56 protein-coding genes (2 of these 56 running past the window's edge) are annotated in these 56,644 nt (G+C 61.4%); 29 read left to right on the top strand and 27 right to left on the bottom strand.

The genetic code is table 11. From position 1 onward, the window contains the following. The 5 genes from J1N02_RS21040 to J1N02_RS21020 all read left to right on the top strand — a co-directional run. Positions 1–675, top strand: the 3' portion of a protein-coding gene (locus J1N02_RS21040) for a LysR family transcriptional regulator (protein ID WP_027604350.1). Its footprint begins 222 nt before the window's first position; only the last 675 of its 897 coding nucleotides appear in the window; its start codon lies beyond the left edge, outside the window; the stop codon is at positions 673–675. Positions 676–839: 164 nt separating this feature from the next. Then, positions 840–1,022, top strand: a complete 183-nt coding sequence (locus J1N02_RS21035) for a type II toxin-antitoxin system HicA family toxin (protein WP_003189411.1) — start codon at positions 840–842, stop codon at positions 1,020–1,022. A gap of 22 nt (positions 1,023–1,044) precedes the next feature. Then, positions 1,045–1,455 (top strand): type II toxin-antitoxin system HicB family antitoxin, encoded by a 411-nt coding sequence (locus J1N02_RS21030; RefSeq protein WP_027604351.1) that lies wholly within the window; start codon positions 1,045–1,047, stop codon positions 1,453–1,455. An 88-nt stretch (positions 1,456–1,543) separates the two neighbouring features. Beyond that, complete coding sequence (locus tag J1N02_RS21025) at positions 1,544–1,885, top strand: hypothetical protein (protein WP_027604352.1); 342 nt, start codon at positions 1,544–1,546, stop codon at positions 1,883–1,885. A gap of 93 nt (positions 1,886–1,978) precedes the next feature. Then, positions 1,979–2,479, top strand: a complete 501-nt coding sequence (locus J1N02_RS21020; RefSeq protein WP_027604353.1) for a methylated-DNA--[protein]-cysteine S-methyltransferase — start codon at positions 1,979–1,981, stop codon at positions 2,477–2,479. On the opposite strand, the gene J1N02_RS21015 is transcribed toward J1N02_RS21020, so the two are convergent. Then, positions 2,480–3,262, bottom strand: coding sequence for a GNAT family N-acetyltransferase (locus J1N02_RS21015; protein ID WP_027604354.1), 783 nt, complete (start codon positions 3,260–3,262; stop codon positions 2,480–2,482). A 175-nt stretch (positions 3,263–3,437) separates the two neighbouring features. Between J1N02_RS21015 and J1N02_RS21010 the strand changes: the two genes are divergently transcribed. Next, on the top strand, positions 3,438–3,863 hold the full coding sequence (locus tag J1N02_RS21010) for a low affinity iron permease family protein (RefSeq protein WP_027604355.1): 426 nt from the start codon (positions 3,438–3,440) through the stop codon (positions 3,861–3,863). A gap of 54 nt (positions 3,864–3,917) precedes the next feature. Here J1N02_RS21010 and J1N02_RS21005 read toward each other — a convergent pair whose 3' ends face one another. From J1N02_RS21005 to J1N02_RS20990, 4 genes are all read right to left on the bottom strand, one after another. Beyond that, on the bottom strand, positions 3,918–4,445 hold the full coding sequence (locus J1N02_RS21005) for a DUF4142 domain-containing protein (RefSeq protein WP_027604356.1): 528 nt from the start codon (positions 4,443–4,445) through the stop codon (positions 3,918–3,920). 118 nt (positions 4,446–4,563) lie between these two features. Further along, complete coding sequence (locus J1N02_RS21000; RefSeq protein ID WP_027604357.1) at positions 4,564–5,205, bottom strand: LysE family translocator; 642 nt, start codon at positions 5,203–5,205, stop codon at positions 4,564–4,566. Positions 5,206–5,259: 54 nt separating this feature from the next. Beyond that, on the bottom strand, positions 5,260–5,670 hold the full coding sequence (fos, locus tag J1N02_RS20995; RefSeq protein WP_368961180.1) for a fosfomycin resistance glutathione transferase: 411 nt from the start codon (positions 5,668–5,670) through the stop codon (positions 5,260–5,262). Between the two features lie 11 nt (positions 5,671–5,681). Next, on the bottom strand, positions 5,682–6,599 hold the full coding sequence (locus tag J1N02_RS20990) for a LysR family transcriptional regulator (protein ID WP_391564217.1): 918 nt from the start codon (positions 6,597–6,599) through the stop codon (positions 5,682–5,684). Between the two features lie 77 nt (positions 6,600–6,676). Here J1N02_RS20990 and J1N02_RS20985 point away from each other — a divergent pair, with 77 nt between their 5' ends. After that, entirely contained in the window at positions 6,677–7,165 is a 489-nt protein-coding gene (locus J1N02_RS20985) for a DMT family transporter (RefSeq protein WP_027604360.1), read from the top strand. Here the strand turns inward: J1N02_RS20985 and J1N02_RS20980 are convergent, their stop codons facing one another. The 5 genes from J1N02_RS20980 to J1N02_RS20960 form a co-directional block, all read right to left on the bottom strand. Continuing rightward, positions 7,166–8,497: an MFS transporter gene (locus tag J1N02_RS20980; protein ID WP_027604361.1), complete on the bottom strand. Its 1,332-nt coding sequence runs from the start codon at positions 8,495–8,497 to the stop codon at positions 7,166–7,168. 59 nt (positions 8,498–8,556) lie between these two features. Next, a complete protein-coding gene (locus J1N02_RS20975; RefSeq protein ID WP_421147684.1) occupies positions 8,557–9,498 on the bottom strand; it encodes a hydroxymethylglutaryl-CoA lyase in 942 nt (313 codons plus the stop codon). After that, positions 9,495–10,688 carry a CaiB/BaiF CoA transferase family protein gene (locus tag J1N02_RS20970; protein WP_027604363.1) on the bottom strand — a complete coding sequence of 398 codons (1,194 nt, stop codon included), beginning with the start codon at positions 10,686–10,688 and terminating at the stop codon, positions 9,495–9,497. The genes J1N02_RS20975 and J1N02_RS20970 overlap by 4 nt, the downstream gene beginning before the upstream one ends. A gap of 68 nt (positions 10,689–10,756) precedes the next feature. After that, positions 10,757–11,686 carry a LysR family transcriptional regulator gene (locus J1N02_RS20965; RefSeq protein ID WP_027604364.1) on the bottom strand — a complete coding sequence of 310 codons (930 nt, stop codon included), beginning with the start codon at positions 11,684–11,686 and terminating at the stop codon, positions 10,757–10,759. After that, complete coding sequence (locus J1N02_RS20960; RefSeq protein ID WP_368961186.1) at positions 11,686–12,360, bottom strand: NAD(P)H-binding protein; 675 nt, start codon at positions 12,358–12,360, stop codon at positions 11,686–11,688. Before J1N02_RS20960 ends, J1N02_RS20965 begins: the two co-directional genes overlap by 1 nt. 355 nt (positions 12,361–12,715) lie before the next feature. On the opposite strand from J1N02_RS20960, the gene J1N02_RS20955 reads away from it, so the two are divergent. Both J1N02_RS20955 and J1N02_RS20950 read left to right on the top strand, forming a co-directional pair. Then, complete coding sequence (locus J1N02_RS20955; protein WP_405126149.1) at positions 12,716–13,942, top strand: aminotransferase class I/II-fold pyridoxal phosphate-dependent enzyme; 1,227 nt, start codon at positions 12,716–12,718, stop codon at positions 13,940–13,942. 140 nt (positions 13,943–14,082) lie between these two features. Then, positions 14,083–15,270 carry an MFS transporter gene (locus J1N02_RS20950; RefSeq protein WP_368961188.1) on the top strand — a complete coding sequence of 396 codons (1,188 nt, stop codon included), beginning with the start codon at positions 14,083–14,085 and terminating at the stop codon, positions 15,268–15,270. Here the strand turns inward: J1N02_RS20950 and yiaY are convergent. Further along, positions 15,237–16,385 carry an L-threonine dehydrogenase gene (gene yiaY / locus J1N02_RS20945; protein ID WP_092356518.1) on the bottom strand — a complete coding sequence of 383 codons (1,149 nt, stop codon included), beginning with the start codon at positions 16,383–16,385 and terminating at the stop codon, positions 15,237–15,239. The genes J1N02_RS20950 and yiaY overlap by 34 nt on opposite strands. 125 nt (positions 16,386–16,510) lie before the next feature. Here yiaY and J1N02_RS20940 point away from each other — a divergent pair, with 125 nt between their 5' ends. Next, positions 16,511–17,527, top strand: a complete 1,017-nt coding sequence (locus J1N02_RS20940; RefSeq protein WP_027604368.1) for a DUF4917 family protein — start codon at positions 16,511–16,513, stop codon at positions 17,525–17,527. Positions 17,528–17,588: 61 nt separating this feature from the next. On the opposite strand, the gene J1N02_RS20935 is transcribed toward J1N02_RS20940, so the two are convergent. Then, a complete protein-coding gene (locus J1N02_RS20935; RefSeq protein ID WP_027604369.1) occupies positions 17,589–18,116 on the bottom strand; it encodes a helix-turn-helix domain-containing protein in 528 nt (175 codons plus the stop codon). A 158-nt stretch (positions 18,117–18,274) separates the two neighbouring features. Between J1N02_RS20935 and J1N02_RS20930 the strand changes: the two genes are divergently transcribed. From J1N02_RS20930 to J1N02_RS20905, 6 genes are all read left to right on the top strand, one after another. Continuing rightward, on the top strand, positions 18,275–19,057 hold the full coding sequence (locus tag J1N02_RS20930) for an aldolase (protein ID WP_421147683.1): 783 nt from the start codon (positions 18,275–18,277) through the stop codon (positions 19,055–19,057). A 28-nt stretch (positions 19,058–19,085) separates the two neighbouring features. After that, positions 19,086–19,958 carry a dihydrodipicolinate synthase family protein gene (locus J1N02_RS20925; RefSeq protein WP_027604371.1) on the top strand — a complete coding sequence of 291 codons (873 nt, stop codon included), beginning with the start codon at positions 19,086–19,088 and terminating at the stop codon, positions 19,956–19,958. A 137-nt stretch (positions 19,959–20,095) separates the two neighbouring features. Continuing rightward, positions 20,096–20,635 (top strand): RNA polymerase sigma factor, encoded by a 540-nt coding sequence (locus J1N02_RS20920; protein ID WP_027604372.1) that lies wholly within the window; start codon positions 20,096–20,098, stop codon positions 20,633–20,635. Then, complete coding sequence (locus J1N02_RS20915) at positions 20,632–21,600, top strand: FecR family protein (protein ID WP_027604373.1); 969 nt, start codon at positions 20,632–20,634, stop codon at positions 21,598–21,600. The genes J1N02_RS20920 and J1N02_RS20915 overlap by 4 nt, the downstream gene beginning before the upstream one ends. Before the next feature lie 127 nt (positions 21,601–21,727). Next, on the top strand, positions 21,728–24,286 hold the full coding sequence (locus J1N02_RS20910) for a TonB-dependent hemoglobin/transferrin/lactoferrin family receptor (RefSeq protein ID WP_421147682.1): 2,559 nt from the start codon (positions 21,728–21,730) through the stop codon (positions 24,284–24,286). 102 nt (positions 24,287–24,388) lie between these two features. Further along, positions 24,389–25,282: a DMT family transporter gene (locus tag J1N02_RS20905; protein ID WP_027604375.1), complete on the top strand. Its 894-nt coding sequence runs from the start codon at positions 24,389–24,391 to the stop codon at positions 25,280–25,282. Positions 25,283–25,286: 4 nt separating this feature from the next. Here the strand turns inward: J1N02_RS20905 and J1N02_RS20900 are convergent, their stop codons facing one another. The 4 genes from J1N02_RS20900 to J1N02_RS20885 all read right to left on the bottom strand — a co-directional run bounded on the left by J1N02_RS20900 (position 25,287) and on the right by J1N02_RS20885 (position 28,630). Beyond that, positions 25,287–26,504 (bottom strand): class I SAM-dependent methyltransferase, encoded by a 1,218-nt coding sequence (locus tag J1N02_RS20900; RefSeq protein ID WP_098480236.1) that lies wholly within the window; start codon positions 26,502–26,504, stop codon positions 25,287–25,289. Positions 26,505–26,625: 121 nt separating this feature from the next. After that, positions 26,626–27,243 carry a TPM domain-containing protein gene (locus tag J1N02_RS20895; protein WP_027604377.1) on the bottom strand — a complete coding sequence of 206 codons (618 nt, stop codon included), beginning with the start codon at positions 27,241–27,243 and terminating at the stop codon, positions 26,626–26,628. Between the two features lie 28 nt (positions 27,244–27,271). Continuing rightward, the gene (locus J1N02_RS20890) at positions 27,272–28,000 is read right to left on the bottom strand and encodes a TPM domain-containing protein (protein WP_027604378.1); all 729 of its coding nucleotides are present in this window, start codon (positions 27,998–28,000) and stop codon (positions 27,272–27,274) included. 18 nt (positions 28,001–28,018) lie between these two features. Further along, positions 28,019–28,630 (bottom strand): LemA family protein, encoded by a 612-nt coding sequence (locus J1N02_RS20885; protein WP_065928260.1) that lies wholly within the window; start codon positions 28,628–28,630, stop codon positions 28,019–28,021. A gap of 238 nt (positions 28,631–28,868) precedes the next feature. On the opposite strand from J1N02_RS20885, the gene bglX reads away from it, so the two are divergent. Further along, a complete protein-coding gene (bglX, locus tag J1N02_RS20880) occupies positions 28,869–31,160 on the top strand; it encodes a beta-glucosidase BglX (protein WP_421147681.1) in 2,292 nt (763 codons plus the stop codon). 63 nt (positions 31,161–31,223) lie between these two features. Here the strand turns inward: bglX and J1N02_RS20875 are convergent, their stop codons facing one another. The 4 genes from J1N02_RS20875 to J1N02_RS20860 all read right to left on the bottom strand — a co-directional run bounded on the left by J1N02_RS20875 (position 31,224) and on the right by J1N02_RS20860 (position 34,448). Then, positions 31,224–32,381: a phospholipase D-like domain-containing protein gene (locus J1N02_RS20875; RefSeq protein ID WP_027604381.1), complete on the bottom strand. Its 1,158-nt coding sequence runs from the start codon at positions 32,379–32,381 to the stop codon at positions 31,224–31,226. A gap of 1 nt (position 32,382) precedes the next feature. Then, positions 32,383–32,973, bottom strand: a complete 591-nt coding sequence (locus J1N02_RS20870) for a YceI family protein (RefSeq protein WP_027604382.1) — start codon at positions 32,971–32,973, stop codon at positions 32,383–32,385. Positions 32,974–33,063: 90 nt separating this feature from the next. Further along, on the bottom strand, positions 33,064–33,378 hold the full coding sequence (locus J1N02_RS20865) for a hypothetical protein (protein WP_027604383.1): 315 nt from the start codon (positions 33,376–33,378) through the stop codon (positions 33,064–33,066). Continuing rightward, complete coding sequence (locus J1N02_RS20860) at positions 33,375–34,448, bottom strand: serine hydrolase domain-containing protein (RefSeq protein ID WP_092356503.1); 1,074 nt, start codon at positions 34,446–34,448, stop codon at positions 33,375–33,377. The genes J1N02_RS20865 and J1N02_RS20860 overlap by 4 nt, the downstream gene beginning before the upstream one ends. 184 nt (positions 34,449–34,632) lie before the next feature. On the opposite strand from J1N02_RS20860, the gene olsB reads away from it, so the two are divergent. Beyond that, positions 34,633–35,388, top strand: coding sequence for an L-ornithine N(alpha)-acyltransferase (olsB, locus tag J1N02_RS20855; RefSeq protein ID WP_027604385.1), 756 nt, complete (start codon positions 34,633–34,635; stop codon positions 35,386–35,388). Further along, positions 35,388–36,179 carry a lysophospholipid acyltransferase family protein gene (locus J1N02_RS20850; RefSeq protein ID WP_421147680.1) on the top strand — a complete coding sequence of 264 codons (792 nt, stop codon included), beginning with the start codon at positions 35,388–35,390 and terminating at the stop codon, positions 36,177–36,179. Before olsB ends, J1N02_RS20850 begins: the two co-directional genes overlap by 1 nt. 52 nt (positions 36,180–36,231) lie before the next feature. Here J1N02_RS20850 and J1N02_RS20845 read toward each other — a convergent pair whose 3' ends face one another. Then, positions 36,232–36,816 (bottom strand): ACP phosphodiesterase, encoded by a 585-nt coding sequence (locus tag J1N02_RS20845; RefSeq protein ID WP_421147679.1) that lies wholly within the window; start codon positions 36,814–36,816, stop codon positions 36,232–36,234. Between the two features lie 154 nt (positions 36,817–36,970). On the opposite strand from J1N02_RS20845, the gene J1N02_RS20840 reads away from it, so the two are divergent. The 3 genes from J1N02_RS20840 to J1N02_RS20830 are packed head-to-tail and all read left to right on the top strand — an operon-like array spanning position 36,971 to position 39,561. After that, the gene (locus J1N02_RS20840; RefSeq protein ID WP_027604388.1) at positions 36,971–37,297 is read left to right on the top strand and encodes an ArsR/SmtB family transcription factor; all 327 of its coding nucleotides are present in this window, start codon (positions 36,971–36,973) and stop codon (positions 37,295–37,297) included. 13 nt (positions 37,298–37,310) lie between these two features. Then, on the top strand, positions 37,311–38,477 hold the full coding sequence (locus J1N02_RS20835; RefSeq protein ID WP_027604389.1) for an MFS transporter: 1,167 nt from the start codon (positions 37,311–37,313) through the stop codon (positions 38,475–38,477). 28 nt (positions 38,478–38,505) lie between these two features. Further along, positions 38,506–39,561: an alkene reductase gene (locus J1N02_RS20830; RefSeq protein WP_027604390.1), complete on the top strand. Its 1,056-nt coding sequence runs from the start codon at positions 38,506–38,508 to the stop codon at positions 39,559–39,561. Positions 39,562–39,856: 295 nt separating this feature from the next. Here J1N02_RS20830 and J1N02_RS20825 read toward each other — a convergent pair whose 3' ends face one another. After that, the gene (locus tag J1N02_RS20825; protein ID WP_027604391.1) at positions 39,857–40,489 is read right to left on the bottom strand and encodes a TetR family transcriptional regulator; all 633 of its coding nucleotides are present in this window, start codon (positions 40,487–40,489) and stop codon (positions 39,857–39,859) included. Between the two features lie 285 nt (positions 40,490–40,774). Between J1N02_RS20825 and J1N02_RS20820 the strand changes: the two genes are divergently transcribed. The 3 genes from J1N02_RS20820 to adeC are packed head-to-tail and all read left to right on the top strand — an operon-like array spanning position 40,775 to position 46,542. Then, complete coding sequence (locus tag J1N02_RS20820) at positions 40,775–41,923, top strand: efflux RND transporter periplasmic adaptor subunit (protein ID WP_027604392.1); 1,149 nt, start codon at positions 40,775–40,777, stop codon at positions 41,921–41,923. A 3-nt stretch (positions 41,924–41,926) separates the two neighbouring features. Next, entirely contained in the window at positions 41,927–45,088 is a 3,162-nt protein-coding gene (locus J1N02_RS20815; RefSeq protein ID WP_027604393.1) for an efflux RND transporter permease subunit, read from the top strand. Then, positions 45,085–46,542 (top strand): AdeC/AdeK/OprM family multidrug efflux complex outer membrane factor, encoded by a 1,458-nt coding sequence (gene adeC, locus J1N02_RS20810; RefSeq protein ID WP_027604394.1) that lies wholly within the window; start codon positions 45,085–45,087, stop codon positions 46,540–46,542. The genes J1N02_RS20815 and adeC overlap by 4 nt, the downstream gene beginning before the upstream one ends. Positions 46,543–46,627: 85 nt before the next feature. Here the strand turns inward: adeC and J1N02_RS20805 are convergent, their stop codons facing one another. Further along, positions 46,628–47,620, bottom strand: a complete 993-nt coding sequence (locus tag J1N02_RS20805) for a hypothetical protein (RefSeq protein WP_421147678.1) — start codon at positions 47,618–47,620, stop codon at positions 46,628–46,630. A 195-nt stretch (positions 47,621–47,815) separates the two neighbouring features. On the opposite strand from J1N02_RS20805, the gene J1N02_RS20800 reads away from it, so the two are divergent. The 4 genes from J1N02_RS20800 to J1N02_RS20785 all read left to right on the top strand — a co-directional run bounded on the left by J1N02_RS20800 (position 47,816) and on the right by J1N02_RS20785 (position 53,514). After that, complete coding sequence (locus J1N02_RS20800) at positions 47,816–49,513, top strand: molecular chaperone HscC (protein WP_027604396.1); 1,698 nt, start codon at positions 47,816–47,818, stop codon at positions 49,511–49,513. A gap of 10 nt (positions 49,514–49,523) precedes the next feature. Beyond that, positions 49,524–51,137 carry a J domain-containing protein gene (locus J1N02_RS20795; protein ID WP_098480241.1) on the top strand — a complete coding sequence of 538 codons (1,614 nt, stop codon included), beginning with the start codon at positions 49,524–49,526 and terminating at the stop codon, positions 51,135–51,137. A gap of 142 nt (positions 51,138–51,279) precedes the next feature. Then, on the top strand, positions 51,280–52,530 hold the full coding sequence (locus J1N02_RS20790) for an OprD family porin (protein WP_146475801.1): 1,251 nt from the start codon (positions 51,280–51,282) through the stop codon (positions 52,528–52,530). A gap of 84 nt (positions 52,531–52,614) precedes the next feature. Then, positions 52,615–53,514, top strand: a complete 900-nt coding sequence (locus tag J1N02_RS20785; protein ID WP_027604399.1) for a polysaccharide deacetylase family protein — start codon at positions 52,615–52,617, stop codon at positions 53,512–53,514. On the opposite strand, the gene pcaC is transcribed toward J1N02_RS20785, so the two are convergent. From pcaC to J1N02_RS20765, 4 genes are all read right to left on the bottom strand, one after another. Next, positions 53,515–53,907, bottom strand: coding sequence for a 4-carboxymuconolactone decarboxylase (gene pcaC / locus J1N02_RS20780; protein WP_027604400.1), 393 nt, complete (start codon positions 53,905–53,907; stop codon positions 53,515–53,517). It abuts the gene before it with no gap. 305 nt (positions 53,908–54,212) lie between these two features. Next, positions 54,213–55,004: a 3-oxoadipate enol-lactonase gene (gene pcaD / locus J1N02_RS20775; RefSeq protein ID WP_146475802.1), complete on the bottom strand. Its 792-nt coding sequence runs from the start codon at positions 55,002–55,004 to the stop codon at positions 54,213–54,215. Between the two features lie 10 nt (positions 55,005–55,014). Next, positions 55,015–56,379, bottom strand: coding sequence for a 3-carboxy-cis,cis-muconate cycloisomerase (locus J1N02_RS20770; protein ID WP_421147677.1), 1,365 nt, complete (start codon positions 56,377–56,379; stop codon positions 55,015–55,017). A 10-nt stretch (positions 56,380–56,389) separates the two neighbouring features. After that, positions 56,390–56,644, bottom strand: the 3' portion of a protein-coding gene (locus tag J1N02_RS20765) for an MFS family transporter (protein WP_098480245.1). It continues 1,041 nt past the right edge of the window; 255 of the gene's 1,296 nt are visible here — the last part of the coding sequence; the start codon falls outside the window, past its right edge; its stop codon occupies positions 56,390–56,392.

Below are 56,644 nucleotides of genomic sequence, written 5' to 3'. Positions count from 1 at the left end.
CAGGTGGAGTTGGCTCAGGTGATTGCCGGGAAGTTGGCAGCAGGGACAGCGGGTCAACTGGCCTTGGGCTACGTCAGCTCGATTGCCCTGTCGGACCTGTTCAGCCAATCGATCCAGGCCTTCGCCCAACGCTTTCCCGATGTGCAACTGACCCTGGTGGAATGCGCCTCCGGCAGTCTCGGTGCGCAAGTGGCCGATGGACGGCTGGATATTGGGTTGAGCCGGCTGTTGCCACAAAACGACGCAGTGCAAACGCTGTCGTTGGGCGAGGAACCCTTGGTGGCAGCGGTGTCGAGTGACAGCCCGTTGGCCTGCCAGGCCGACATCAGCCTGGCGCAGCTCAGTGCCTATCCTTTGATTCTGTTTCCAGCCGATTACGGCTCGGGGCTGAACCAGTCCATCGAGCAGCTTTACCGCCACCATGGCGTGCCCCTGCATGCCGGACCGACCGGACGGCAGATCACTTCGATCATTGCACTGGTGGCCGCCGGGCAAGGGGTGGCGCTGGTACCGGCCTGTACCCGGAGTTTGATGAACAAAGGCGTGACTTATCGGCCTTTGGTGGAGGCGGATGCGTGTGCGCAGTTGTTGGTGTTGACGCCGACCGAAAGACACAGTGTGTTGATTGACGCGTTTCTTGCCGTTATAGGAGAGGCATTACACATCCGGCAATGACCCGAAAAACCTCGCAATACCTCCCCACAGCGCCGATCCCACTGGCTTTTACACTGCATTCACCACCTGCCGAAATACCGGCCATCGAAGACTGGTAGGTAGAGTGTTGATAATTTATTTTCAGTGGTTATAGTCACCACCAACACACACCACAAGGAGGTGCTGTGGATAGCCGATACTTGATAGGTCACATCGTCGCAGACGGCTGGTACCTGGTGCGCATCAGAGGCAGTCATCACCACTTCAAGCACCCGACGAAGCCTGGCTTGGTGACGATCCCCCATCCAAAGAAAGACCTGTTGGACAAGACCGCCAAGAGCATTTTGAAACAAGCTCTGTTGAGTTAATCGTCCCTGGAGGACAACGAACATGCTGTACCCCATCGCAATTTCAACCGGTGACCACGATCACGCCTGGGGCGTGGAAGTCCCGGATATTCCCGGTTGCTACTCTGCCGGCGACGACCTGGACGACGCCATGGCCATGGCGCGCGAAGCCATCGAAGGGCACTTCGAAATCCTCGCGGAAGACGGCGCGCCGATCCCGAGCGCCCAGAAGGTCACCGTGCATGCCGCCAACCCTCAGTACGCCGGCTGCACTTGGGCGGTTGTAGACATCGATGTCACCAAGTACCTGGGCAAGGCGCAAAAACTCAACATCACGTTGCCGGGCTACCTGCTCAACCGCATCGATGAATACGTACTGCACCACCCGGAGGAAAAAAGCCGCTCCGGCTTCCTCGCGTCGGCGGCGCTCAAGGTGCTGCAACAGGATCGGTAGCTGCAACGGGAGCAAAGTCTGAATGCGGCACTGCATCCATAGCGTGATGATGTCGCTTCATTGAGCTTGCGGCCCCAGGGTTATTGCCATGATTGAACCCAAACAACCCACATCCACACCTGTTCTGCGCCAAGTACTCGGCTGGGTGCTGGTGTTGCCACTGCTGGTCGCGCTGGTGCGACTTCCGTACCCCTTGGGGCTGGGGCTGGCGCTCGGATCCATCGCCGCATCCGTCTACGGCGTAGTGTTTGCCAGGCGCCATGCCAGCCGAGGCGTCACCGCATTCGCTGCAATCGTCACGCTGTTCAATCTGATTTCCCTGGTCGCCATCGGGGAGGCCTCAGTCATCATGGGGCTCTACAGGATTTCCTGGTTCTACTGGTACCCGTACTATTCCAACTGGGTTTACTGGAATGTCCAGGGCCAGTGAGAATTCCACCGCAAGAAACGTAGTGTTCAGTCCGGCGGATGGCAATACCGTAGGCCTGTAGCGTTTAACAACTGCCCCTCGAGGAGCCCGCTCATGTCTTACGAATACAAGCTCATGCCCTCCCCTGTCGGTGAGCTCACCCTGGTGGCGCGCGATGGCAAGCTCAGTGCCATCCTGTGGGAAGTCGAGCGCGCCAACCGTGTGCGCCTGGGTCAATTGCACGAAGCCAACGACAGCCCGGTGCTGTTGGAAACCGAGCGCCAGTTGAAGGAGTACTTTGCGGGGACTCGCCACACATTCGACCTGGAACTGGATTTCACCGGTACCGCCTTTCAGAAGCAGGTCTGGCAGGCGCTGCTGACTATTCCTTTTGGCGAAACCCGCAGCTACAGCCAGATCGCCCGGCAAATTGGCAACCCGAAAGCCGTACGAGCCGTGGGCGCCGCCAATGGGCGTAATCCCATCTCGATCATTGCGCCGTGCCATCGAGTGATTGGTGCCTCGGGCACCTTGACCGGGTTTGCCGGAGGACTCGACGCCAAGCAGTATCTGTTGACGCTTGAGGACTGCAGCCAGGTGAAAATGAGCTTCTGATCAGGCAATTGCAACCGGCCCTCGAGTAAAAGCCTGGTAATCGAATAAGCCTTCGAAACCCAGCTTGCGATACAGCGAGATCCCCTCCATCGTCGCTTCAAGAAAACAGCGCCGGGCCCCCAGGCTTGCAGCGTGAAGCAGGGCGGCTTGAAGCAATCGCGTGCCATAACCTCTTGCGCGAAAATCCACGAGCGTGCCGAAATCGCTAAGCCGTGCCTCTCCATTCCACATGGATAAAGTCAACGAACACCTCACCTGCCCCTCGGTGGAAAGGATGAAGTGGTAAAGCGATTGGCCCGTTTCAAGGGCCCGCTGGTGCCGGGCCTGATAACGTGCAACACCCTCGGGCGCCATCGAAAACGCATTGCCAAGGGGAACTGCCCAGTGGGCCAGGTTCCGAGTCAAGCTGATCTGCACCGAGCGGTCATCCGTAGATAAAACAAAACCCGACAGATCGAGGACCATCGCAGTGGTCTTTTCGGCAGGCTGAAAGCCCAGCCCGATGAGGGCCTCGGCTACCGCACCGACCTTTTCCTCATGAATCACGACGCGCGTATCCAGGAAAATACGACGAAGCAGGTCCAGGGGCGCTGTCATAGCCCCCCCCAGCGGGGCACTGCCGACCCGGATAAACAACAGGTTCCACGGGTCGAAATATTCGCCGGTAAAGTAAGCGTTGATACAGGCGTTGTAGCGGCGATGCAGCGAGCACGTCGCGGCGAAATAATGATCTTCGGTCTGGTGATAAAGCGTAGGCAGGTCGCAGGCGGTATCAGCGTGCATGGGAATTTCCGCATAAAAACCCAGTCTTGCGCCTATCGCTGCAGAGCGCCGTAGGCTCACTCCTAAGAACCGTGCAGAAAACGCACGATGTTGCTCACACCCTAAGTTGTAAAAAGAAATTTCAGAGCGTGCCTGCGGTCAGTATTTTCATCACTCACCTTTAAGGAAAACGGTCATGAAATTCTCTGCAGTCTCACAATCCCTGTCCCGTTGGGCAGGCAGTGCCCGGACGTTCTATGCGGCGGTCGCGTTGATTTTCCTGTGGAGCTTGAGCGGTCCGTACTTCCACTACAACGACACCTGGCAGTTGATCATCAACACCTCGACCACCATCATCACCTTCCTGATGGTGTTCCTGATCCAGAACACCCAAAACCGCGATAACGACATCCTGCACATCAAGATCGATGAACTGCTGCGGGTCTCCAAGGATGCGCAGAACGCCGTGCTGAGCCTGGACGGCCTGGACCGCAAGGAACTGGAAAAACTGCGCCAGGAATACCGCAGCATCGGCAACACCGGCACCGTCAGCCTGAACAGCAGCTGTGGCCACGCGGCCGACGATGCGGCCCCGAACAAGACCGATCTGAACCAGGCATAAAAAAACGGCGGTTGGACATGATCCAACCGCCGTTTTTTATATCAAGCGAAAGGCTCAACCGTCGCCTTGATGGCCCTTACCGTAGGTCGAGGCCAGGGCTCGGGCCTTTTGCAGACGTTCTTCCAGCTTGGGCAGCGTCTCATCCACCAGTGCCTTGATTTCCGGCACATCCGAGGCCGCCCCTTCGCGCTTGAACAGGGCAATGGCGTCTTCGTTTTCCTTCACTTGCTGCGCGGTGTAGGCCGCGTCGAAGGAGTCGCCGTCCTTGAGTTCGGGCATCAGGGTTTCGGCCTTGTCGACGATCTTCTCCCGTGGGGCCACGGGCAGGTCAAGCTTCTTGGCGATCGCCGCCAAATGCTGGTTGGCCAGGGTGCGCTCGTTGATCACCTCGATGGTGTAGTCCTTGATTTCCTGGGACGAGGTCTTGGCGTGGGCCATGCGACTGGTTTCGATATCGGCCATGCCTTTGGCCGAAGCCTGCTCGATGAATTCAGCAGGCGACTGGGCGAAAGCATTGCTGGCGCCGAGGCCCAGCAGCATCGCGAAACTGGCGGTGCGTAACCGGATAGCCATGCGGCTCATGATGGGTTCCTCCAGGGCAAAAATAAGTGCGGGGAAAGACACCTCGCCCTGAATTCGAATTTTCAGGGCGGCAAAGGTTTAGAAAAAACTTGCCCGTGCGACGAACGGTCGTGCCCAGTCAGGCCGGTTTGCTGCCGAACAGGCCTGGCAGCGCATGGGCCAGGGCATTGATGGCGAAGCCGATAAACATCACGCCGCAAAGCCTGGTGATGAGGATTTCGTGGCGCTGATACACCGTGCGCACCCGCTGGGCACCGACCACGCCGATCAGGATCGCGTAGGCCAACAGGCCACCGACGAAGCTCAGGAAGATCAACGCCGGCAGCATCGACCAGGTCAGCAATTCGGCGCGGCTGGACAGCAATGCAGTAAATGTCGCCACGGCCACCGGATACGCCTTGGGGTTGGTCAAGCCGAACAGGATGCCGTGCCAGAACGGATGCCGCGCCGCGCCCTGGGGGGCTTCACTGCTGCGACGCTGGGTACGAATCGCGCGCCAGCCGAGCCAGAACAGGTACAGCCCACTGAGCACGCCGAGCACATCGAACGCGCTGCTGCCGACTTCCCGCGCGCCCACAATCGCGATCAGCGCCGTACTGCACCACAGCACATCGCCGAGCAAGTGCCCGCACAGAAACCCCGCCCCGGCACGACGCCCCCGGGCGGCGCCGATGCCAAACACCGCCAATACGCCGGGGCCAGGCGTAATACCGTAGATAAAACCCGAAGCGAGGACGGCGAGCAGCAAGGAGGGGGTCATGGGCGCGACTCTGACAAAACGTAGGAAGGTGGACGGATTCTGCACGTTCCTGCGCTATGGGTAAAACCGCATTCCCGCATAGGGATTGTCGCGGCAAGCCAACAGACGCGAAGCCAGGTCGCCGACATGGGCTTCGAGCTTATGGCCGTCGGGATCAAGGAAATAGAACGAAGCGCCTTCGCTGCGATTGTCGCGCCACGCTTGCACCTTTGCGGCGCGCAGACGCGAGACCAGCGCAGCGAAATCACTCGCAGCGACAGTGAACCCATAGTGGGTGTAATCGGCCGACGGCTTCGAGTCGCGCAGCGGATCAAGGGACAGGCATAGCCATAGGCCCGGCAATGACAAATAGGCGCCGGTGTCCCAGGTGGCGTCGAGCTTGAGTTGCAACAACTCATGGTAAAAGGTGACGCTGCGACTCACGTCGGTGACGGCCAGGGTCAAGTGGTTGAAGCCTGAGAACATGTTTTTTCCTGTTATCTGCGGCCTTCGGACAACATACCCTGCACCTGCCCAATCAACCACTGCAACCCCGAATCCCCGCCCCGTCGCGCATGCCACGCCAGTTCAAAGGTAAACGACGGAATATGAAACGGCGGCGCCACGGCGACCAGATGCGGGTGATCAATATTCAGCAAGCCTCGCGACGATACGGTGAGAATCAAGTCCGTGCCCTCGATCAACTGCGGCGCCACGCCCCAGTGCGGCAGGCTGATCGCCACATGCCGTCGCTCGCGAATCGCGGTCAGTGCCCGCTCGATTTCCGGCGCGCCGCTGCCGCGCATTTCCAACAGTACGTGGGGGCGCGACAGGTAGGTGGGCAGGTCGAGCGCACCGCCCTGCGGCAGGCTGTTGCGGTCCAGCAGGCAGGTGTAATGCTCTTCGAATAACGCTGCGGTGCGCAGCTCGGCGGGCATGTCGGGAAAGACGCCGGCAGCCAGGTCGATATCACCATTGAGCACGCCCTCCACCATGCCTTCGCGGCTGGCCTGGATGATTTGCAGGTCGATACCGGACGCTTCACGTCGCAGGACGCGGACCAGACCCGGTAGGAAAATCGCCGCACTGTAGTCCGACATCGCCACACGAAACCGGCGCTTGGCCGATGCCGGGTCAAAGCGATTCGGCGCCAGCAACGCCTGCACCTGGGCCAGGGCTTCGGCCAATGGCGCCGCCAACTCCAGGGCGCGGGCCGTGGGCACTAACATGCCGCCCTGGCGTACCAGCAACGGGTCACCCAATAAATCGCGCAAGCGCGCCAGCGCGTGGCTCACTGCCGGCTGGCTGAGGTGCAAACGCTCGGCGGCGCGGGTGACGTGTTGCTCACTGAGCAAGGCGTCAAGGACCACCAACAGGTTAAGGTCGACGCGGCGCAGATCATTCATCAGTTGCATGCTCGGCATAAGAACTTGGAATTTAAATTTGCGTGACGAATAGCCTAGAGTCCAGCAAAACCTCTGGGAGATTCGCCATGACGACGTTGCATTGGGCCGGTTTGTTGCTATTGGCGGTGATCGCCGGGGCGATGGTGCCGTTTCAAAGTGCGATCAACGCCAGCCTCGGACGCAGCCTTGGGCACCCGCTGTGGGCCACCCTGGCGTCGCTGCTGGTGAGCATCCTCGTGCTGCTGCCGGTGATCGTGGCGCTGCGCCTGCCGCTGCCCGGCCTCGCATTTATCACCAAGGCGCCCCTGTGGATGTGGGCCGGGGGCGCGTTTGGCGTGTGCTTTATCGCGCTGGCGTTGACGCTGCTGCCCAAGCTGGGCGCGTCGGGGTTTATCGCCCTGGCCATGGCCGGGCAGATTCTCGCGTCGCTGCTGCTGGATCACTTCGGCCTGTTTGGCTTGGCGGAGCGCCCACTGACAACGCCTCGAATCCTGGGTGCGTTGTTGTTGATGGGCGGCGTGGCGTTGATTCAGTTCAGCGCCACACCGGCCCACGCGCTGACAACCGCCGGCTGATCAGGCCTTGTCGAGGGTGCGCAGCTTTTGCGGCAGGCCCCACAACAGCAGGGCCGCCGCCAACAACGCGCACACGCCGATCACATAGAGTGCCGGGGTGGTGCTGCCGGTAAGGTCCTTGATCCGCCCCACCATCACCGGGCTGACAATCCCACCGAACTGCCCGAGGGTATTGATCACCGCAATCCCGCCCGCCGCGCCTGCGCCGGCACCGGCCAGCAACTTGGGTGGCAGGGTCCAGAAGGTCGGGATCGACGCGATGATGCCGGCGCCCAACATGCCCAGGGCGATGATCAGGAAGGTGGTGTGATCGGCAAAGATCCCGGCACTGAAGAAGCCCACCGCGCCCAGCACCACCAAGCCGCAGACAAACTTGCGGCGCTCGCCGGTCGCGTCCGACAGACGCCCGATCACCACCATGCTGATCGCGCCGCACACATAGGGAATCGCGGTGAGCAGGCCGATCATCACCGGGCTTTGGGTGCCGGCGCTGCGGATCAGCTGCGGCGCCCAGAAGTTGAGGCCGTAAGACGCCACCTGGATCAGGAAGTAGATAAACCCGAGCATCAGGAAGCCGGGAATGCGAATCGCCGACAACAGTGAGCCGCCATGTGTGTTCGGCTCATGCCGGGCAATGCGGCTCGACAACAGGGTCTTCTCCGCCGGCGTCAGCCAGTGCGCATCTTCGATACGGTCCTTGAGCAGGGTCAGCACCAGCAAGCCCAAGCCGATGCAGGGCAAGCCGCCGAGCAGGAACAGCCAGTGCCAGCCGCGCATCTGCAGCACGCCGTCGAGGTGTTCCAGCACCAGGCCGGAGAACGGCGCACCTACCAGGCCGGCAAAGGCGGACGCCAGGAACAGCATCGAGGTAATGCGCCCGCGGAAGTGCTGCGGGAACCACAACGTCAGGTAATACAGCACACCGGGCGCGAAGCCCGCCTCCATCGCACCGATGATGAAACGCAGGCCATAAAACTGCCATTCGGCGGTGACAAACACCATGGCCGCCGTGGCCAGGCCCCACGACATCATGATCCGCGCGATCCAGCGCCGCGCGCCGACCTTGTACAGCATCATGTTGCTCGGCACTTCAAAGATCACATACCCCACCACGAACAACCCGGCGCCCAGGCCGTAGGCGGTGTCGCTCAGGCTGAGGTCGGCCTGCAGCTGGAACTTGGCAAAGCTGATGTTGATGCGGTCAAAAAACGCGAACAGGTAGCACACCATGATCAGCGGCATCAGGCGCCAGGCGACCTTGCTGACCAGGGCTTTTTCGGCATCGATTTCAGCGGCCGGGCGCGCGCCGGCCTCCAACGTATTAGTGCTCATGGTTTCTCTCCAGCGGACTGCTCACAGGCGTCCGATTGTTTTTGTTGTCTGGTATGGCGTTACAAGGCGGCGATGTAGTCCGGCGGCGGATGCAGGTCGCAATTGCGCCCGGCCTTGGCCACCTGGCCAGGCAATTCATGGCCCAGCAAGACCGGCAAGCGGCGGGACAGGTTCAGCAGGTGCGGCAGGTCGACTCCGGTGTGAATGCCCACCTCTTCACACAGGTTGACCAGGTCTTCGGTGCAGATATTGCCCGACGCCCCCGGCGCAAACGGGCACCCACCCAGGCCACCCAACGCCGCGTCAAAACGCCGTGCCCCGGCTTCGTAGGCGGCCAGCACATTGCACAGGCCCAGGCCGCGGGTGTTATGGAAATGCAGGGTCAGGTCGCTGGCCGGCACGTGTTGCAACACGCGCTTGACCAGGCGTTCCACCTGGCGCGGGTTGGCCATGCCGGTGGTGTCGGCAAGGCTGATGCCCTGGATGCCGAGTTGCAGATAGGCCTCGACCAGTTGCAGCACGCGGTCTTCATCGATCCTGCCTTCGAACGGGCAGCCAAAGGTGGTGGCGATGCTGCCGTTGAGGCGTACCGGGTGCCCGGCGGCAAAGCTGACGATCTCGCCGAATGCCGCCAACGACGCCTCGCACCGCATGCGCATATTCGCCAGGTTGTGGGTCTGGCTGGCCGACATCACCAGGTTCAGTTCATCGGCGCGCGACTCGACGGCGCGCTGGGCGCCCTTGAGGTTAGGGATCAGCGCAACGTAGATCACCCCGGCTTTGCGCGCAATGCCCTGGAACACGTGTTCGCCATCGCGCAATGCAGGGATGGCCTTGGGCGACACGACGGAACCGGCTTCGATCCGCGAAAAACCGGCCAGGGAAAGCTGGTCGATCAGGGCGATCTTGTCAGCGGTCTCGACCCAGGTCGGTTCGATTTGCAGGCCATCGCGCGGGGACACTTCCTGCACGATCAGCGGGTCGGAATAGTCAGTGATCATTGCACCACTCCCGAGGTTTTCAGGCGTTGGATGTCGGCAACCGTAAGGCCCAGGCTGCCGAGGATGTCATCGGTGTGCTGGCCCAGGCTCGGGCCCTGCCAGTTCACGGCGCCGGGGGTTTCCGAGAGCTTGGGTACGATGCCGGGCATCTTCACCGACACACCGCCCGGCAGTTCGGCATTGAGCAACATGTCGCGCGCCTGGTAGTGCGGGTCGCTGACGATATCGGCCACGGAGTAGATGCGCCCGGCCGGCACTTCGGCGGCTTCCAGGGCGCTGAGCACCTGCTCGATAGGCAGGCTGCTGGTCCAGTGGGTGATGGCGGCATCGAGCAAAGCGCTTTTCGCCGCACGGCCATCGTTGTGGGCGAATTCGGCGGCTTCGGCCAGGTCGGCACGGCCGATGGTGGTCATCAGGCGCTTGTAGATCGGGTCGCTGTTACCGGCGATCACCACATAGGCACCGTCGGCGGTCAGGTAGGTATTCGAAGGTGCGATACCGGGCAAGGCACCGCCGCTGCGCTCACGCACGTGGCCGAGCATGTCGTATTCGGGCACCAGGCTTTCCATCAGGTTGAACACGCTTTCCGCCAGGGACACATCGACAACCTGCCCGTCGCCCTGGCCCGTCTTGACCCGCAGCAACGCCATCAGCGCGCCGATCACGCCATGCAACGACGCCAGGGAATCGCCTAGGCTGACGCCGACCCGCGCCGGGGGCGAGTCGGGGTTGCCGGTGGTGTAGCGAATCCCGCCCATGGCTTCGCCGATGGCACCGAAACCAGGGCGGTCGCGGTACGGGCCGGTCTGGCCGTAGCCGGAGATACGCACCAGGGTCAGCTTGGGGTTGAGCGCGTGCAGTACGTCCCAGCCCAGGCCGAGTTTTTCCAGGCCACCGGGGCGCAGGTTTTCGATCAGCACATCGGCGTCGCCGAGCAGCTGCTTGATCAGGTCCAGGCCTTCAGCGGACTTGAGGTCCAGGGCCAGGGATTTCTTGTTGCGCGATTGCAGGTACCACCACAGCGAGGTGCCTTCATGCAGCTTTCGCCATTTACGAAGTGGATCACCCTGCCCCAGGGCTTCGATCTTGATCACCTCGGCGCCGAACTCGGCCATCAGCCGGGCGGCGAACGGTGCGGCAATCAGCGTGCCGATCTCAATCACCTTGATACCGCTCAAGGGAGCCGTCATGGGGTGTACCTCTTATTCTTGGAATGTGCAGCCAAGGCTAGAGGACAGGGACAGGAAAAATCCAACCGTCAGTTGGCAAGGAGCGTTCGCTGAATGCGAACGCTCAGGTAATCGAACAGCAGCCGGCTCACGGGTGACAACTGCGCCTCATCGCGCACCACCAGGATCAAACTGCGGTCCGACCAGGCATCGGTCAGTGGCACGGCATGCAGGCCCAGGGCACGGCCAAACAATTCATAGGCCTTCAGCGGCAGGATGCCGATGCCCATGTTCGCCTGGACCATCCGGCACATCGCATCAAAGCCCGGCACATGAATACGCAGGCGCAGTGTCTTGCCGGCCTCGCGCGCGGCGGCGTGGGTGCGCATGTTGATCGAGCTGGCGGCGTGCAGGCCTACGTAGTCACTGTCCAGGGTCTCGGCGAAGGCCAGGCTTTCGCGCGGCGCCAAGGGGTGATCCGCCGGCATCAACACCACCAGTTTGTCGTGGCGATAGGTCACGCTGGGCAGGCCCTTGGTGTCGGTATCACTGGAGCAGATCCCCAGGTCCGCCACCCCATCCAGCACACCTTGCACCACGCCGTTGCTGGGGCGTTCTTCGAGGTCGGTTTTCACTTCGGGATGCAGCCTGGAAAAATCCCGCAAGTCTTCCGGAAGAAACTGAATAATCGCCGAGAGATTGGCCAGCATCCGCACGTAACCGCGCACGCCATGGCTATGCTCGCCAAGCTCCAGGCCCATTTTTTCCACGTTGAACAGCATCTGCCGGGCATGGTGCAGCAGGGTTTCGCCGGCGGCGGTGAGGTCCATGCCCTTGGCCCGTCGCACGAACAGGCTCACCCCCAGCACCTGCTCCAGCTCCATCAAACGCTTGCTGGCTGCCGACACGGCGATGGCTTCGCGGGCGGCGGCACGGGTCAGGGTGCCCTCTTCGAACACCGCGACGAACAGCTGCAGGGTGATCAAGTCAAGGCGACGCACCAGGCTCTTGTGCAACATCAGGCGCGCTCGGACGCCAGGCGATTGATCTCGGCCTGTTCCACCACCGGTTGCGGCGCGCCATGGCGCACCGCCGCGAGCATCGCCCGGCCGACAGTCTCGGTGCTCACCACCCAGCCCGGCTTGACCCGACGCACCAACGACAGTACGGGCCCGAGTACGGAATAGAAGGCTTGATACAACGGCGTCTTCGAGCGCACACCGTGCAGCGGCTGAATGATCCCCGGCCGGAACAGGAACACCGCCTTGAACGGCAGGCGCAGCAGGGCATTCTCGGTCTTGCCCTTGACCCGCGCCCACATCGACTTGCCCGCTTCGGAGCTGTCGGTACCGGCGCCGGACACGTAGATAAACGTCATCTGCGGATTAAGCCGCGCCAGGGTGCTGGCGGCGACGAGGGTCAGGTCATAAGTGAGGTGGGTGTACTTGGTTTCATTCAGGCCGGCAGACGACACGCCGAGGCAGAAGAAACACGCGTCAAACCCTTGCAGCAGGTTTTCCAGGAGTTGGAAATCCAGCATGTCGCTGTGCAATACCTGATGCAACTTGCCGTGTTCCCGGGTCAGGGGCGTGCGGCCGACGGCGACGACTTCCTGTACGTCAGCGGCCAGCAGGCACTCGCGCAGGACGCCCTGGCCGACCATGCCGGTGGCACCGAATAACAGAACTCTCATCAAGTACTCCCTTCATCCATATGGTTTCGACTACCCAAGAGACAGGTCCTTGAAGGCCATCGTCACATCCGGCCGGTATGCGGACACCTTACTCAATCCTGCGGGATACGACCTCAACAAAACGCGAACGCCCCCACTGCATTCATTTACCCAATCACAATCAAATGCTCCCTGGATCCGCTACGTTGAGTCATGCACATAAGAATCGGTCGGATGTCCATTGGGACTTACAAAATGTAGGACCTTACTCACAACAAAATATCCATTCGGAGTAGCTTGCATGGGAAATATCTGACTTACCTTATCAAAATTTTCCCTTTACTGTTTTTGCCTTCCCTAAGGACAGGTAAAAACAATGGAAAATATTCATTCAAAAAATCAGTTCACAAATTACAAAAAACTGATCGACCTTGCCGACAGAGACTGGCACTCAGCACAGTCAGGCCGAATTTGCGAACTTAATGTAAAAGTCAAAAGCAACAACCAACTTATTGATCAGTACGGACGAAAACTTCATCACTTTTGCACAACATCATATCTTGGCCTCGACTACAACCCAAAGATACTAAAAGGGGCTATCCAGGGAATAAAAGAAGCCAAAACACTTCGCATTGCAAACTCAAAAAATCGATGCAAACTTGAAATACTTGAACGATATGAAACAGAGCTATCAGGCCTTTTCAACTCAATCTGCCTCAGCACTTTGTCCTGTAGTGCGGCCAGCTCCGGACTCTTGCCCATGCTCGCCAGCGGCGTATTTACCAATGACTCCCCACCCACAATGGTATTCGACAAATATTCCCACTATTCAATGAATCATATTAAAGCCTCGTGCGCAGATGAAACAGAAGTAAAAACCGCGCCTCACAATGACATGTGCTGGATTGAAGACTTGTGCAAAAAACGTAAAAATGTAGCTTACATAGCAGACGGCATATACAGCATAGGTGGAGTCGCAGATATCGATAGCCTGCTCTACTTGAAGGCGCGTTACGGACTGTTCCTTTATTTGGATGACTCCCACGCCTTGTCCGCATTTGGAGATAAAGGGGCCGGTTTTATCCGGCCGCGCTTGCAAGAGATAGACAATAAAACCTTAATCGTGGCCTCTCTAGGCAAATCATTTGGTGCCAGTGGAGGAATGATCATGTTCGGTAGCGAAAGACAGAAAAGTCTAATGTATCGATACGGCGGGCCCAGTAACTGGTCCCAAAGTCTCAATTCTGCCGCTATAGGAGCCGGGCTGGCGTCAATAAAAATACATCAAACAACCGAGCTATCCGTGCTTCAAGAACAGCTTCAAACCAATATCCGGTTATTCGACAGCCTTATCCACACTGAACAACAGGGTGCCGACACCGCAATACGATTGGTAACCTGCGGCGAGGCTGAAAAAGCGAACAAACTCGCTATGCGACTGGCTGACAGCGGATTTTTCACCTCTGCCGTATTTTTTCCTGTCGTGCCCAAGGAAAAAGCAGCATTACGTATAACTCTTCGGGCAGACATGAGCCCTAAAACAGTAGAGTTGTTTTGCTCCACACTGACAGCCTTAATACAGGAACATAAAGACGCAAAATAAATTGCGCACCTACTATAAACAACCGCCACATACTCACTCTTATTTCTCAATGAGCATAAACATCAATCATTGTTCGGATCCATACGGAGGAATCGACTTACGATGACGTACGCAGAACTTAAGGCGCAGGACGCCTCCCCTTGAAAAACACCACCCGTCTCGCCCTCGCTTGCTGCGCCGCCTTCCTCGCCCAAGTCGGCATTAGCAGCTATTTGCCCGCTGTGCCGGTCATCGCCCAGTCCCTGCTCGCCGCCGAGGACTACGTCGCACTGGCCCTGGCCGTGTACCTGGTGGGCATGGCGCTGCCGATGTTGCTCTGGGGCAGCCTGGGGGAGCGTTTTGGCAGAAAGCCGGTCCTGCTGGCGGCGCTGGCGGTATATGCCTCGGCAAGCGCGGCGATTCCATCGGCATTTAACGTCGAGTCTTTTTTGTCATTACGCCTGATTCAGGGTTTGGGCGCGGGTGGAGTCGCGGTCATGGCCAGGGTGTTGGTGCGGGACAGTTTCAGCGGGGCGCTTTTGGCCAGAGGGTTGTCGTGGCTGGGGATGACGTTTGTAATCGCGCTAGGAATCGGCCAGTTCATGGGGTCGCTGTTGCAGGCGGCCTTCGGCTGGAAGGCCATTTTCTATGGGTTGGCAATAAGTGCCCTCACGTTGATTGCTGTGCTGCAAAGGGTGGTGTTTCCGTCAGTGATGAAGGCTGATTCGCCAGACTCAGCCTGGCGGATCTACGCCACGATTGTGCGGCATCCCCCCTTTCTACACGCAGCATTGGCCGGTGGGCTGGGCTATGGGGTGATCATTGCCTTCAACACCTGTGCTCCGCTGATACTGCAAGGGCGCTTCGAGTGGAGCGCGGCGCAGTACGGCTGGCTGGGGTGGCCGATCAGCGGGGCCTATCTGGCGGGGGCGTTGATGGTCAACCGCTTCGTCGCGCGGATGGGGCGGTTGACGATGATGAGCTGGGGCGTGGCGCTGGCGTTAATGGGAACGGCGCTGATGCTGTTGGGCAGTGTGTTTGCCAGCGGGATCGCGCTGTTGTTGTGGTTGCCGTATTGCCTGGCAGTATTTGGGCAATCGATGAGTTACCCCATCAGTTTGTCACTGGCTAATGATCAGTCGCCGGTCAGCGGTTCCTATGCCATGGCCTTGAGTGGCTTCATGCATCAGTTGATGGCCGCGTTGATCGGCGGCGTAGCAAGCCTGCTGGTGAGCCAGCAGGCTTGGCCATTGGCGCTCTTGTGCGTGGCATTGGCTGGCGGCGCGTTCATGTGCACCGCCAGTTGCCGGACAGATCAGAACGCGCTACGAAAGATCTCCTCAATCTGACGCTGATCGGCGCGCCGTGGGTTGGTCAGCCCGCACGCGTCCTTCAATGCATTGGTAGCCAGCAGCGGAATGTCCTGCAACTTGGCCCCCAGTTCGCGCAGGCCGGCGGGGATTTCAACGTCCTGGGACAGGCTGCGAATGGCGGCGATGGCGGCTTGGGCGCCCTCTTCGTCAGTGGTGCCCTTGGCGTCGACACCCAGCGCGCGGCCGACATCGCTCAAGCGCTTGGCACTGACGCTGGCGTTGAAGCTTTGTACATGGGGCAGCAGCACCGCGTTGCACACGCCGTGAGGCAGGTCGTAGAGACCGCCGAGTTGGTGGGCCATGGCATGCACGAAACCGAGGGAGGCATTGTTGAACGCCATGCCTGCGAGGAACTGGGCATAGGCCATGTTTTCCCGCGCGGCCTTGTCGCTGCCGTCGCGTACGGCCAGGCGCAGGTTGGCGCTGATCAGTTCGATCGCCTTGATCGCACAGGCGTCGGTGATCGGGGTGGCCGCCGTGGACACGTAGGCTTCGATGGCGTGGGTCAGGGCGTCCATGCCGGTGGCGGCGGTGAGGCCCTTGGGCATGCCGACCATCAGGCTCGGGTCATTGACCGACAGCAGTGGCGTGACGTTGCGGTCGACGATGGCCATTTTCACGTGGCGAGTTTCGTCGGTGATGATGCAGAAACGCGTCATCTCGCTGGCGGTGCCTGCGGTGGTGTTGATCGCCACCAGGGGCATCTGCGGCTTGCTGGATTGGTCGACCCCTTCGTAGTCGCTGATATGCCCGCCGTTGGTGGCGCACAGGGCGATGCCCTTGGCACAGTCATGGGGCGAACCGCCGCCCAGGGACACCACGAAATCGCAGGCGCTCTGCTGCAGCAACGCCAGGCCTTTCTCGACGTTTTCCACATTGGGGTTGGGCTTGGCGCCGTCGTAGATCACCGAATCGATGTCCTGCATCGCCAACTTCTCGGCGATCATGCCGGCCACGCCCGCCTTGGCCAGGCCCGCGTCGGTGACGATCAGCGCTTTGCGAAAACCGTAGTTGCGAATGGCATTCATGGCTTCGTCGAGGCAGTCGGTGCCCATGATGTTGACGGCGGGAATGAAGAAGGTGCTGCTCATGGCGAATCCTCGGATGACGTGTATGCCTACAGCATCAACCTCACCTGCCTGCGGCATCTTGACCAGGATCAACGCCGGCTCGTGATAAAGTCGCCATCCAGCCGATTTCGAGTAGACCCACAGCAATGAAGGATTTCCAGGATATTGACGCCCACCTTGAAGATTGGAGCGCCCTGCGCAGCCGCACCGCCTTCAGTGGGATTCTGATCGGCAATGGCGCGAGCCGCACGATTTGGGAAGACTTTGCCTACGACTCGCTGTTCGAAAACGCACGCACCGTCGAAGAAAAACCCCTGGGCCCATCCGAGCTCAGCGTGTTCGACGCCCTGCAGACCCGCAGCTTCGAGCAGACCCTGGGGGCCTTGAAAACCACCAGCCGAGTCAACAAGGCCCTGGCGGTCAGCTCGGCGGCACCGCGTAATCGCTACTACGCGATCAAGGAAGCGCTGATCAATACCATCCACGCCGTGCACATTCCGTGGCGCCTGGTGCAGCCGTCGACGCTGGCGACGATCAACCGCGAACTGGCGACCTACACCAGCGTGTTCACCACCAATTACGACCTGCTCAACTATTGGGCGATCCTGCACACGCCGGGCATCGACGACCTGTTCCGCAGCGCCGATGCCAGCTTCGACCTGCGCAACACCCACACCGATAGCACGCGCATCCTCTACCTGCACGGCGGCCTGCACCTGGTGCGCAACCTTGACGGCACCGCACGCAAATTGCCGAGCACCGACAGCACCTTGCTCAGCAGCTTTGCGATCAACAACACGATCAAGACCCTGGACGATGTGCCGCTGTTTATCAACGAAGGCACGGTGCAAGAGAAGCTCAAGACCATCCGCAGCTCGGATTACCTGTCGTTCTGCTATGAACAGTTGCTGAGCCATGAGGGCGCGCTGTGCATCTTTGGCCATGACCTGGGAACGCAGGATCAACACGTGGTGGATGCAATTCGCCAGGCCCGCCCCGCGACCCTGGCGATCTCGGTATCGGGCCGCAGCGACGGGTTTATTCGCCAGCAGAAGCGGCGGTATTCGCAGTTGTTTGATGGCAGTGGCGCGCAGTTGAAGTTTTTTGCCGCGCGCACGCATCCGTTGGGTGACCCCGCACTGTCGGTACCTGTCGAACGTTGAGCCACCGGTGGGAGGGGCTTGCTCCCGCCCATACCGACCGCATTTCAAACCGTCAGCGCGGTCATTCTTGCGAGCTGTGTACAACCACCAATAGCTGCGCCTGCACAGGCCCTACCGAACGCAGCCGATGCGGCTTCTGCGCATTGAAATGCAGCGCATCGCCGCGCTCCAGAATCACCCGTTCGTTCATGAAATCCACTTCTACCGCCCCTTCATGCACGAACAGGAACTCCTCTCCAAGGTGCTCCTTGAAGGTCTTGTCGGAGAATTGCGCCGGCGGGTAGATGATGAACGGCAACAAGCTGCGCTCACTGACCTGATGGGCCAGCACTGCGTAACCCGGCGCGGTGTCGGGCCGCTCATGGCTGCGCACCAGGCTGTAGCTGTCGAGGCTGACGCGGTCTTCGCTGAACAGTTCTTCGACCTTCACGTTCAACGCCTTGGCCAGTTTCAGCGCAGCGGCAATCGACGGCGTGTTGAGCCCACGCTCGACCTTGGACAGGTAACTCTTGGTCATCCCGGACTTTTCAGCCAGGGCCTCCAAGGTTACGCCAAGTTTTTTCCTCAATAATTTCAAACGGATAGACATGTGCTGCGGTTAATCCATGCAGAAGCGATAAGCTGCGCTTGCCAATGACACTTTGTGTCATATAGCATCATTAGTGTCATTTGCCTCACCCAACGACCTTGCGAGCAGCGGGAGACCAGCAAATCCGACGTCCATTGAACCACCCAAAGGACACCGATATGGCCAAGACATTAGCACTCCCCAAAGACCAACTGGTCAAGCAAGCGCTGGTCCAGATGCAAAACACCCTGGCGGATAATACGTGGACCGTCCGGCAAAAGCTGGCGCTCACTTGCCGAATCCTGTTCGAACACGGCCACGACTCCGGCCTCGCCGGGCAGATCACCGCGCGCGGGCCTGAACAGGGTAGCTACTACACCCAGCAACTGGGCCTGGGTTTTGATGAAATCACGGCCAGCAACCTGTTGCTGGTCAACGAGGATCTTGAGGTGCTGGAAGGTCACGGCATCCCCAACCCGGCCAACCGCTTTCACAGCTGGGTGTACCGCGGGCGAGCGGATGTGAATTGCATTATTCATACGCACCCGACCCATATCGCTGCACTGTCGATGTTGGAAGTGCCGTTGCAGGTGTCCCACATGGACCTTTGCCCGTTGTACGAAGACTGCGCGTTCCTGGAGGCCTGGCCGGGCGTGCCGGTGGGCAATGAAGAGGGGGAAATCATCACCGAGGCCCTGGGCGACAAGCGCGCGATCCTGCTGTCGCACCACGGCCAGTTGTCGACCGGAGGGAGTGTCGAGGAAGCGTGCGTGATCGCGCAGTTGATCGAACGCGCGGCCAAGTTGCAGTTGCTCGCCATGGCAGCCGGTGCGATCAAGCCGATCCTGCCGCAACTGGGGCGCGAAGCCCATGCCTGGATTTCCCGACCCAAGCGCCACGGCGCCGCGTTCAATTACTACGTGCGGCAGAACCTGCGCCAGCACGCCGATTGCCTGAACTGACCCGACCTTTTTCTACCGGAGACTTTCCATGTCCAGCCCAACTATTCACGGCATCATCGGCTACACCATCACCCCGTTCAGCGCTGACGGCCAGCGCATCGACCTCGACGCCCTCGGTCGTTCCATCGACCGTTTGATCGACAGCGGCGTGCACGCCATCGCGCCTCTGGGCAGCACCGGTGAAGGTGCGTATTTGAGCGATGCCGAGTGGGACGAAGTCAGCGCCTACAGCCTGGCAAAAATCGCCCGGCGCGTGCCCACGGTGGTCAGCGTCTCCGACCTGACCACCGCCAAGGCCGTGCGCCGCGCCCGCTACGCCGAAGCCAATGGCGCGGACGTGGTGATGGTGCTGCCGGCCTCGTATTGGAAGCTCAGCGAGGCGGAAATCCTCGCCCACTACGCTGCGATCGGCGACAGCATCGGCGTGCCGATCATGCTCTACAACAACCCGGCCACCAGCGGTACGGACATGTCGGTGGATCTGATCCTGCGTATCGTCAAGCAGGTGGCAAACGTGACGATGGTCAAGGAGAGCACCGGGGACGTTCAACGCATGCATCAACTGCGGCGCCACAGCGACGTGCCGTTCTACAACGGCTGCAACCCGCTGGCCCTGGAAGCCTTCGCGGCCGGAGCCAAGGGTTGGTGCACGGCGGCGCCAAACCTCATCCCGCACCTGAACCTGGCGTTGTATGCGGCGGTGCTGGCCAATGACCTGGACAAGGCGCGCGAGCTGTTTTATCGGCAGTTGCCGTTGCTGGAGTTCATCCTCAAGGGTGGGTTGCCGGCGACGATCAAGGCCGGGCTGCGCCTGACCGGGTTGGAGGCGGGCGAACCTCGTTTGCCGGTGTTTCCATTGGGTGAAGCAGGGATCGAACAACTGAAGACCTTGCTGCGGTAAAACTGCGACCTTATGTGGGAGGGGTTTGCCTCCTCCCCATATTTTAATCCGGGCCCGTCTAAAATAGAGACAAATGACAATGGTTCTCGATATCATTCGCGACTTTTCCACGTCGTGCTTCTTCAAGAAGGATATCCATGTCTCGTCCCAAGCCCGACCCGGTGTCGGCCGATGCCTTTCGCGGGTTCTATGCAGATATTCTGTATTTCCTGCGCAGACGCACGGACAACGCCAGCGACGCGGCGGACATGACCCAGGACGTCTTTACCCAGTGGCTGGACTACCGCGACCGGGCCAAGGTCGAGCAGCCACGGGCGTTTTTGTTCCAGATGGCACGCAACCTGCTGCGTGATCACTGGCGCAAACAGAAGGTACGGCAGACCGTCCACCCAGATCAGGCCGACAGGGACGCGGAACCGATCACCGACGAGCAAAACGACCCCATGGCCGCCGCCCAGCGCCTGCAACGCCTGGAACAGTTGAAAGAAGTCCTCGCCGAACTCTCGCCCCGCCGGCGAGAAGCCCTTATGCTGCACCGCTTCGAAGGCCTGAGCCAGGCGCAGATCGCCGAGCGCATGGGTATTTCGACGAGCATGGTGGAAAAGCACATCGCTTTTGCCCTGCTGCATTGCAAGCGACGCCTTCAAAACGACCCCGGCACGGAGCAGCCAGAATGAACCGCCTGAGCGACACCGACGGCCTGGATATCGAAGCCAGTGACGCCATCGATGCCCAAGCCGCCAGTTGGTTTGCGCGCAACCGGAACGACACAGGCCGTGCCGATCGCAAGGCCTTTGCCGCCTGGCAGGCCACGCCGGCCCATGCCCGCGCCTATGCCGAATTCGAGCAGTTGTGGGCCGACCTGGCCCAGTTGCAGCAACTGAACAAACCCGTGGCGCTGCCCAAGCGCAAAGCATCGGTATTGCGCCCGGCCCTGGCCGTAGCCGCCGCCGTGCTATGTGCCGTATTGGCCCCTCACATCGGTGCGCCCCGCGAGTTGTATCACAGCCAGGTGGCGGCCCATGCCAAGGGCATGCGCACCCTGAACCTGCCCGATGGCAGCACCCTGTCGGTGAATGCCAACACCCGCCTGCGCGTGGACTTCAGCGCCCACCAGCGCATCGTGCACCTGGACAAGGGCCAGGTGTATATCGAAGTGGCGGCCGACAAAGAGCGGCCGCTGTTCGTTCAAGCCGGCGAGGCCAGTGTGCGGGTGGTCGGCACCGGCTTCGATGTGCGCCGCAGCCAGCAGCAACTGGTGGTCAGCGTCGCCCACGGCCAGGTCGCTTTCGAGCCGTCCGCCACAAGCCCCGTCTCTCTGCTCGGGGCCCAGCAACGCGCCATCTACAGCTACGCCAAGGGCACCTTGCAACAGCAAACCCTCACGGCCGAAGAAGTCGCCGATTGGCGCAGCGGGCACTTGTCGTTCCGCAACCGTGAACTGGCCAGCCTGATCGATGAACTGAGCCTGTATCGCCCGCAGGCACCGTTGCAGGTCAGCAACGCGGTAGCGCACCTGAAAGTCTCGGGCAATCTGGACGTGAATGATCCGGACGCCCTGCTTAACGCCCTGCCCGCCCTGTTGCCGGTGAAAACCGTGGTCTCGGCCGATGGCATCGTGCGGATTGAACCGAGCAAATAACCTGCGAAGTTCTTATTTGAGAATATTTTGCATTCGCAGGTGTGGATTTTTTTGCCTGCCCCGTCTTCCTCCGGTCTGTATCTGATCAGCACACCTTTTTGGCCATTTGGCCGCTCCGGGGGATTCCATGTTTCGCGCGCCTTGCCACGCTTCGCACCTGTATCTTCGACCGACCCTTATCGCCACCTGCCTGGCGTTCAGCCTCGGCGCCCAAGCCGAGTCATTCACCCTGCAACTGCCCGCCCAGGCGCTGGCCACGTCCCTGAGCCAAGTAGCGCAGCAGGCGAAGATCCAGCTGTTGTTCGATGAGGAGCTGCTCAAGAACGTGCAGGCACCGGCGCTCAACGGTGACTTCACACCGGAAGTTGCGATTCGCAGCCTGCTGAAAAACGGTGAGTTCACCCTGATCAAGGTCGGCAGCACATACGTGGTAAAGCCCGAAGAGGCCAAGACCACCCAGAGCGGCGCGATCCAGCTGGACACCCTGAGCGTGATCGGCACCGGCAATCATGTCGACTCGAGCACCGTCGGCCGCTCCACCCTGAGCCAGGCGGATATCGATCGCTACCAGGCCAATAACATCCCCAGCCTGTTGCAGACCCTGCCCGGCGTGAGCCAGGGTGGCTCACTGAAACCCGGCGGTCAGACCATCAACATCCGTGGCTTCGGCGATGCCGAAGACGTGCCGCTGACCGTCGATGGCGCGACCAAAAGCGGTTTCGAGCGCTACCAGCAAGGCACCGTGTTTATCGAGCCTGAGTTGATCAAGAGCATCGAAGTGGAGAAAGGCCCCAACTCGCCGTTCAGCGGGAACGGCGGCTTTGGCGGTACGGTGAACATGACCACCAAGGATGCCCCGGATTTGCTCAAGGACGGTCGCAACAGCGGTGCGATGCTCAAGTACGGTTATTCCAGCAACGACCACGAACAGGTCTACAGCAGCGCCGTGTATGGCCGCACCGACGATGGCCGTTTCGACGCGCTGGCCTACCTGACAAAACGCGACGGTGACGACATGAAGGTGGCCGCCAAGCTGCCCAATGAGAACAACCGTTACCCGATCAACCCCCAACGCCTGCCCAATACGGCCCAGGATGTGGACGGCAAGCTGTTCAAGGTCAATGCGCACTTCACCGATGAACACAGCGTCGGCCTGTCCTACTCACGGTCCCACAGCAACCGCTGGACACCGTTTTCCGCCGCCAGCTACCCCACGCCACCGACTCAGGCCAACATTGACCGCTACGGCTACGAGGGGGCACTCAAGCGTTTTTTAGCCCACCGCGATACCGTCGACACCACGTGGTCGGGCAAGTATGAGTACCAGCCCCTGGACAACCCGCTGGTGGACCTGACCGTCAAATATTCCCAGTCCAACACCGACCAGACCGACGAGCGCGATGCCACGGCGTTTTTCCAGCTGGCCACCGGCGGGCGCAAGATGGACACGGCCTACACCGACAAGAACCTCGACATCCGTAACGTCAGCCTGTTTGACACGGGTCCCTTGCAACACGCAGTGACCCTCGGCGGCCAAATTCGCAAGCACACCCGCAAAACCGAGATGTGGATGCCCGGCGCCACCTACAACACCCCACTCTACAACTACGGGCATTTCCAACCGGGCTTCATGCCGCATGGCAAGGTCGATACCAACAGCTTCTTCATCCAGGACGCGGTGACCCTGGGGGACGTGACCGTTACCCCATCGCTGCGCTACGACCACGTGCGCAACCGCGGCGAGGCCAACGATGCGCCGTACTACAGCAACCCCGACCCGGCCGTCGGCCACGACTACAGCGACCGGACCTACACCGGCTGGTCGCCGCGCCTGGCGCTGTTCTGGACGGTAACCCCCCATGTCGGGCTGTTTGCCAATTGGAGCCAGACCTGGCGCGCGCCGGTGATCGACGAGCAGTACGAAGTGCAGGGCCTGGGCAGCCGCACCGCCACCAGCGTCGACCTCGACCCGGAGCGCATCACCTCGATCACCGTGGGTAACATCACCAGCTTCGATAACCTGATCGCCCAGGATGACAACCTGCAAATACGCACGACCCTGTTCCACAACAAAGTCGAGGACGAGATCTTCAAGGCTACCGGTGTGGGCTGCCAGAACCAGGCCATCAACGGCGGCAGCATTTCCACGGCCTGCCCGCCGGGGGCGATGTCCAACTATCGCAATATCGGCGGCCTGACCATCAAGGGCTTCGAGGTCGAGTCGTTCTATAACTCCACCTACCTGTTCGGCTCGGTATCGTACGCCTATGCCACCGGCCAACACGAAGGGGCCTACACCAACCCGTGGGGGCCGGATGTGTCGGCACGCGATATTCCGCCGACCAAATGGGTACTGGTGTTAGGGACCAACATCCCGGCCTGGGATGCCCAGGTCGGTTGGACGGGGCAATTCGTCGGCGCCACCGACCGCCTGCCCAGCGACAAATATTCGGGCGGCCCGGGCTCCAGCGTCGGCGACGTGTTCTACGACCAGTATGGCAACAAGCGCTACAACACCCAGGGCCTGTTCGCCAAATGGAAGCCGCAGCAAGCGTACCTCAAGGGCACTGAGGTCAACTTCACCCTGGACAATATGTTCAACAACAACTTCCGTCCGGCCCTGAGCGGCGACCGTGCCTACACCAAGGGGCGCGACGCCAAGATCAGCATCACGCGCTTCTTCTGAAAACTGTACGGATAAATCCGCACCCAGCTGTAGGCCCGCAATCGGCGGGGGTTGTGGCTAGATGGGCTTCCCTTGAAGCCCTCTGGATTTCGGATCCCGCCCATGAGCTCGCGCGAAAACACCGGCATGGCCCTCGGCCTGCTGGGTGTCATCATCTTCAGCCTGACCCTGCCCTTCACCCGTATCGTGGTGCAGGAGATCCACCCGTTGCTCAACGGCCTGGGCCGTGCCTTGTTCGCGGCGGTCCCGGCGGCGGCGCTGTTGCTGTGGCGCCGCGAGCGCTGGCCGACCTGGCGCCAGGTGCGGGGTTTGTGCCTGGTCATTGCCGGGGTGATTCTGGGCTTCCCGGTGCTGTCGGCGTGGGCCATGCAAACCTTGCCGGCCTCCCATGGCGCACTGGTCAATGGCCTGCAACCGCTGTGCGTGGCGCTGTATGCGGCGTGGCTGTCCCATGAGCGGCCGTCGAAAGCCTTCTGGGCCTGCGCGGCGCTGGGCAGCGGGTTGGTGTTGAGTTATGCATTGATCACCGGCGCCGGCAGTATCCAGGCCGGCGATTTATTGATGCTCGGCGCGATAGCCGTGGGTGGCCTGGGCTATGCCGAAGGTGGCCGGTTGGCCAAGGAGATGGGCGGCTGGCAGGTGATCTGCTGGGCGCTGGTACTGTCCACGCCGGTGTTGATCGGCCCGGTGTGGTACCTGACGGCGCAGCACCAAGGCGCGGTCTCGATGCGCGCCTGGTGGGCGTTCGGCTATGTGTCGCTGTTCTCGCAGTTCCTGGGCTTCTTCGCCTGGTACGCCGGCCTGGCCATGGGCGGCATTGCGCGGGTCAGCCAGATTCAGCTGTTGCAGATCTTCTTCACCATCGCGTTTTCGGCGCTGTTCTTTGGTGAACATATCGAGCCGATTACCTGGGTGTTTGCCTGTGGGGTCATCGTGACGGTGATGCTCGGGCGCAAGACCGCGGTGCAGGCTGCGCCGATCGCTAAGTCGGCGTGAGCCCCTATTTAAGGTAGCCATCCGCGCGCAGCAGGGTTTCCAGGCAGTGTTCGGAGACGTGATAGAACGCCTTCAACTCCTGGATTCTCTCCAGCAACTGCGCGTTGTCCACCGGCTCCGCACGCTTGACCGCCAGGATCATCTTGTTCTTGTTGGTGTGTTCCAGGGAGATGAATTCGAACACCTTGGTCTCGTAGCCGCACGCTTCGAGGAACAACGCACGCAAGCTGTCGGTGACCATTTCCGCCTGCTGGCCCAGGTGCAGGCCGTATTGCAGCATCGGCTTGAGCAGCGCCGGGCTCTGGATCTGCAGGCGAATCTGCTTATGGCAGCACGGCGAGCACATGATGATCGATGCGCCGGAACGAATGCCGGTGTGGATCGCGTAATCGGTGGCGACGTCACAGGCATGCAGGGCGATCATCACGTCCAGTTGGCTGGGCGCCACGCTGCGCACATCACCACATTTGAACACCAGCCCCGGGTGTTCCAGGCGAGCGGCGGCGGTGTTGCACAGGGTCACCATGTCTTCGCGCAACTCGACGCCGGTGACTTCGCCTTCGGCCTTGAGGGTGTTGCGCAGGTAGTCGTGGATCGCAAACGTGAGGTAGCCCTTGCCCGAACCGAAATCGGCGACGCGCACCGGTTGGTCCAGCTTCAGCGGTGAGGAGGTCAGCGCATGGCTGAACACTTCGATGAATTTGTTGATCTGCTTCCACTTGCGCGACATCGACGGGATCAGCGCCTGCCTGGCGTCGGTCACGCCCAGGTCGGCGAGGAACGGCCGGCTCAGGTCGAGGAAGCGATGTTTCTCACGGTTATGCTCGGCCGATGGCGCCTCGCGCAGTTGCTGAGGCTTGCTCCTGAACAGCGAGCTTTTGTTCTTCTTGCTGTATTCCAACTGGGCTTCGTCGGTCAGCGACAGCAGGTGCGCGTTCTTGAACGAGCCCGGCAGCAACGCGGCAATCGCCGCCACGCCGTCGGCCAGCGCCAAGTTCTTGGTGATGTCGCGGGTCTTGTAGCGGTAGACGAAGGACAGGCACGGCTGCTCCTTGACGGTCACCGCCTTGATGATCAGCCGCTGCAACTCGGCTTCGTCGCCGACGTATTTGGCCAGCACCAGCTTGATAAAGGCGTTCTGCGCAAGGCTTGTGCTCAACAGTTCGATGAACTGGGCGTGATGATCCGGCGCGGGGCTGGCAGGTTGAGCGGTAACGGACATGAACAAAAACGCCTCGGGCAGGGAATGCCGGGCATTTTAGGGGGGATGGGGGTTCAGGGCACGGGGTTATTTGATCAACGGTACTGCCCCCTCCCACATTTGATCTCCGGTGCTGGATGTTCTATTCGAGTACGACCAGGCGATTTGGCAGTTCATTCCGGGCGTGTGTCACCGGTACATGCACCTTCAACAACTCGCCACACGCCTCGATACAGGCAATAAACCCAGCCAGCGTCTGCCCCTGTTTCACCTGCTGGGTAAACGCCTTGACGATGGCATCCCAACTGCTGTTATCCAGGCGCTTGGAGATACCTTCGTCCACCAGGATTTCCACATAACGCTCCGCTTCGCTGACAAAAATCAGCACCCCGGTGCTGCCCAGGGTGTGGTGCAGGTTCTGCTCCAGGAACTGCCGGCGCGCGAGGTTGGAGGCGCGCCAATGGCGTACCGAGCGCGGGATCAGGCGGGTGGTCACCTTGGGCAGGCGAAACAGCAGGCACAACACGATGAACGTCGCCCACTGCGCCAACAGCAAGGTGTACATGGTCAGGTAGCCCGACAGGTAATGCACCACGCCCGGTACCACCAAGGCGATCAGGCTGGCCCACAGCAGGGGGATGTAGGCGTAATCGTCGGCGCGGGCCGCCAGCACGGTGACCAGTTCGGCGTCGGTGGTTTTTTCGACCCGGGCAATCGCTTCGGCGACTTGGCGCTGCTCGTGTTCAGTCAGTAATGCCATGGTTGTAGTTGCTCTCTAGTTATTGTCATTACCAGCCGCCCGACGCGCCGCCGCCGCCGAAGCCACCACCGCCGCCTCGGAAACCGCCGCCACCTCCCCCGCCACCGCCGCCGCGTCCACTGCTGCCGAGGATCGCCAAAAAGATCGCGCCCACCGGCAGGCCCATGCGATTGCACAGCCACAACACGCCGATCAGCAGGATGAACAGGCCGATGGAAAAGCCGGGATTATCCTTGGCAAAGTTGGCATCCGCCACATGCGCCGGCACCGCCAGCGGTTCGCCGCCGACCACCTGCACCATCGCCGCCACGCCGTCGCTGATGCCCTGGCTGAAATTGCCGGCCTTGAACTTGGGCGCAATCACCTGGTTGATGATCACCCAGGCCTGCGCATCGGTGAGCACGCCTTCAAGGCCATAGCCAACTTCGATCCGCAACGTGCGCTCGTCACGGGCGACAATCAGCAACGCGCCGTTGTCCTTGCCCTTCTGGCCGATGCCCCACTGGCGACCCAACTGGTAACCGTAGTCCTCGATGGGCACGCCCTGCAGGTCGGGCACCGTGACCACCACGATCTGGTCGCCACGGGTCTGCTCCAGCGCCTGCAACTGCTGGGTGATGTGCTCGCGCGTGGCCGGGTCGATCATCTGGGCGGTGTCCACCACCCGCCCGCTCAACGCCGGGAACGTCAGCGCCGCCTGGGCCACCCCCACGCAGGCCAGCATCCATAGCGCCAGGCCTATCCGTAATAAACGCATCGACACCTCAGTGCAGCCTTATTTGAACTTCACTTGCGGCGCTTTATCGGCATCGGCACTGGTGGCTTCAAAGGTGGCGCGGATCGGCAGGTCGCTGTACATCACGCTGTGCCACAGGCGGCCAGGGAAGGTGCGGATCTCGGTGTTGTACGCCTGCACGGCCTGGATGAAATCGCGACGGGCCACGGCGATGCGGTTTTCGGTGCCCTCGAGCTGGGATTGCAGGGCCAGGAAGTTCTGGTTGGCCTTCAGGTCCGGGTAGCGCTCGGAGACCACCATCAAGCGGCTGAGGGCACCGCTCAAACCGTCCTGGGCCTGTTGGAACTGCTTGAGTTTTTCCGGGTTGTCCAGGGTGCTGGCATCCACCTGGATCGAGGTGGCCTTGGCCCGCGCCTCGATCACGGCGGTCAGGGTGTCCTGTTCATGGGCGGCGTAACCCTTGACCACTTCCACCAGGTTGGGGATCAGGTCGGCGCGGCGCTGGTACTGGTTCTGCACCTGGCCCCAGGCCGCCTTGGCCTGTTCGTCCAGGGTCGGGATGTTATTGATGCCGCAGCCGCTCAATACTGTGCTGATCAATAGCAAAGCCGCGGCCTTGAGGCCCCAGCGGGAATGTTGTGCTGCTTGCATGGTGTTTCTCCTGCCCAAACTGGATGGAATATGACGACTAACCCTAAAAACCACACGCTTGGGGCATAATCCGCCACCACTGGAATGCATCGAGCCAATCAGCTACAAAGATGCCCAGCGCGATAAAGAGTTCAGAGTGTGCTGCATTTATCTGAACAACACCCGAACAACAATAGACGCTCCCCACATTTTGGCCGATCAGCCCAAGCGCTGTGCAGTGAGCCGAAAAAGGATATTCATGAAGAAGCTGTGTTTGCTCGGCCTTGTTGCCACGCTGGCCACCCACCCCGTCTGGGCAGAAACAAAGCCTGCTGCGCTTAAGGACAAGGACGCTTTCGTCAGCGACCTGCTCAAGCAGATGACCCTGGACGAAAAGATCGGCCAATTGCGCCTGATCAGCATCGGCCCGGAAATGCCCCGCGAGCTGATCCGCAAGGAAATCGCCGCCGGCCGCATCGGTGGCACGTTCAACTCCATCACCCGCCCGGAAAACCGTCCGATGCAGGACGCGGCCATGCGCAGCCGCTTGAAGATCCCGATGTTCTTCGCCTATGACGTGATCCACGGCCACCGCACGATCTTCCCGATCAGCCTGGCCCTGGCCTCCAGCTGGGACATGGACGCCATCGGCCGCTCCGGGCGTATCGCCGCCCAGGAAGCCGCCGCCGACAGCCTCGACATCACCTTTGCACCGATGGTCGATATCTCCCGCGACCCGCGCTGGGGTCGCACGTCCGAAGGCTTCGGTGAAGACACCTATCTGGTCTCACGGATTGCCGAAGTGATGGTCAAGGCCTTCCAGGGCGCCAGCCCCGCGAATGCCGACAGCATCATGGCCAGCGTCAAGCACTTCGCCCTCTACGGCGCAGTGGAAGGCGGACGTGACTACAACGTGGTCGACATGAGCCCGGTCAAGATGTACCAGGACTACCTGCCGCCGTACCACGCGGCGATCAAGGCCGGCTCCGGCGGCGTGATGGTGGCGCTGAACTCGATCAATGGCGTGCCCGCCACCGCCAACACCTGGCTGATGAACGACCTGCTGCGCAAGGACTGGGGCTTCAAGGGCCTGGCCGTCAGCGACCACGGCGCGATCTTCGAGCTGATCAAGCACGGCGTGGCCAAGGACGGGCGCGAAGCCGCCAAGCTGGCGATCAAGGCCGGCATCGACATGAGCATGAACGACTCGTTGTACGGCAAGGAATTGCCGGGGCTGCTCAAGTCCGGCGAGATCGAACAGAGCGACATCGACAACGCCGTGCGTGAAGTGCTCGGCGCCAAGTACGACATGGGCCTGTTCAAAGACCCGTACCTGCGCATCGGCAAGGCCGAGGATGACCCGGCCGACACCTACGCCGACAGCCGCCTGCACCGTACCGAGGCCCGTGATGTGGCGCGCCGCAGCCTGGTGCTGCTGAAGAACCAGAACGACGCCCTGCCGCTGAAAAAGTCCGCGACCATCGCGCTCGTGGGCCCACTGGCCAAGGCGCCGATCGACATGATGGGCAGTTGGGCGGCGGCCGGCAAGCCGGAGCAATCGGTCACGCTGCTTGACGGCATGAACGCGGTCATCGGCGAAAAAGGCAAGATCATCTACGCCCGTGGCGCCAACATCACCAACGACAAGGCGGTGGTCGACTACCTCAACTTCCTCAACTTCGATGCACCGGAAGTGGTGGATGACACCCGCCCGGCCGAGGTGATGATCGATGAAGCGGTCAAGGCCGCCAAGGATGCCGACGTGGTGGTCGCCGCCGTGGGTGAATCCCGTGGCATGTCCCACGAATCGTCGAGCCGCACCGACCTGAATATCCCGCAAAGCCAGCGCGACCTGATCAAGGCCCTGAAAGCCACCGGCAAACCGCTGGTGCTGGTACTGATGAACGGCCGCCCGCTGTCGATCCTGGAAGAGAAACAACAAGCCGACGCGATCCTGGAAACCTGGTTCGCCGGTACCGAAGGCGGCAACGCCATCGCCGACGTGCTGTTCGGTGACTACAACCCATCTGGCAAGCTGCCGATCACCTTCCCACGCTCCGTGGGGCAGATTCCGACCTACTACAACCACCTGACTATTGGCCGGCCATTCACCCCGGGCAAGCCGGGCAACTACACCTCACAGTACTTCGATGACACCACCGGGCCGCTGTTCCCGTTTGGCTATGGCCTGAGCTACACCACGTTCAGCCTGTCGGACATGGCGCTGTCGTCCACCACCCTGAACAAGACCGGCAAGCTCGACGCCAGCGTCACGGTGCAGAACACCGGCAAGGTCGATGGCGAAACCGTGGTGCAGTTGTATATCCAGGACGTGGCGGGTTCGATGATCCGTCCGATCAAGGAGCTGAAGAACTTCCAGAAGGTCATGCTCAAGGCTGGCGAAGAACGCACGCTGCACTTCACCATCACCGAGGACGACTTGAAGTTCTACAACACCCAGCTCAAGTTCGCCGCCGAACCGGGTGAGTTCAATGTGCAGATCGGGCTGGACTCCCAGGACGTACAGCAGCAGACCTTCGAACTGCTCTAACACCTGACACGGTCAAAAAATGTGGGAGCAAGCCCCCTCCCACATTTGACCTCAGTGTTCTTGCTAGCCGCGTCGATCCAGCAGGTTCACCACCAACCGATCAATCCACCCCCACACCCGCTGCTTCACCCGCCGCCACAACGGCCGCGCCTTCCACGCTTCCAGGCTGACCACCAGGCTCTGGGCAAAATCCGCGGTAAAGCTCGCCGCCACCGCCTGCGTCAGCCCGGGGTCCAACGCTTCCAGGTTGGCTTCCAGGTTGAAGCGCAGATTCCAGTGATCGAAGTTGCACGAGCCGATACTCACCCAATCGTCCACCAGCGCCATCTTCAGGTGCAAAAAGCACGGCTGGTATTCAAAGATCTGCACGCCTGCACGCAGCAAGCGCGGGTAATAACGGTGCCCGGCGTAGCGCACGGAGGGGTGGTCGGTGCGCGGGCCGGTGAGCAGCAAACGCACATCCACCCCACGCCCTGCGGCCCGACGCAATGCGCGGCGCACGCCCCAGGTGGGCAGGAAATACGGCGTGGCGAACCAGATACGTTGCTGGCTGCTGTTCAGCGCGCGGATCAGCGATTGCAGGATATCGCGGTGCTGTCGGGCGTCTGCATAGGCCACTCGGCCCAGGCCTGGCCCCGTCGCCGGCACCTTGGGCAAACGCGGCAAACCGAAATGGGTGGCGGGCTTCCACGCCCGGCGCGCGACATTGGCGTGCCATTGCCGTTCGAACAGCGCTTGCCAGTCCAGCACCAGCGGGCCGTGGACCTGCACCATCACCTCATGCCACTCGGCGGTGTCTTGCCCCGGCGTCCAGAACTCATCGGTGACGCCCGTGCCGCCGACCACGGCAGTTTCCTGGTCGATCAGCAACAGCTTGCGGTGGTCGCGATAAAGGTTGCGCATCCAGCGGCGCCAGCTCAGGCGATTGTAGAAACGCAGCTCCACACCGGCGTCGGTCAGGCGCTTACGCAGCCCCAGGGTAAACGCCAGGCTGCCGTAGTCATCAAACAGGCAGCGCACCCGCACGCCGCGCTCGGCGGCCAGCACCAGCGCCTGCACCATCGCTTCGGCGCAGGCGCCAGCCTCCACCAGATACAATTCCAACTCCACTTGCCGCTCGGCCCGGGCAATGCCCACCAGCATCTGCGGAAAAAATTGCGGGCCGTCGATCAACAACTCGAAACGGTTGGCGCTGCGCCACGGGAACACTGCGCCGCTCATGTCAGCGCGCCGTAAAGATCAGCACCGCACCCACCGGCACCGACAAACTGATCGACTTAAGCCCAGCCGCCTTGCGCAACGCCGCCACCCCCGGCGCCAGGTCGAAATCCTCCGCACGCAACACCACCGGTTCCAGGGTCACCACCTGGAAGCGTCGGTCATCCAGGCGCGTGGCCAACAACTCGGCGCTGTAGGTCTGGGTCTTGCCATGCAGGGTGACGCTCAAGGGCAAGCGCAGTTCCAGTTGCGCGCCAGGCGCCAGGTCATTGATGGGTTGCAGATTGATCTGTGCGCTGATCAGCGCCTCGGGGAAAGTCTTGATCTCGAACAGCTGGTTGCGCATGCGCTCGTCGCGCAGCGGGATGCCGCTGTTGACCGACTCCAGCTCTACTTCCAATTGCGCCGCGCCCTTGCTGTCGACCTTGCCGTGTAGCACCAGGAAGCGATGGACTTCAGCAATCTCGGTGTTTTTGGTGGTAACGAACGACAGGCGCGAGGACTCGTTGTCCAGGTACCAGTCGGCATGGGCGGGCACCGCGGCAGCGGCCAGCAGGGCGAAGGCCAGGGGTTTGATAACAGAAGCGTTGAACATTAAGGACTCGTGGGGCGAAAAACCTGCACGAACCTTAAGCGCAATGTCACGAACGGCGCAAATCCAATGTGGGGGGTGACTTGCGCTGTGTCAGGGATTCAGACGACAGCCCTGTCGATCCCCCAACCACCGCGCGCTGTGCGTACGCCCCAAGCCACTCGCCGTCACTTCACTGCGTTCCGGGTTATCGCTGAACCCACTGGTGGGCACGTACTGCTTCACATAACCCCGGCAATAGTCGGCTGGATTGTTCGCCACATAGCGGCACGAGCAGTACTCCTTGGCGGTATACGCCGCGATGATATCGGGGAAGGCTTGCAGGTTGACGCGCTCGTGCCAAACCCAGCCTGACAGGGCGAGCAACAGCACCAGAAAAAGGCTGGTAAACGGCCGACGACGCATCATGGTTGCACCGCCGCAAGCACGCGCTTGAGCAGTTCGTTGTGGCGGTAGCTGCCGTCGCGATCATCGCCATAGCGCACGATCACCAGGTGTTCGTCGGGCATCACGTACAGCGCCTGGCCCCAATGACCGAGGGCGGCGAAGGTGTCGGCGGGGGCGTCGGGCCAGGGTCTCGAGGCGCCTTGGTTGAGCCACCATTGGCCACCGGGGACGGCTTCGTCCTGGCCGGCGGTGTATTTGTCGAAGGGTTGGCGGTTGAACGCCACCCAGTCCCTGGGCAGCAATTGTTGATCCCCCCAGCGCCCGTCGCGGGCCATCAGCAGGCCGACACGCGCCAGGTCACGCGCGGTGAGGAACGCATAGGACGAGGCGACAAAGGTTTCGTCGGCATCGGTTTCCCAGGTGGCGTTATGAATGCCCAGCGGCTTGAACAGCGCGTCCCAGGGGTAACTCATGTACGCCTTGTGGCCGAGCATGCCCTTGAGCGCGGCGGACAGGATATTGCTGTCGCCGCTGGAATAACGAAAGGCCTGGCCCGGTGCGCTGAAGGACTCAGTGCTGGCGGCGAACTCGGCCATATCGGCGCGACCACGGGTGTAAAGCATCGCCACCACCGAGGACTTCAGCGGCGCGTATTCATACTCTTCCTGCCAGTCCAGGCCCGAGGCCCAGTGCAGCAGGTCGGCCATGGTCACCTTGGGGTGTTGTTTCATCGGCGGGTAAAAGCGTGCCGCAGGGTCGGTCAGTTTGAAACGGTTTTCGCCGTAGGCCACGCCGAGCACCGTGGCCATCAGGCTTTTGCTGATGGACCAGGTCAAGTGTGGCGTGCTGGCCGTGGTCGGTGCGGCGTAGCGTTCATAGATGACCACACCGTCGCGGATCACCAGCAGCGCGTCGGTGCGAATGCCTTGGCGGGCAGTGTCGTCACGGGGCGGGAATGCATAGGCGTCAAGGGCTTCGACGGCGGGTCCTGCGAGCGGCGTGCCCTTGGCCCAGTCCTTGTCGGGCCAGGTTTCAGCGCAGGCGGTAACGGTGACGAACAGCAGGGAAACGCACAGCAGGCCTCTGACCATGGACACACACTCAAGGGAGCATTCAAGCCCGCGAGCCTAGCCGAGGGCAATGACAGATTTGCTACAGAGGCCCTGTCATCCAAGCGTCACCATAACTTCATGGAGATGACACCGGGGCTACATAGCCTGACTTTGGACAACAAAGTCGACCGGCCGAAACGTGGCTGGCACTCGGAGATTCGCCATGACTCAGATCGCCCGCATCAGCGACACCGGCAATGAACGCCGTCTGCAAGCCGAACGCCTGGTTGGCGCCAAGGCTTTGCAGGAAGCCCAGGCCCTGCGTTTCAACGTCTTCAGCGGCGAGTTCAACGCCAAGCTCAAAGGCGCGGAACACGGCCTGGACATGGATGACTATGATGTTCACTGCAGCCACATCGGCGTGCGGGACTTGAACAGCGGTCGACTCGTCGCCACCACCCGTTTGCTCGACCACCAGGCCGCCAGCACCCTGGGCCGGTTCTACAGCGAAGAAGAATTCAGCCTGCATGGCCTGCTGCATCTGCAGGGCCCGATCCTGGAAATCGGCCGCACCTGCGTCGACCCGGCCTACCGCAACGGCGGCACCATCGCCGTGTTGTGGGGCGAGTTGGCCGAAGTGCTCAACCAGGGCGGCTACAGCTACCTGATGGGCTGCGCGAGCATCCCGATGCACGACGGTGGCATCCAGGCCCACGCGATCATGCAGCGCCTGCGCGAACGTTACCTGTGCAACGAACACCTGCGCGCCGAACCGAAAAAACCGCTGCCGGCGCTGGACCTGCCGACCAACGTGATCGCCGAGATGCCGCCGCTGCTCAAGGCCTACATGCGCCTGGGTGCGAAGATCTGCGGCGAGCCGTGCTGGGATGAAGATTTCCAGGTCGCCGACGTGTTCATCCTGCTTAAGCGCGATGAGCTATGCCCGCGCTATGCGCGCCACTTCAAGGCGGCCATGTGATGAGCCGCCTGCGCGTGTACGGGCGCATTGCCCGGGTGCTGGTGGTAGTGGCGCTGGGCTTGAGCATGGCCAGCGTGTTTGGCGTGTTCGAACGCTTGGGCGTGGCCAATTCGATGGTGCGTCGCCAACGCTGGTCGCGGTTCTTCATGGCGCGGTTGACCAACGCCCTGCCCTTTCGCGTGACAGTGCACGGCGAGTTGCCGACGCAGCCAATGCTGTGGGTGAGCAACCACGTGTCCTGGACCGATATTCCGTTGCTGGGCGCAGTGGCGCCGATGTCGTTTTTGTCCAAGGCCGAAGTGCGCACCTGGCCGGTGGCCGGCTGGTTGGCGGCGAAGGCCGGTAGCTTGTTTATCCGTCGCGGTTCGGGTGACAGCCAGTTGATCCGCAAGCAGATGACCCGCCATCTGGAACAACAGCACCCGCTGCTGATGTTCCCCGAAGGCACCACCACCGACGGCCGCAGCCTGCGCACCTTCCACGGGCGCTTGCTGGCCAGTGCGATTGATGCGGATGTGTCGCTGCAACCGGTGGCCATCCGTTATCTGCGGGATGGGCAGATCGACCCGCTGGCACCGTTCATTGGCGATGACGATTTGCTCTCGCACCTGATGCGCCTGTTCGGCAATGACCAGGGCGATGTGGAAATCCACGTGCTCAAACCGATTGCCTGCGCCGGGCAGGAACGTGCGGCGCTGGCGTTCCAGGCGCAGCAGGCGGTGCAGAAGGCGTTGTTTGGGCCGGTGCCGGAGGCTGAACAAGTAGCGGCGCGACCAGCCTTTGCCGCGTGATATGAGCTAGACACTGCTCCAAATGTGGGAGGGGGCTTGCCCCCTCCCACATTTAGTTCTGCGTTGTCAGTTGGAATTGGGCAAATTTCTGCAACTCGGGGTAGAAGATCCGGAAGTCTTCACTCAACGGCTCATACAACTCACGCAATTCCTGCATCGCAAACCCTAATTCCTGAGGTTGTGTGAGCCGCCGCGAAATCCCGCGCAACACCGGCTCCATCACCGCAAACTCGCGGTACGACCCCAACCAGTCATCCGCCGCCATATACGGCGCTATCTGCGCCAGCCGCCCCGGCAACTGCGGTTCGGCCGCCAGCACGCGGTACACCTGCGAGGTGAAGTGCTCCAGGGGCTGGTCGGCGTACAGCGCCCAATCCCGCGCCAGGCAGTGATCGAAGAACACATCAAGGACAATCCCGGCATAGCGCCGGCGGGTCAGGCTGAAGCGCGACAACGCCTCGCCCACCAACGGGTGGCTGTCGGTGAAGCGGTCGATCGAGCGATGCAACTGGATCGCCGCTTCGATTGGCGGGCTGAACTGGCCTTGCAGGCGGCCTTTGACAAAGTCGCCATACAGGCTGCCCAGCAGTTGCGCAGGAAATTGGCCGCCCAGGTGCAGATGTGCGAGATAATTCATGCCGCGCAGTCTAGCACTGGCGCCAACGTATCGTTATAACCCGATATACCGATTCAGCCTGAGCTCAGAGCAAATTCATATTGGTATATCGGGATATAACGATTTAAAGTTCGCCTCATCGCGATATAACGCTTTACGACACCGAGCACCTGCCATGTCCATCGACCTCGACGAAATAATAAAAGCCCTGGCGCACCCAGTACGACGAGACATCCTCACCTGGCTGAAAGACCCGAAAGTGCAGTTCCCCGAGCAAGTGCACAACCACGAATACGGCATCTGTGCCGGGCAGATCGACCAGCGCTGCGGCTTGTCCCAGTCGACCGTGTCGGCCCACCTGGCCACCTTGCAACGGGCGGGATTGATCAGCAGCCAGAAGGCCGGGCAGTGGCACTTTTTCAAGCGCAATGAGGAAGTGATCCAAGCCTTCCTCGCGGCGCTTACCACTGAACTCAGCGCTGAAATCAGCGCGACGTTGTAACAAGGAAACGATAATGCCCCTCTCGCTACTCATCCTGGCCCTGAGCGCCTTCGCCATCGGCACTACCGAGTTCGTGATCATGGGCCTGCTGCCTGATGTGGCGGCGGACCTCGGCGTGTCGATTCCCGGCGCCGGCTGGCTGGTCACCGGCTATGCCCTGGGCGTGGCCATTGGTGCGCCATTTATGGCACTGGCCACCGCCAGGTTGCCCCGCAAGGCGGCCCTGGTAGCGTTGATGGGCATCTTCATTATCGGCAACCTGCTCTGCGCCCTGGCCAGTGACTACAACGTGCTGATGGTTGCCCGTGTGATCACCGCGCTATGCCACGGTGCGTTCTTCGGCATCGGTTCGGTGGTCGCCGCCAACCTGGTGCCGGCCAACAAGCGCGCTTCGGCCGTGGCCCTGATGTTCACCGGCTTGACCCTGGCCAACGTGCTTGGTGTGCCACTGGGCACCGCGCTGGGCCAGGAAGCCGGCTGGCGCTCGACCTTCTGGGCAGTGACGGTGATTGGCGTAGTGGCGTTGATCGGCCTAATCCGCTTCCTGCCGGCCAAGCGTGACGAAGAAAAACTCGACATGCGCGCCGAACTGGCCGCCCTCAAGGGTGCCGGCATCTGGTTGTCGCTGAGCATGACCGCGCTGTTCGCCGCATCCATGTTCACCCTCTTCACCTATGTTGCGCCGCTGCTCGGCGATGTCACCGGCGTGTCGCCCAAAGGCGTGACCTGGACCCTGCTGCTGATCGGCCTGGGCCTCACCGTGGGCAATATCATCGGCGGCAAGCTGGCGGACAAACGCCTGGCAGCCACCCTGATCGGCGTGTTTATCAGTATGGCGGTGGTGTCCACCGCGCTGACCTGGACCAGCGTCGCCGTGATCCCGACCGAGATCACCCTGTTCCTCTGGGCCACCGCTTCATTTGCCGCCGTACCTGCGCTGCAGATCAACGTGGTGACCTTCGGCAAGGCCGCACCGAACCTGGTGTCCACCCTGAACATCGGCGCCTTCAACATCGGCAATGCCCTCGGCGCCTGGGTGGGCGGCAGCGTGATTGCCCACGGTTTCGGCCTGAGCAGCGTGCCTCTGGCGGCAGCGGCCCTGGCGATCCTGGCGCTGCTGGTGACCCTGATTACTTTCCGTCAGGGCGGCGATGCCGACCTGGCCCCTGCGACCCACTGATCAACTTCAAAGAGAAGGGTGTTTTCCCATGACGACTATTTTCGATCCGATCAAACTGGGCGACCTGGAGCTGTCGAACCGCATCATCATGGCGCCGCTGACCCGCTGCCGCGCCGATGCCGGCCGCGTACCCAACGCGCTGATGGCCGAGTACTACGTGCAACGTGCTTCCGCCGGGCTGATCCTCAGCGAAGCCACTTCGGTGACACCGCTGGGCGTGGGCTACCCGGACACGCCGGGCATCTGGTCCAACGACCAGGTGCGCGGCTGGGCCAATATCACCAAGGCCGTGCATGGCGCAGGGGGCAAGATCTTCCTGCAACTGTGGCACGTCGGCCGCATTTCCCACGCGTCCTACCTGAACGGCGAAACCCCAGTGGCGCCGAGCGCGATCCAGGCTAAAGGTCACGTCAGCCTGGTGCGCCCATTGGCCGACTACCCGACGCCGCGTGCCCTGGAAACCGCTGAAATCGCCGACATCGTCGACGCTTACCGCACCGGCGCCGAGAACGCCAAGGCCGCAGGCTTTGATGGCGTGGAGATCCACGGCGCCAACGGCTACCTGCTCGACCAGTTCCTGCAAAGCAGCACCAATAAGCGCACCGATAACTATGGTGGCTCCCTGGAAAACCGTGCACGCCTGCTGTTGGAAGTGACCGATGCGGCCATCGAGGTCTGGGGCCCTGGCCGTGTGGGTGTGCATTTGGCACCGCGCGCCGATGCCCACGACATGGGCGACGACAACCTGAAGGAGACCTTCACCTACGTCGCCAGCGAGCTGGGCAAGCGTGGTATCGCCTTCATCTGCTCCCGTGAAAAGGCAGGTGCGGACAGCCTCGGTCCTCAATTGAAAAAGGCCTTTGGCGGCGTGTACATCGCCAACGAACGTTTCACCAAGGACAGCGCCAATGCCTGGCTGGCCGAAGGCAAAGCGGACGCCGTGGCCTGGGGTGTGCCGTTCATTGCCAACCCGGACCTGCCAGCACGCCTGAAAGCCGATGCGCCGTTGAACGAAGCGCATCCGGAAACCTTCTACGGCCAGGGCCCGGTGGGCTACATCGATTACCCGACGCTGCCACTGTAATCACCCGACACGCGAAACCAAATGTGGGAGGGGGCTTGCCCCCGATGGCGATGCCTCAGTCACTGTATGTGTTGACTGAACCACTGCCATCGGGGGCAAGCCCCCTCCCACATTGTTGCCCTGGGAAACACTCCTTAACAGCCTTGCAACAAAATCCCTACAAAATACTTAGGCGGCTATGTATCAACCGCCCGCCAGCCCGTATATAAAGTCACCCCACCTATCAGGCAGAAGGACGATTGACGGTCCTTAGGCTTTACTGTTGACACAACCTGATGCAATTACGCATTTTGTCTCAATTGCGCAGGCTGGGGCTCAGGCGCAGCATATCGAGCCCTGCATCCACCCAGCGTTCGGCCTCCTGATGTAGCTGGAAGCTGTCGGGTACCAGCAGCCACTGGCCAATCAGCCCGTTGATGTAGGCATGGATGCACACTGCGCCACGGGTGGTGTCGAGGTTTTCCGGAAGTTGCCCGCGATGGACCGCGTTACGCAGTGTCAGGCCGATGCGCAGGTTGCATTCCAGGCTGTGGGTCTGGCGCTGACGGCGCATGTCGCACATTTCATCGGTGAATTCGCACTTATGAAACAAAATCTCATTGATGCGCCGGGTTTTCGGGTCCAGGGCCACCTGATGAAACAAATGAATCAGCAGCTTGCGCATGCACCCCAACGGATCGACTTCGTCCTCGCTTTCACTGGCCCTGGCCAATTCGTCCAGTGGCTCATGCAGCGTGTCCAGCAGGGCCTGCAACAGATCGGATTTATTACTGAAGTGCCAATAAATGGCGCCCCGCGTGACACCGGCCAGCGCAGCGATATCCGCCAGCGTAGTCCGTGCAACGCCGCGTTCATAAAAGGCTTGCTCGGCGGCTTCGAGAATTTGGCTGCGCGTTTCCTGAGCTTCCTCTTTAGTGCGACGAACCATGGCAGTACAACCTCAATCAGGACACATAAGACTATCGCTAACGCAGTGTTAATAGACGTTAACGATCATCCGAATATTTGTGGGACGACACCGTCATGGGCGCCGAACGTAGTGGAATCGAGGCTTTTGGCTTGCTTTGTCAACAATCCGCGCAGCCTGTCAAGAGTTTACAAACAACCATGAACGTAAGTATATTGCGTAGCAAGCTACTTATCTACTCACAGCGTGTTTTTTACCCTTCCACACTTCTTGTGCGCACCCTGCGCGCCTGACCCGAGGATCTTCATGCAACTTAAGCCAGCTGTTACCGCTCTGGTCACTGCCGTCGCCCTGGCATCGCTGCTCAGCGGATGTAAAAAGGAAGAAGCGGCTCCGCCCGCTCAAGTCCCTCAGGTCGGCGTGGTCACCATTCAACCGCAAGCCTATACCCTGACGTCCGAGCTGCCAGGCCGCACCACCGCCTACCGCATCGCGGAAGTTCGCCCACAGGTCAACGGCATCATCCTCAAGCGCCTGTTCAAGGAAGGCGCGGATGTGAAGGAAGGCCAGCAGCTCTATCAGATCGATCCGTCGGTCTATGAAGCCACGCTGAAAAGCGCACAAGCCAGCCTGACCCAGACCAAGTCCATCTCCGACCGCTACAAGCAGTTGGTCGATGAGCAAGCCGTCAGCCGCCAGGAATACGACACCGCCGTGGCCAACCGCATGACTGCGGAAGCAAACGTGCAAACCGCCCAGATCAACGTGCGCTACACCAAGGTGTTCGCGCCGATCTCCGGGCGTATCGGTCGTTCTTCGGTGACCGAAGGCGCGCTGGTCAGCAATGGCCAGACCGATGCCATGGCGGTAATCCAGCAACTGGACCCGATCTACGTCGACGTCACGCAGTCTTCGGCTGAAATGCTGAAACTGCGCCGCGACCTGGAAAGCGGCCAACTGGAAAAAGCCGGCGCCAACGCCGCCAAGGTCAAGCTGACCCTGGAAGACGGCAGCGACTACGGCCATGACGGCAAACTGGAATTCTCCGAAGTCTCGGTCGACCAGACCACCGGCTCCGTGACCCTGCGCGCGGTGTTCCCCAACCCTGACCACACCCTGCTGCCGGGCATGTTTGTGCACGCCCAGCTGCAAGCCGGTGTGAACAGCAAGGCGATCCTCGCGCCACAGCAAGGCGTGACCCGCGACCTCAAGGGCATCCCGACGGCGCTGGTGGTCAACGCCGACAACAAGGTCGAGCAGCGTGTACTGGTGGCCAACCGCACCGCCGGCGCCTATTGGCTGGTGGAGAAAGGCCTGAACGCCGGTGACCGCGTGATCACCGAAGGCCTGCAGTACGTCAAGCCGGGTGTGGAGGTCAAGGTCAAGGAGGCTGACAACGCCAAGCCCGCCGGTTCCGCCGCTGCTCCTGCTGCCGCGCCTGGCCAGGGGGAGTAATCCATGTCGAAATTTTTTATCGACCGTCCCATTTTCGCCTGGGTAATTGCCCTGGTGATCATGCTGGTCGGGGCACTGTCGATCCTGAAGTTGCCCATCAACCAATACCCGGCCATCGCGCCAACCGCCATCGACATCCAGGTAACCTACCCAGGCGCGTCCGCACAAACCGTGCAGGACACCGTGGTGCAGGTCATCGAGCAGCAGCTCAACGGTATCGACAACCTGCGTTATGTGGCCTCGGACAGTAACTCCGACGGCAGCATGACCATCACCGCGACGTTCAACCAGGGTACCAACCCGGACATCGCCCAGGTGCAGGTGCAGAACAAGCTGAACCTGGCGACCCCATTGCTGCCGCAGGAAGTGCAGCAACAGGGTATCCGCGTAACCAAGTCGGTGAAGAACTTCCTGATGGTGATCGGCCTGGTGTCGGAAGACGGCAGCATGACCAAGGATGACTTGTCCAACTACATCGTTTCCAACATCCAGGACCCGATTTCCCGGACCGCAGGTGTGGGTGACTTCCAGGTGTTCGGTTCGCAGTACGCCATGCGTATCTGGCTGGACCCGGCCAAGCTGAACAACTTCCAGCTCACGCCGGTGGATGTCAGCACGGCCATCTCGGCACAGAACGTCCAGGTGGCCACCGGTCAATTGGGCGGCCTGCCTGCCCTGCCCGGCAACCAGCTGAACGCCACCATCATCGGCAAGACCCGCCTGCAGACGGCTGAGCAGTTCGGCAATATCCTCATGAAGGTCAATGCCGACGGTTCCCAGGTTCGCCTGCGTGACGTGGCGCGTATCGAACTCGGCGGCCAGAACTACAGCATCAGCGCGCAGTTCAACGGCAACCCGGCTTCCGGTATGGCGATCAAGCTCGCGTCGGGCGCCAACGCCCTGGACACCGCCAAGGCCATCCGTGCCACCGTGGCGTCCCTGGAACCGTTCTTCCCGCCTGGCATGAAGGCGGTGGTGCCGTATGACACCACCCCGGTCGTGACCGAATCGATCTCCGGTGTAGTGCACACCCTGATCGAAGCGATCGTGCTGGTGTTCCTGGTGATGTTCCTGTTCCTGCAGAACTTCCGCGCCACCATCATCACCACCATGACCGTACCGGTGGTATTGCTGGGTACCTTCGGGATCCTCGCGGCGTTCGGTTTCACCATCAACACATTGACCATGTTCGGCATGATCCTCGCCATCGGCCTGCTGGTGGACGACGCCATCGTCGTGGTGGAAAACGTCGAGCGGGTAATGGCCGAGGAGCATTTGTCGCCGAAAGAGGCGACGGTCAAGTCCATGGGCCAGATCCAGGGCGCCCTGGTGGGTATTGCCCTGGTACTGTCGGCGGTACTGTTGCCGATGGCATTCTTCGGCGGCTCCACCGGTGTGATCTACAAACAGTTCTCCATCACCATCGTTTCGGCCATGGCGTTGTCGGTACTGGTTGCCCTGATCTTCACCCCGGCCCTGTGCGCCACCATGCTCAAGCCGATCGACCCGGAAAAACACGGCCAACCCAAGCGTGGTTTCTTCGGCTGGTTCAACCGCACCTTCGACCGTGGCGTACTGAGCTACGAGCGCGGCGTGGGTAACATGATCAAGCACAAGATCCCGGCGTTCCTGGTGTACGCCCTGATCATCGCCGGCATGATCTGGCTGTTCATGCGCATCCCGGCTGCGTTCCTGCCCGATGAAGACCAGGGCGTGATCTTTGCCCAGGTGCAGACCCCGGTAGGCTCGTCGGCTGAACGCACGCAAAAAGTCATCGACGACATGCGCGCCTACCTGCTCAATGACAAGGAAGGCGAGCCGGGCGAAGGCAAAGGCGTGAAATCGGTGTTTACCGTGAACGGCTTCAACTTCGCCGGTCGTGGCCAGAGTTCGGGCCTGGCCTTCGTGATGCTCAAGCCGTGGGATGAGCGCGACTCGTCCACCTCGGTGTTCGAGATTGCCAAGCGTGCCCAGGGTTACTTCATGCAGACCTTCCAGGACGCCATGGTGTTTGCCATTGTGCCGCCGTCTGTACTGGAACTCGGTAACGCCACCGGTTTCGACGTGTTCCTGCAAGACCAGGGCGGTGTCGGCCATGAAAAGCTGATGGCGGCGCGTAACCAGTTCCTGGGCATGGCTGCCCAGAGCAAGATCCTGGCCGGTGTGCGCCCCAACGGCGTGAACGATGAGCCGCAATACGAGCTCACCGTCGACGACGAGAAGGCCAGTGCCCAGGGCATCACGCTGTCCAACATCAACCAGACCCTGGCGATTGCCTTGGGTGGCAGCTACGTCAACGACTTCATCGACCGTGGTCGGGTGAAGAAGGTTTACGTGCAAGGTGAAGCCGCCAGCCGGATGTCCCCGGAAGACCTGAACAAATGGTACGTGCGCAGCGACTCCGGGAAGATGGTGCCGTTGTCGGCCATCGCCTCGGGCAAGTGGATCTACGGCTCGCCGAAGCTCTCGCGTTATAACGGTGTAGCGGCGATGGAAATCCTCGGTACCCCGGCACCGGGCTACAGTACCGGTGACGCCATGGCCGAAGTCGAACGCATCGCCAAGCAACTGCCGGCGGGCGTGGGCTACGCCTGGACGGGCCTGTCGTATGAAGAACGCCTGTCCGGCTCCCAGGCGCCGGCACTGTATGCGCTGTCGCTGCTGGTGGTGTTCCTGTGCCTCGCGGCGCTGTACGAAAGCTGGTCGATCCCGATCGCAGTGATCCTGGTGGTTCCACTGGGCGTGGTGGGTGCGTTGATCGCCACCAGCATGCGCGGCTTGTCCAACGACGTGTTCTTCCAGGTGGGCTTGCTGGTGACGGTGGGCCTGGCGGCGAAGAACGCCATCCTGATCGTGGAGTTCGCCAAGGAACTCCACGAGCAAGGCAAAGGCATCGTCGAGGCGGCCATCGAGGCCTCGCGGATGCGCCTGCGGCCGATCATCATGACCTCCATGGCGTTCGTCCTCGGCGTGTTGCCGCTGGCGATCTCCTCGGGTGCCGGCTCAGGCAGCCAGCACGCAATCGGTACCGGTGTCATTGGCGGTATGATCACGGCCACGGTGCTGGCGATCTTCTGGGTCCCCCTGTTCTTCGCGAGCGTGTCCGCCATGGGCGAACGTAACAAGACTGAACCTAAGCAAACTCCTCAAGAGGCTGGCCAATGAGCAAGTCGCTACTTTCCTTAGCCGTCACCGCATTCGTGCTCAGTGGCTGCTCGCTGATCCCTGACTACCAGCGCCCTGAAGCGCCGGTGGCAGCTCAGTTCCCACAGGGGCCGGCGTATTCGTCGGCCCAGGCGCCGGGCCAGGCCGCTGCCGAGCAGGGCTGGAAGCAGTTTTTCCATGACCCTGCCCTGCAACAGCTGATCCAGACCGCGCTGGTGAACAACCGTGACCTGCGTGTCGCGGCGCTGAACATCGACGCGTATGCGGCGCAGTACCAGATCCAGCGTGCCGACCTGTTCCCGGCCGTATCGGCCACGGGCAGCGGCAGCCGTTCGCGCACCCCGGCCAAGCTGTCGCAGACCGGCGAATCGACCATCACCAGCCAGTACTCGGCCGGCCTCGGGATCAGTTCTTATGAGCTGGACCTGTTCGGTCGTGTGCGCAGCCTGAGTGAAGAAGCGCTGCAAAAGTACTTCGCCACTGAAGAAGCACGGCGCAGCACCCAGATCAGCCTGGTGGCCAGCGTGGCGAATGCCTACCTGACCTGGCAGGCCGACAAGGAACTGCTCAAGCTGACCCAGGACACCCTCGGCGCGTACGAGCAGAGCTTCAAACTGACCTCGCGCAGCAATGAAGTCGGTGTGGCGTCGGCCCTCGACCTCAGCCAGGCACGCACCTCGGTGGAAAATGCCCGCGTAGCGCTGGCACGCTACACCCGCCAGGTGGCCCAGGACGAAAACAACCTGACCCTGCTGCTGGGCACCGGCCTGCCGGCGAATATCGCCAGCAAGCCGCTGTCGGATGACCTGCTCAGCGACGTACCGGCCGGCTTGCCCTCCGACCTGCTGCAACGTCGTCCCGACATCGTGCAGGCCGAGTACAACCTCAAGGCCGCCAACGCCAACATCGGTGCGGCCCGTGCAGCGTTCTTCCCGAGCATCAGCCTGACCGCCAGCGCCGGTACCGCCAGCCCTACCCTGGGCGGCCTGTTCAAAGGCGGTTCGGGCACCTGGTCGTTCGCCCCGCAGATCAACATCCCGATCTTCAACGCCGGCAGCCTGCGCGCCAGCCTGGACTATTCGAAGATCCAGAAAGAGATCAACGTGGCGAACTACGAGAAGGCGATCCAGACCGGCTTCCAGGAAGTCTCCGACGGCCTCGCCGCGCGTGAGACCTACAAGCAGCAGTTGGAGGCCCAGCGTGGCTTCGTCGCGGCCAACCAGGATTACTACCGCCTGGCCGAGCGTCGCTACCGCATCGGTGTCGACAGCAACCTGACCTTCCTCGACGCCCAGCGCCAACTGTTCAGTGCCCAGCAATCGCTGATCACCGACCGCCTGGCGCAGCTGACCAGCGAGGTCAACCTGTACAAGGCCCTCGGTGGTGGCTGGAACGAGCAGACCGCGAAGAACGAGCCGTTGAAAGAAGAAGCACCGGCGTTGAAGTTGTTCTGATAGCGCCGCAATAAACAAAAACCGCCTCCCTTATCAGGAGGCGGTTTTTTATGGCCCGCGATATTTTACAGGCTGGGTGCCAAGGTTAAGTTCTCAATTCACTGACTTGAACCTGGAACACAGAACTCGAAATATCATACTGGGTGTTTTGACCGTCCGAGCCACGAGCAGTGATTGAGAAATTAAACTCACCGATAAACCAGAACCCTTCGTCTGGATGATCAGTGCGCCTTACGCGGAATGTACCCGTCGGATCAGAAAACCCGTATGAGAATTCAGGCCGCATAATAAAAAGCGTATCAACACTATTTGGCGGCCCCCCAGGCCCTGTGATCGGGTAATCAGTAAAGGTTTTCAGCTCTCTCCCTGCGAACTCGAGGACCGCACGATCACCTCCATCACGGGGCAAGCACTGAATAAAATAACTCGAGTCTGAGTAGATCACGAAAAATACATTACCCAGGTCGATGGGGTCATAACTGCCATTGACACTGGCGTTGATCTCACAAAGAACTGGAACCTTCGCTTGCACTCGGTGCTTGGGTACAAACTTACCCGTTGCGCCGTGGTTTGCTAACGCGCAGGTGATTTGAAGGGCATGGCAGACAACTTCCATATCGCCCTTGCCATCTGGCTTGAAGTAGATGGAAAACTGCATGCTCAGCGCTATACGGCCGTCCTTGTATTCAAGAAGGTCAACCGTCAGGGCCCCCGAATATTCGTCCGGGAAATACTCGATGCGGTTTCCCAAGGCAAAAGCCGCCCTGATTCCAGGGTCCTCCGGCCGGATCGGATAGGTCTGGCCTGCTTTCAGCCCTTCAGCCTTAAGGGTCAGTTCATTTTTCGAACCGGGATTGTCTTCAAACCCTAAACAAATGGAAAACTGAGCACCCTCGATATAGATCAACTCGAATGTGTCGAATGTAATCGGGGTCTTCTTGTTACTCCCAAAGATCAGGTCCGCGTTGAACGTATTCGACGACGTTAACAACTCACCTATGTCTGTTCCAAAGCTCATGAGCACTTCTCCCTTGAGCACCAGAAAAATACTGCCACCGCCTTGAACATAGGCGTTCAAAAACGGGCCATCTACTGTCAACCCTGACAGTAGACGCAGAAGCGGTTAAACATAAGGCTGACAGGTTGGCCAAGCGCTTTGTGGCGAGCGGGCTTGCCCCGCTCGTCACAAAGCGCTCCCGCCTTGCTTTGCGCTCAACCTTTCAGGTTAAAATCTGTCACAGATTCTTACAGACCACAGAGGGAGCTTGTCGTAATGATCGTAGGAATCGACCTGGGGACCACCAACAGTCTCGCAGCCGTCTGGCGCGGCGATGCCGCCGAAATGGTGCCCAATGCCCTGGGCCAGTTGCTGACCCCCAGCGTGGTCGGGCTGGATGACCAAGGCCGTGTCCTGGTGGGCCAGGCCGCCAAGGAGCGCCTGCACACCCACCCGCACCTGACGACTTCGCTGTTCAAGCGCTACATGGGCAGCGCCACCGAGGTGCGCCTGGGCGACCGCTCGTTCCGCCCCGAAGAACTCTCGGCGCTGGTACTCAAAAGCCTCAAGGAAGACATCGAGCGCACCTACGGCCAAACCGTTACCGACGCGGTGATCAGCGTGCCCGCCTATTTCAGCGACGGCCAACGCAAGGCCACACGCATCGCCGGTGAACTGGCGGGGCTCAGCGTTGAGAAACTGATCAACGAACCGACCGCCGCCGCCTTGGCCTACGGCCTGCACCAGCGTGATAAAGAAACCTCGTTCCTGGTCTTCGACCTTGGCGGCGGCACCTTCGACGTGTCGATCATCGAGCTGTTCGACGGGGTGATGGAAGTACGCGCCAGCGCCGGCGACAACTTTCTCGGCGGCGAAGACTTCGACACCCTGTTGCTCGAACACTTTGTCGACAGCCAACGCAACGCCACGGGTTTCCCGCCCACCAGCACGGTGCTGCAAGCCCTGCGCCGCGAAGCCGAGCGCGTACGCAAAGCCTTGGGCCAGGACGACAGCGCCGAGTTCGCCCTGCGCGTCGACGGCCAGCAATGGACAAAAACCATCACCCAACAGGAACTGGCCAAGCTCTACACGCCGCTGCTGGAACGCCTGCGCGCGCCGATCGAACGCGCCCTGCGCGATGCGCGGATTCGGGTCGGCGACCTGGATGAAATCCTGCTGGTGGGCGGCACCACGCGCATGCCGCTGGTGCGCAAACTCGCCGCCGGCCTGTTCGGGCGCTTCCCTTCCATCAGCCTCGACCCCGACCAAGTGGTCGCCCATGGTGCGGCGATCCAGGCCGCCCTCAAGGCCCGTTCCGCCGCCCTCGAAGAAGTGGTGCTGACCGATGTCTGCCCCTACACCCTGGGCATCGAAACCTCCAACCAGTACGGCGGCCATATCGAAAGCGGCCATTACCTGCCGTTGATCGAACGCAACAGCAGCGTGCCGGTCAGCCGGGTCAAAAGCGTGGTCACCCTGCACGATGACCAGGCCCACGTACTGCTGAAGATTTATCAGGGCGAAAGCCGCCTGGTCAAAGACAACATCGAGCTGGGCCAACTGGATATTCCGGTGCCCAAGCGCAAGGCCGGTGAAGTCTCCCTGGACGTGCGTTTCACCTACGACAACAACGGCCTGCTGGAAGCCCAGGTGAATATCCCGCTGACCGGCGAGCAGCATTCGCTGGTGATCGAGAACAACCCCGGCGTGCTCAACCCGCAGGAGATCCAGCAACGCCTGCAAGCCCTGGCGCAATTGAAGGTCCACCCCCGCGACCAGCAGGTCAACACCGTGCTCGTCGCCCGCCTCGAACGGCTCTACCAGGAAAACCTCGGCGAGCTGCGCGAACAGCTCGGGCATTGGGCGGCGCAGTTCCAGCAGGTACTCGACACCCAGGACGAACGCCGCATCCGCGAAGCGCGCAGCGAACTGAGCCGTCAACTTGAGCAACTCGACAACGGGTTCTGGCGCTGAGGGCACACCGATGGATTGCTGGACCGTACTGCAACTGCCGGAGGACGCCGACGAGCGCAGCATCAAGCGCAGCTATGCGCGCTTGCTCAAAGGCTGCCGCCCGGACGACGACGCCCAAGGCTTCCAGCGCCTGCGCGAGGCCTATGAACACGCGCTGAATGAAGCACGCTGGCGAGCGGATAACGAAGAGGCAGAACCCGTCCAGGCGCCCGTGGCCGAAGCGGTCTACACCAACCTGAATGACCTGGCCGAACTGCTGGACATCAGCCCCGTCAGCCCGGCGCCCTTCGACGCACCCACTCCGGACCCGGCCCAGACCCTGCTCGACGGCCTGACCGCGGGTAACCTCGATGAACGCTGGGCCCAGGCTCGGCAACAGGGTTGCACCGAGGCGTTCCAGGCCGGCCTGTTGCGCCATTGTTTCGAAGCACCGGGCGAACGCAGCGCCATCGCCGCTTGGGCCGCGCAACACCTGGAATGGCTGACCCCCTGGCAGCAGGTGGCGATGACGTCCTGGCAATACGAAGCACTGACCGGCGAGCTGCTGCAAGACTACCGCCGCACCCTGCAGGAACTGCTGGAGCAAAAGGCCGAGCGCGAGTTCATCACCCAGCTCACGCAGTACAACGACCAACCCTGGCTGCGGGTGTTCGACCTGCAACAGCAGTGGCAGCGCATCGTCCTGCACCTGCTGCATGACACCCAGTGGAGCGTGCCGCTGTTCGAGCGGGTGTGCCAGGCATTCGGCTGGGACGACCAGAAAGGCGTCTACCCGGAACCGGCGTGGATGTGGCGCGAACTGGTGTCGCGTTGCGAACAGGAAAGCTTCTACGCCAACCTGCAGGACAAGGCCCAGGACACGCGGCGCACATCAGCCGATGCCCTGGCCGCACGCCTGCTGCTGATGCCGATGTCCGCCACGCAACACAAACGCCTGATCGATGGATTTGGCGAGAACGAGTGGAACGCCTGCCAGCACCTGGCGCAAACACTGACCTGGCGCTATCCGCAACTGGTCGAGCGCCTGCCTCAAACAGACCTGTTCTTTTGGCGCAAATTCGTGCCCCGGCCGATCTACACCCAGGTGTTTATCCGGCTATGGGCCGTCTTCGCCCTGGGGCTTGGCCTGAGCATCGCCCACGATAAGCCAGACAGAATGGACGGGATGTCGCTGGTCATTTTCATGCTGATGGCGTTCGTGCCGGCGGCCGTTGGCTTTCGCGTCACCCAAATGTGGGCCGGGATGAGTTCAACCTATCGGGTGCTGGATGTGTGGCTGAGCCAGTACCTGATCCCCAAGCGAATCAACCCCAACGACTACTGGCTGGTGATTCGCCACGGCGTACCGCAGGCGATCATGCTGGTGGCCTGCGGTTTGATGCTTGGTGTACTGGGTGCGGTGACCTATGCCGGCGCGCTGCTGATCAACCTGCTGCACAAAAAACGCATCGGTCATATGAGCCAGAAGTTCGCCGAAGGCTACCCCTGGTTGAACGGCCTGCACTGGGCCTTCTGGAGCCCTCTGCAAGGGGTGTTCCTGGTGGTGATGGTGGCGCTGATCATTGCCGCCCAGCATTATTTGCCGGCGGTGCCCTGGACCCACTTCGACCTGCCCAAACGATAACCCGCCAATGCCGGGCCTCAGCGCCCGGCAACTTGCGTTCGATCATCGCCCACAACCCGCCCTGCCCCGATTGAACCGCCCCCGCACCGCCCCGCACCATGGCCGCCACCTGCATAAACCCAATAACAACAGGTCCACCACCATGAGCACTTTTCACCCGCGCCGGCTCCTGCTGGCCACCGCTATCGCCAGTCTTGCCCTGCCCGTCGTCGCCGAAGAACACGGTTTTCTGGAGGACGCCAGCGCCAACCTCAACCTGCGTAATTTCTTCTTCAACCGCAATTTCACCAACCCCACCAAAACCCAGGGTGGCGCGCAGGAGTGGACACAGAGTTTCATCCTCGACGCCAAGTCCGGCTTTACCCAAGGCACCGTCGGTTTCGGTGTGGATGTGCTCGGGCTGTACTCGTTGAAGCTCGATGGCGGGCGCGGTACCGGCGGCACCCAGTTGTTGCCGCTGGACCACGATGGCCGCCCTGCAGATGAATTCGGGCGTCTCGGCGTGGCGTTCAAGGCGCGTATTTCCAAGACCGAAGTGAAGGTCGGCGAATGGATGCCGGTGCTGCCGATCCTGCGTGCCGACGATGGCCGCTCCCTGCCGCAAACCCTGCGCGGCGGGCAGATCACCTCGAAGGAAATCGACGGCCTGACCCTGTACGGCGGCCAGTTCCGCGCCAACAGCCCGCGCGACGACAGCAGCATGTCGGACATGTCGATGGTCGGCAAAACCGCGTTCACCTCGGACCGCTTCAACTTCCAGGGCGGCGAGTACGCCTTCAACGACAAGCGCACCCAGGTCGGCGTGTGGAACGCCCAGCTCAAGGACATCTACAGCCAGCAGTTCGTCAACCTGATCCACAGCCAGCCCCTGGGCGACTGGACCCTGGGCGCCAACCTCGGGTTCTTCTACGGCAAGGACGACGGCAGCGCCCGCGCCGGCGACCTGGACAACAAGACCTGGTCCGGCCTGTTCTCGGCCAAGTATGGCGGCAACACCTTCTACGTCGGCCTGCAAAAACTCACCGGCAACAGCGCGTGGATGCGCGTCAACGGCACCAGCGGCGGCACCCTGGCCAACGACAGCTACAACTCGAGTTACGACAACGCCGAGGAAAAATCCTGGCAGGTGCGCCACGACTACAACTTCGCCGCCCTCGGCGTACCGGGCCTGACCCTGATGAACCGCTATATCAGCGGCAGCAACGTGCACACCGGCACCATCACCGATGGCAAGGAATGGGGTCGCGAAAGCGAATTGGGTTATACCGTGCAAAGCGGCGTGGTGAAGAACCTCACGGTGCGCTGGCGCAATTCGAGCATGCGCCGCGACTACAGCAACAATGAGTTCGATGAAAACCGGCTGATCGTCAGTTACCCGATAAGTCTGCTGTAATCCGGCGCCGCACTTACTGTATGGTGCGCGCCTGCCGCTGCTGATCCGCCCAGCAGCGGCCTCTTATCCGAGCCTGCGCACACCATGAAATCCTTTGCCATCGCATCCGCCGTGCTTGCCCTGGCCTTGAGCCTCAGCGGCTGTATCGGCGCACCCATCGCCCTGACCGCGCAGACCGAGCAACGCCTGCAGGCCCAGGCGCCGATCCGTTTTTTGCTGACTTTCGATGACGGCCCCAGCGCCTCGGGCTACGACAACCCCAGCCGTTCAGTGCTCGCCGACCTGGCGCACAACCCGGTGCTGCCGGGGATCAAGGCGGTGTTCTTCCTGCAGACCGAATCGTCGCGTTCCGGCGGCAGCTCGCGGGGTCGCAAGACGATGGAGCGTGAATACGCCGGCGGGCATGTGCTGGCTTTTCACACTGCCACGACCTTTCATACCAACCACCGCTGGCTGAATGATGCCGAGCTGGAGCGCACCCTCAGCCAGGGCGCGAGCGATATCGCCTCGATCACCGGCGCGCCGCCCGTGCTGGTCCGCCCGCCGTTCTGGAACTACGACCGGCGCACCTTCGCCGCCTACCAGCGCCATGGCATGCAGGTCCTGCTGACCGACCTGAGCGCCAATGACGGCAAGATCTGGGGCTTCAATGGCAGCCCAAGGCGCCGCGCCAACCTGTATCGACAACTGTCGGTGGTGCGCGAGCGCATCGCGCTGGGGGAGTTACCGACGGTGGACGGCGTGATACCGGTGGTGGTGACCTTCCACGATATCAACCGCTATACCGCGCGGCATATGCAGGAATACCTGCAGATCCTGCTGGACAGCGCACGAGTCAATGGCATGAAGACGGCTGCCGAACCGTTCTACACCGATACGGCCGCCCTGCAACGCGCGGCGCTGGCGCGTACGGTCAAAGACGTGAATGAAGCCGTGCATCTTCCGGGCGTGTGGAATTGGGTGTGGGACGCCGACTCCCACTGATCACTCGCGCGACTCGACACCCAGCTCATCCCATACAGACTCTGCCAGGTGAAACGTGGCATTCGCCGCCGGAATCCCGCAATAGATCGCGCTCTGCATCAGCACTTCCTTGATCTCGGCACGGGTCACGCCGTTGCTGGCGGCGGCGCGCAGGTGCAGCTTGAGTTCTTCGCTGCGGTTCATGCCAATCAGCATGGCGATGGTGATCAGGCTGCGGGTGTGGCGAGGCAGCCCGGGGCGGGTCCAGATGTCACCCCAGGCGTGGCGGGTGATCATGTCCTGGAACTCGCTGTTGAACTCGGTCAGGGCATTGAGGCTGCGGTCGACATGGGCATCGCCCAGCACTTCGCGGCGCACTTGCAGGCCGTCGGCGTAACGTTGTTTCTCGTCCACAAAAAACTCCTGGTTCAATAAGATTTCAATTCGATGACCTGTGGCGAGCGGGCTCCTGTGGTGAGCGGGCTTCTTGTGGTGAGCGGGCTTGCCCCGCGCTGGGGCGCGAAGCGGCCCCAAATCAGGCGCCACGGTCTGTCTGAAATAATTCGGCGTCCGTATTGGGGCTGCTTCGCAGCCCAGCGCGGGGCAAGCCCGCTCACCACAAGAAGCCCGCTCACCACAGGAAGCCCGCTCACCACAAGAAGCCCGCTCGCCACAGGAAGCCCACTTGCCACAACGAGCCAGTTGCCACAACAGCGGCCTCAGCGGGCCAGCAGGAATTTGATAACCCGGTCACTGAATGCAGCGCCAGCCTGTACGTTGGACAGGTGCGCCGCGTAGAACTCGGCGTACTCGGCGCCCTGCACATGGTGCTGGATAAAGTGGCCACCGGCCGGTGGGGTCACGGCGTCTTCAGTGCCGGCAATCACCAGGGTGCGTGCCTTGATCTTCGGCAACTGCTCACGGAAATCCGCATCACGCACGGCGGCGCAGTTGGCCGCGTAACCTGGGGGCGAAGTCGCGGCAAGCATGTCGGTGATCTGCTTGGCCTGGTGCGGGTTGGCTGCCGCAAAATCGGCGGTGAACCAACGCGCAATCGACGCATCGCGCAAGGCCACCATGGCCGCCGCGCCATCACGCTGGACCATCTCGATCCGTGGGTTCCAGATCTCCGGCGTGCCGATTTTGGCGGCGGTGTTGCACACCACCAGGCGCTGCAGGCGCTCACCGGCATTAATCCCCAGCCATTGGCCGATCAAGCCCCCCATGGACAGCCCGCAAAAGTGCGCACGCTGAATATCCAGCGCATCCAGCAGTGCGATCACGTCGTGGCCCAACTGCTCGATGCTGTACGGTCCCTCGGTCACCAGGGATTTGCCGTGGCCACGGGTGTCGAAACGCAACACCCGGAAATGCTCGGTAAACGCCGGGATCTGGATGTCCCACATATGCAGGTCGGTGCCCAGCGAGTTGGACAGCACCAGCACCGGTGCGTCCACGGGGCCATCGAGTTGGTAATGCAGTTCGCCCTCGGCGAGTTGTACGAAAGCCACAGCGTTCTCCTTAGGCGTTCAATGCAAAGTGTTCGGTGACAGCGCGAGTGACCCAGGTGGGCGCCTGGCCCAGGTAGTGGGCCGGGTCGAGCAGGCGGTCCAACTCGGTGGCGGACAGCTCGGCGGTGACCTGCGGTTCGTCCGCCAGCACCGCGCGCAAGTGGCGCCCTTCTGCGACGGCGCGTTTGCAGCATTGCTCCAGCAGGTGGTGCGCGGTTTCCCGGCCCAGGCGTTGAGCCAGCACGATGCTGACGGCTTCGGCCAGCACCAGGCCTTGGGTCAGGTCGAGGTTGTGGGCCATGCGTCCGGGGTCGACTTCCAACCCTTCGCTCACCAGCAGCGCTTGTTTCAAGGCCCCGGACACCAGGCGGCAAATCTCCGGCAAGGTTTCCCATTCGGCGTGCCACAGGCCCAGGCTGCGTTCATGTTCCTGGGGCATGGCGCTGAACATCGTCGCCACCAGGCCGGGCACGCGCGTGGCGGTGCTGATCAGCACGGCGGCGCCCACCGGGTTGCGTTTGTGCGGCATGGTCGACGAACCGCCCTTGCCGGGCGCCGACGGCTCGAACACTTCGGCCGCTTCGGTTTGCATCAGCAGGCTGATATCGCGGCCCAGTTTGCCGAGGCTGCCGGCGATCAGGCCCAGGACGGAGGCGAACTCCACCAGACGATCCCGTTGGGTGTGCCAGGGTTGTTCAGGCAAGCTCAGCTTCAACTCCGCCCCCAGCGCCTCGGCCACCGGCATGGCGTGTTCGCCGAGTGCCGCCAACGTCCCGGACGCGCCGCCGAATTGCAGCACCAGCAAACGCGGTTGCAGTTCTTTCAAACGCTGGCGACTGCGCGTCACCGCGCCCAGCCAACCGGCAATCTTCATCCCCAGGGTGACCGGCGTCGCGTGCTGTAACCAGGTACGCCCGGCCAACGGCGTCGTCGCATAACGCTGGGCCTGGGCGGCCAGCACGTCGCCCAGACGCGCCAGGTCCGTTTCGATCAACCCCAGGGCCCGGCGCAGTTGCAGCACCAGCCCGGTGTCCATCACGTCCTGGCTGGTCGCGCCCAGGTGCACATAACGTTCGGCCCCGGCATCCCCGCTGGCAATCAACTTGCCCAGGGCCTTCACCAGCGGAATCGCCGAATTCCCCGCCGTGGCAATCGCCACGCCGAGGGCATCCACGTCGTACAGCGACGCCAGGCACGCCTGGGCAATCGGCGCCACGGCGGCCTGGGGTATCAACCCGACCCGGGCCTGCGCCCGGGCGAGCGCGGCTTCGAAATCGAGCATGCCCTGCAGGCGTCCCTGGTCGCAGAACACCTCGGCCATGCTGTCAGCAGTGAAGTAAGCGTCGAACAGTTGATTGCTCGTGCGCAGTGTCATAACTCATCCCTTACAAATCGTGATGCAGGTACGCCGCCTGTTTCGGCAGGCGCAAGCTGAACAGGAAGGCCACCGCCATCATCGCGGTGACGTACCAATAGAAAGTGTTTTCCATGCCCATGGATTTGAGGCCCAGGGCCACGTATTCCGCCGAACCGCCGAAGATCGCGTTGGCCACCGCATAGGCCAGGCCCACGCCCAGGGCGCGCACTTGTGGCGGGAACATTTCCGCCTTCACCAGGCCGCTGATCGAGGTGTAGAAGCT

Origin of the sequence: Pseudomonas sp. NFX5 (genome assembly GCF_049132125.1) — a bacterium.
Lineage (GTDB): Bacteria > Pseudomonadota > Gammaproteobacteria > Pseudomonadales > Pseudomonadaceae > Aquipseudomonas > Aquipseudomonas marginalis.
This window is presented reverse-complemented; position numbering and strand designations above follow the sequence as displayed.

Coding starts and splice junctions, on each gene's coding strand:
- J1N02_RS21030 (WP_027604351.1), top strand. CDS start 1,045: ATGCTGTACCCCATCGCAATTTCAACCGGTGACCACGATCACGCCTGG.
- J1N02_RS21025 (WP_027604352.1), top strand. CDS start 1,544: ATGATTGAACCCAAACAACCCACATCCACACCTGTTCTGCGCCAAGTA.
- J1N02_RS21020 (WP_027604353.1), top strand. CDS start 1,979: ATGTCTTACGAATACAAGCTCATGCCCTCCCCTGTCGGTGAGCTCACC.
- J1N02_RS21015 (WP_027604354.1), bottom strand. CDS start 3,262: ATGCACGCTGATACCGCCTGCGACCTGCCTACGCTTTATCACCAGACC.
- J1N02_RS21010 (WP_027604355.1), top strand. CDS start 3,438: ATGAAATTCTCTGCAGTCTCACAATCCCTGTCCCGTTGGGCAGGCAGT.
- J1N02_RS21005 (WP_027604356.1), bottom strand. CDS start 4,445: ATGAGCCGCATGGCTATCCGGTTACGCACCGCCAGTTTCGCGATGCTG.
- J1N02_RS21000 (WP_027604357.1), bottom strand. CDS start 5,205: ATGACCCCCTCCTTGCTGCTCGCCGTCCTCGCTTCGGGTTTTATCTAC.
- fos (WP_368961180.1), bottom strand. CDS start 5,670: ATGTTCTCAGGCTTCAACCACTTGACCCTGGCCGTCACCGACGTGAGT.
- J1N02_RS20990 (WP_391564217.1), bottom strand. CDS start 6,599: ATGCAACTGATGAATGATCTGCGCCGCGTCGACCTTAACCTGTTGGTG.
- J1N02_RS20985 (WP_027604360.1), top strand. CDS start 6,677: ATGACGACGTTGCATTGGGCCGGTTTGTTGCTATTGGCGGTGATCGCC.
- J1N02_RS20980 (WP_027604361.1), bottom strand. CDS start 8,497: ATGAGCACTAATACGTTGGAGGCCGGCGCGCGCCCGGCCGCTGAAATC.
- J1N02_RS20975 (WP_421147684.1), bottom strand. CDS start 9,498: ATGATCACTGACTATTCCGACCCGCTGATCGTGCAGGAAGTGTCCCCG.
- J1N02_RS20970 (WP_027604363.1), bottom strand. CDS start 10,688: ATGACGGCTCCCTTGAGCGGTATCAAGGTGATTGAGATCGGCACGCTG.
- J1N02_RS20965 (WP_027604364.1), bottom strand. CDS start 11,686: ATGTTGCACAAGAGCCTGGTGCGTCGCCTTGACTTGATCACCCTGCAG.
- J1N02_RS20960 (WP_368961186.1), bottom strand. CDS start 12,360: ATGAGAGTTCTGTTATTCGGTGCCACCGGCATGGTCGGCCAGGGCGTC.
- J1N02_RS20955 (WP_405126149.1), top strand. CDS start 12,716: ATGGAAAATATTCATTCAAAAAATCAGTTCACAAATTACAAAAAACTG.
- yiaY (WP_092356518.1), bottom strand. CDS start 16,385: ATGAGCAGCACCTTCTTCATTCCCGCCGTCAACATCATGGGCACCGAC.
- J1N02_RS20940 (WP_027604368.1), top strand. CDS start 16,511: ATGAAGGATTTCCAGGATATTGACGCCCACCTTGAAGATTGGAGCGCC.
- J1N02_RS20935 (WP_027604369.1), bottom strand. CDS start 18,116: ATGTCTATCCGTTTGAAATTATTGAGGAAAAAACTTGGCGTAACCTTG.
- J1N02_RS20930 (WP_421147683.1), top strand. CDS start 18,275: ATGGCCAAGACATTAGCACTCCCCAAAGACCAACTGGTCAAGCAAGCG.
- J1N02_RS20925 (WP_027604371.1), top strand. CDS start 19,086: ATGTCCAGCCCAACTATTCACGGCATCATCGGCTACACCATCACCCCG.
- J1N02_RS20920 (WP_027604372.1), top strand. CDS start 20,096: ATGTCTCGTCCCAAGCCCGACCCGGTGTCGGCCGATGCCTTTCGCGGG.
- J1N02_RS20915 (WP_027604373.1), top strand. CDS start 20,632: ATGAACCGCCTGAGCGACACCGACGGCCTGGATATCGAAGCCAGTGAC.
- J1N02_RS20910 (WP_421147682.1), top strand. CDS start 21,728: ATGTTTCGCGCGCCTTGCCACGCTTCGCACCTGTATCTTCGACCGACC.
- J1N02_RS20905 (WP_027604375.1), top strand. CDS start 24,389: ATGAGCTCGCGCGAAAACACCGGCATGGCCCTCGGCCTGCTGGGTGTC.
- J1N02_RS20900 (WP_098480236.1), bottom strand. CDS start 26,504: ATGTCCGTTACCGCTCAACCTGCCAGCCCCGCGCCGGATCATCACGCC.
- J1N02_RS20895 (WP_027604377.1), bottom strand. CDS start 27,243: ATGGCATTACTGACTGAACACGAGCAGCGCCAAGTCGCCGAAGCGATT.
- J1N02_RS20890 (WP_027604378.1), bottom strand. CDS start 28,000: ATGCGTTTATTACGGATAGGCCTGGCGCTATGGATGCTGGCCTGCGTG.
- J1N02_RS20885 (WP_065928260.1), bottom strand. CDS start 28,630: ATGCAAGCAGCACAACATTCCCGCTGGGGCCTCAAGGCCGCGGCTTTG.
- bglX (WP_421147681.1), top strand. CDS start 28,869: ATGAAGAAGCTGTGTTTGCTCGGCCTTGTTGCCACGCTGGCCACCCAC.
- J1N02_RS20875 (WP_027604381.1), bottom strand. CDS start 32,381: ATGAGCGGCGCAGTGTTCCCGTGGCGCAGCGCCAACCGTTTCGAGTTG.
- J1N02_RS20870 (WP_027604382.1), bottom strand. CDS start 32,973: ATGTTCAACGCTTCTGTTATCAAACCCCTGGCCTTCGCCCTGCTGGCC.
- J1N02_RS20865 (WP_027604383.1), bottom strand. CDS start 33,378: ATGATGCGTCGTCGGCCGTTTACCAGCCTTTTTCTGGTGCTGTTGCTC.
- J1N02_RS20860 (WP_092356503.1), bottom strand. CDS start 34,448: ATGGTCAGAGGCCTGCTGTGCGTTTCCCTGCTGTTCGTCACCGTTACC.
- olsB (WP_027604385.1), top strand. CDS start 34,633: ATGACTCAGATCGCCCGCATCAGCGACACCGGCAATGAACGCCGTCTG.
- J1N02_RS20850 (WP_421147680.1), top strand. CDS start 35,388: ATGAGCCGCCTGCGCGTGTACGGGCGCATTGCCCGGGTGCTGGTGGTA.
- J1N02_RS20845 (WP_421147679.1), bottom strand. CDS start 36,816: ATGAATTATCTCGCACATCTGCACCTGGGCGGCCAATTTCCTGCGCAA.
- J1N02_RS20840 (WP_027604388.1), top strand. CDS start 36,971: ATGTCCATCGACCTCGACGAAATAATAAAAGCCCTGGCGCACCCAGTA.
- J1N02_RS20835 (WP_027604389.1), top strand. CDS start 37,311: ATGCCCCTCTCGCTACTCATCCTGGCCCTGAGCGCCTTCGCCATCGGC.
- J1N02_RS20830 (WP_027604390.1), top strand. CDS start 38,506: ATGACGACTATTTTCGATCCGATCAAACTGGGCGACCTGGAGCTGTCG.
- J1N02_RS20825 (WP_027604391.1), bottom strand. CDS start 40,489: ATGGTTCGTCGCACTAAAGAGGAAGCTCAGGAAACGCGCAGCCAAATT.
- J1N02_RS20820 (WP_027604392.1), top strand. CDS start 40,775: ATGCAACTTAAGCCAGCTGTTACCGCTCTGGTCACTGCCGTCGCCCTG.
- J1N02_RS20815 (WP_027604393.1), top strand. CDS start 41,927: ATGTCGAAATTTTTTATCGACCGTCCCATTTTCGCCTGGGTAATTGCC.
- adeC (WP_027604394.1), top strand. CDS start 45,085: ATGAGCAAGTCGCTACTTTCCTTAGCCGTCACCGCATTCGTGCTCAGT.
- J1N02_RS20800 (WP_027604396.1), top strand. CDS start 47,816: ATGATCGTAGGAATCGACCTGGGGACCACCAACAGTCTCGCAGCCGTC.
- J1N02_RS20795 (WP_098480241.1), top strand. CDS start 49,524: ATGGATTGCTGGACCGTACTGCAACTGCCGGAGGACGCCGACGAGCGC.
- J1N02_RS20790 (WP_146475801.1), top strand. CDS start 51,280: ATGAGCACTTTTCACCCGCGCCGGCTCCTGCTGGCCACCGCTATCGCC.
- J1N02_RS20785 (WP_027604399.1), top strand. CDS start 52,615: ATGAAATCCTTTGCCATCGCATCCGCCGTGCTTGCCCTGGCCTTGAGC.
- J1N02_RS20770 (WP_421147677.1), bottom strand. CDS start 56,379: ATGACACTGCGCACGAGCAATCAACTGTTCGACGCTTACTTCACTGCT.